The sequence below is a fragment of the Microbacterium sp. NPDC056003 genome (genome assembly GCF_042274785.1).
GTDB lineage: Bacteria > Actinomycetota > Actinomycetes > Actinomycetales > Microbacteriaceae > Microbacterium.
In genome coordinates this window covers 1821796-1879466 of sequence record NZ_JBHJXQ010000001.1, presented here as the reverse complement: position 1 = coordinate 1879466, position 57671 = coordinate 1821796, and the positions used below count along the sequence as shown (strand labels likewise).

The 57671-nt window shown below is 69.6% G+C and carries 39 protein-coding genes (2 of these 39 only partly in view); 16 read left to right on the top strand and 23 right to left on the bottom strand.

Annotated elements, in window-relative coordinates:
- From ACFC1W_RS08465 to ACFC1W_RS08445, 5 genes are all read right to left on the bottom strand, one after another.
- A protein-coding gene (locus ACFC1W_RS08465) for a substrate-binding domain-containing protein (protein WP_241112181.1) crosses the window boundary here: on the bottom strand, positions 1-15 show its 5' end (the start). It extends 1005 nt beyond the left edge of the window; the window shows 15 of its 1020 coding nt (coding positions 1-15); the start codon lies at positions 13-15; the stop codon falls past the left edge of the window.
- A 252-nt stretch (positions 16-267) separates the two neighbouring features.
- Complete coding sequence (locus ACFC1W_RS08460) at positions 268-1287, bottom strand: LacI family DNA-binding transcriptional regulator (protein ID WP_375990958.1); 1020 nt, start codon at positions 1285-1287, stop codon at positions 268-270.
- 6 nt (positions 1288-1293) lie between these two features.
- Entirely contained in the window at positions 1294-1971 is a 678-nt protein-coding gene (locus tag ACFC1W_RS08455; protein WP_375990955.1) for a hypothetical protein, read from the bottom strand.
- Positions 1968-3032 carry a WxL protein peptidoglycan domain-containing protein gene (locus tag ACFC1W_RS08450; protein WP_375990954.1) on the bottom strand — a complete coding sequence of 355 codons (1065 nt, stop codon included), beginning with the start codon at positions 3030-3032 and terminating at the stop codon, positions 1968-1970. The genes ACFC1W_RS08455 and ACFC1W_RS08450 overlap by 4 nt, the downstream gene beginning before the upstream one ends.
- A gap of 75 nt (positions 3033-3107) precedes the next feature.
- Positions 3108-3728 (bottom strand): hypothetical protein, encoded by a 621-nt coding sequence (locus tag ACFC1W_RS08445; protein WP_241112185.1) that lies wholly within the window; start codon positions 3726-3728, stop codon positions 3108-3110.
- Positions 3729-4279: 551 nt separating this feature from the next.
- Here ACFC1W_RS08445 and ACFC1W_RS08440 point away from each other — a divergent pair.
- A complete protein-coding gene (locus ACFC1W_RS08440) occupies positions 4280-6955 on the top strand; it encodes a LamG-like jellyroll fold domain-containing protein (RefSeq protein WP_375990950.1) in 2676 nt (891 codons plus the stop codon).
- Positions 6956-7607: 652 nt separating this feature from the next.
- On the opposite strand, the gene ACFC1W_RS08435 is transcribed toward ACFC1W_RS08440, so the two are convergent.
- From ACFC1W_RS08435 to ACFC1W_RS08425, 3 genes are all read right to left on the bottom strand, one after another.
- On the bottom strand, positions 7608-10913 hold the full coding sequence (locus ACFC1W_RS08435; protein WP_375990947.1) for a family 43 glycosylhydrolase: 3306 nt from the start codon (positions 10911-10913) through the stop codon (positions 7608-7610).
- 101 nt (positions 10914-11014) lie between these two features.
- The gene (locus ACFC1W_RS08430) at positions 11015-13933 is read right to left on the bottom strand and encodes an immunoglobulin-like domain-containing protein (RefSeq protein ID WP_375990945.1); all 2919 of its coding nucleotides are present in this window, start codon (positions 13931-13933) and stop codon (positions 11015-11017) included.
- A 73-nt stretch (positions 13934-14006) separates the two neighbouring features.
- Positions 14007-17513, bottom strand: coding sequence for a LamG-like jellyroll fold domain-containing protein (locus ACFC1W_RS08425; RefSeq protein ID WP_375990942.1), 3507 nt, complete (start codon positions 17511-17513; stop codon positions 14007-14009).
- Between the two features lie 220 nt (positions 17514-17733).
- Between ACFC1W_RS08425 and ACFC1W_RS08420 the strand changes: the two genes are divergently transcribed.
- The 3 genes from ACFC1W_RS08420 to ACFC1W_RS08410 all read left to right on the top strand — a co-directional run bounded on the left by ACFC1W_RS08420 (position 17734) and on the right by ACFC1W_RS08410 (position 25482).
- Complete coding sequence (locus tag ACFC1W_RS08420) at positions 17734-21171, top strand: family 43 glycosylhydrolase (protein ID WP_375990939.1); 3438 nt, start codon at positions 17734-17736, stop codon at positions 21169-21171.
- A 270-nt stretch (positions 21172-21441) separates the two neighbouring features.
- Positions 21442-24360, top strand: coding sequence for an immunoglobulin-like domain-containing protein (locus ACFC1W_RS08415; RefSeq protein ID WP_375990936.1), 2919 nt, complete (start codon positions 21442-21444; stop codon positions 24358-24360).
- A 177-nt stretch (positions 24361-24537) separates the two neighbouring features.
- Positions 24538-25482 carry an oxygenase MpaB family protein gene (locus ACFC1W_RS08410; RefSeq protein ID WP_375991467.1) on the top strand — a complete coding sequence of 315 codons (945 nt, stop codon included), beginning with the start codon at positions 24538-24540 and terminating at the stop codon, positions 25480-25482.
- Between the two features lie 58 nt (positions 25483-25540).
- Here the strand turns inward: ACFC1W_RS08410 and ACFC1W_RS08405 are convergent, their stop codons facing one another.
- The 3 genes from ACFC1W_RS08405 to ACFC1W_RS08395 form a co-directional block, all read right to left on the bottom strand.
- Positions 25541-27472 carry an OmpL47-type beta-barrel domain-containing protein gene (locus ACFC1W_RS08405; RefSeq protein ID WP_375990934.1) on the bottom strand — a complete coding sequence of 644 codons (1932 nt, stop codon included), beginning with the start codon at positions 27470-27472 and terminating at the stop codon, positions 25541-25543.
- A gap of 85 nt (positions 27473-27557) precedes the next feature.
- Positions 27558-29867, bottom strand: coding sequence for a glycoside hydrolase family 127 protein (locus ACFC1W_RS08400; RefSeq protein WP_375990932.1), 2310 nt, complete (start codon positions 29865-29867; stop codon positions 27558-27560).
- 195 nt (positions 29868-30062) lie between these two features.
- The gene (locus ACFC1W_RS08395) at positions 30063-34781 is read right to left on the bottom strand and encodes a discoidin domain-containing protein (RefSeq protein ID WP_375990931.1); all 4719 of its coding nucleotides are present in this window, start codon (positions 34779-34781) and stop codon (positions 30063-30065) included.
- A 169-nt stretch (positions 34782-34950) separates the two neighbouring features.
- Between ACFC1W_RS08395 and ACFC1W_RS08390 the strand changes: the two genes are divergently transcribed.
- Together ACFC1W_RS08390 and ACFC1W_RS08385 are read left to right on the top strand one after the other, a co-directional pair.
- Positions 34951-35799: an NAD-dependent epimerase/dehydratase family protein gene (locus ACFC1W_RS08390; protein WP_375990929.1), complete on the top strand. Its 849-nt coding sequence runs from the start codon at positions 34951-34953 to the stop codon at positions 35797-35799.
- A gap of 75 nt (positions 35800-35874) precedes the next feature.
- Positions 35875-36438, top strand: a complete 564-nt coding sequence (locus ACFC1W_RS08385; protein ID WP_375990927.1) for a DUF1992 domain-containing protein — start codon at positions 35875-35877, stop codon at positions 36436-36438.
- A 135-nt stretch (positions 36439-36573) separates the two neighbouring features.
- Here ACFC1W_RS08385 and ACFC1W_RS08380 read toward each other — a convergent pair whose 3' ends face one another.
- On the bottom strand, positions 36574-37599 hold the full coding sequence (locus ACFC1W_RS08380; protein ID WP_241112196.1) for a LacI family DNA-binding transcriptional regulator: 1026 nt from the start codon (positions 37597-37599) through the stop codon (positions 36574-36576).
- Between the two features lie 174 nt (positions 37600-37773).
- Here ACFC1W_RS08380 and ACFC1W_RS08375 point away from each other — a divergent pair, with 174 nt between their 5' ends.
- From ACFC1W_RS08375 to ACFC1W_RS08355, 5 genes are all read left to right on the top strand, one after another.
- Positions 37774-39072: an ABC transporter substrate-binding protein gene (locus ACFC1W_RS08375; RefSeq protein WP_375990924.1), complete on the top strand. Its 1299-nt coding sequence runs from the start codon at positions 37774-37776 to the stop codon at positions 39070-39072.
- A 71-nt stretch (positions 39073-39143) separates the two neighbouring features.
- The gene (locus ACFC1W_RS08370) at positions 39144-40055 is read left to right on the top strand and encodes a carbohydrate ABC transporter permease (RefSeq protein ID WP_375990922.1); all 912 of its coding nucleotides are present in this window, start codon (positions 39144-39146) and stop codon (positions 40053-40055) included.
- A gap of 67 nt (positions 40056-40122) precedes the next feature.
- Positions 40123-40953, top strand: a complete 831-nt coding sequence (locus ACFC1W_RS08365) for a carbohydrate ABC transporter permease (RefSeq protein WP_375991464.1) — start codon at positions 40123-40125, stop codon at positions 40951-40953.
- Complete coding sequence (locus ACFC1W_RS08360) at positions 40950-42887, top strand: glycoside hydrolase family 127 protein (RefSeq protein WP_375990919.1); 1938 nt, start codon at positions 40950-40952, stop codon at positions 42885-42887. The genes ACFC1W_RS08365 and ACFC1W_RS08360 overlap by 4 nt, the downstream gene beginning before the upstream one ends.
- Before the next feature lie 134 nt (positions 42888-43021).
- A complete protein-coding gene (locus tag ACFC1W_RS08355; protein ID WP_375990916.1) occupies positions 43022-44263 on the top strand; it encodes an MFS transporter in 1242 nt (413 codons plus the stop codon).
- Here ACFC1W_RS08355 and ACFC1W_RS08350 read toward each other — a convergent pair.
- Positions 44238-44720: a GNAT family N-acetyltransferase gene (locus tag ACFC1W_RS08350; RefSeq protein WP_375990913.1), complete on the bottom strand. Its 483-nt coding sequence runs from the start codon at positions 44718-44720 to the stop codon at positions 44238-44240. The two genes, ACFC1W_RS08355 and ACFC1W_RS08350, sit on opposite strands and share 26 nt — an antisense overlap.
- 159 nt (positions 44721-44879) lie before the next feature.
- Between ACFC1W_RS08350 and ACFC1W_RS08345 the strand changes: the two genes are divergently transcribed.
- Positions 44880-45221, top strand: coding sequence for a DUF2834 domain-containing protein (locus ACFC1W_RS08345; protein WP_375990910.1), 342 nt, complete (start codon positions 44880-44882; stop codon positions 45219-45221).
- Between the two features lie 25 nt (positions 45222-45246).
- On the opposite strand, the gene ACFC1W_RS08340 is transcribed toward ACFC1W_RS08345, so the two are convergent.
- Complete coding sequence (locus ACFC1W_RS08340; RefSeq protein WP_375990907.1) at positions 45247-45465, bottom strand: hypothetical protein; 219 nt, start codon at positions 45463-45465, stop codon at positions 45247-45249.
- Between the two features lie 48 nt (positions 45466-45513).
- Positions 45514-46020 carry a gluconokinase gene (locus ACFC1W_RS08335; protein ID WP_375990904.1) on the bottom strand — a complete coding sequence of 169 codons (507 nt, stop codon included), beginning with the start codon at positions 46018-46020 and terminating at the stop codon, positions 45514-45516.
- Positions 46021-46246: 226 nt separating this feature from the next.
- Here ACFC1W_RS08335 and ACFC1W_RS08330 point away from each other — a divergent pair, with 226 nt between their 5' ends.
- From ACFC1W_RS08330 to ACFC1W_RS08320, 3 genes are all read left to right on the top strand, one after another.
- Positions 46247-46618: a PadR family transcriptional regulator gene (locus tag ACFC1W_RS08330; RefSeq protein ID WP_191764195.1), complete on the top strand. Its 372-nt coding sequence runs from the start codon at positions 46247-46249 to the stop codon at positions 46616-46618.
- Positions 46615-47994: a permease prefix domain 1-containing protein gene (locus ACFC1W_RS08325; protein ID WP_375990901.1), complete on the top strand. Its 1380-nt coding sequence runs from the start codon at positions 46615-46617 to the stop codon at positions 47992-47994. Before ACFC1W_RS08330 ends, ACFC1W_RS08325 begins: the two co-directional genes overlap by 4 nt.
- A 140-nt stretch (positions 47995-48134) precedes the next feature.
- Entirely contained in the window at positions 48135-49529 is a 1395-nt protein-coding gene (locus ACFC1W_RS08320; protein WP_375990898.1) for a glutamate decarboxylase, read from the top strand.
- A 21-nt stretch (positions 49530-49550) separates the two neighbouring features.
- Here ACFC1W_RS08320 and ACFC1W_RS08315 read toward each other — a convergent pair whose 3' ends face one another.
- Positions 49551-50351, bottom strand: a complete 801-nt coding sequence (locus ACFC1W_RS08315; RefSeq protein WP_375990895.1) for a DUF1206 domain-containing protein — start codon at positions 50349-50351, stop codon at positions 49551-49553.
- A 411-nt stretch (positions 50352-50762) separates the two neighbouring features.
- Here ACFC1W_RS08315 and ACFC1W_RS08310 point away from each other — a divergent pair, with 411 nt between their 5' ends.
- On the top strand, positions 50763-51497 hold the full coding sequence (locus ACFC1W_RS08310; protein ID WP_375990892.1) for a hypothetical protein: 735 nt from the start codon (positions 50763-50765) through the stop codon (positions 51495-51497).
- Here ACFC1W_RS08310 and ACFC1W_RS08305 read toward each other — a convergent pair.
- The 7 genes from ACFC1W_RS08305 to ACFC1W_RS08275 all read right to left on the bottom strand — a co-directional run.
- Positions 51475-52041 (bottom strand): NADPH-dependent FMN reductase, encoded by a 567-nt coding sequence (locus tag ACFC1W_RS08305; protein ID WP_375990890.1) that lies wholly within the window; start codon positions 52039-52041, stop codon positions 51475-51477. The two genes, ACFC1W_RS08310 and ACFC1W_RS08305, sit on opposite strands and share 23 nt — an antisense overlap.
- Positions 52042-52161: 120 nt before the next feature.
- Positions 52162-53112 carry a family 43 glycosylhydrolase gene (locus ACFC1W_RS08300; RefSeq protein WP_375990887.1) on the bottom strand — a complete coding sequence of 317 codons (951 nt, stop codon included), beginning with the start codon at positions 53110-53112 and terminating at the stop codon, positions 52162-52164.
- Between the two features lie 51 nt (positions 53113-53163).
- The gene (locus ACFC1W_RS08295; RefSeq protein WP_375990885.1) at positions 53164-54096 is read right to left on the bottom strand and encodes a carbohydrate kinase; all 933 of its coding nucleotides are present in this window, start codon (positions 54094-54096) and stop codon (positions 53164-53166) included.
- Complete coding sequence (locus ACFC1W_RS08290) at positions 54093-55052, bottom strand: carbohydrate ABC transporter permease (RefSeq protein ID WP_375990882.1); 960 nt, start codon at positions 55050-55052, stop codon at positions 54093-54095. Before ACFC1W_RS08290 ends, ACFC1W_RS08295 begins: the two co-directional genes overlap by 4 nt.
- Positions 55053-55055: 3 nt before the next feature.
- Positions 55056-55997 carry a carbohydrate ABC transporter permease gene (locus ACFC1W_RS08285; RefSeq protein WP_375990880.1) on the bottom strand — a complete coding sequence of 314 codons (942 nt, stop codon included), beginning with the start codon at positions 55995-55997 and terminating at the stop codon, positions 55056-55058.
- Between the two features lie 57 nt (positions 55998-56054).
- On the bottom strand, positions 56055-57296 hold the full coding sequence (locus tag ACFC1W_RS08280) for an extracellular solute-binding protein (protein ID WP_375990877.1): 1242 nt from the start codon (positions 57294-57296) through the stop codon (positions 56055-56057).
- 107 nt (positions 57297-57403) lie between these two features.
- A protein-coding gene (locus ACFC1W_RS08275; protein WP_375990874.1) for a LacI family DNA-binding transcriptional regulator crosses the window boundary here: on the bottom strand, positions 57404-57671 show its 3' portion. Its footprint extends 809 nt past the window's final position; the window shows 268 of its 1077 coding nt (coding positions 810-1077); the start codon falls outside the window, past its right edge; the stop codon is at positions 57404-57406.

Genomic DNA, 57671 nt, shown 5'->3' with positions numbered 1-57671 from the left:
CTTCTTGTTTGCCATCTCTTCTCCTCCTTGAGACTCCCCGACGCTTCTTGGTCGGCGAGGAAGTGCCGGTGCCCCAGCGGGACACTCTCGGGTGTGTGCGAGTCCATTGTGCGCGCTAACAACCCTGTGCGCAACTAGTTCTGCAAGATTCGTTATTTCTCCGTTACCGCGAACATTAACACTTTCGCGTGAGCGGCAACATACCCCTTTCCGGCACGCAAGCCAAAGGCGCCTCACCCCAGGGAGCGAGGCGCCTCCGATCGTGCGTCAGGAGCGGGGCGGCGCGGTCGAGCTGCGGACGATCAGACGCGGCTCGATGATGTCGTGCTCGGTCACCTCTTCGCCCTCGATCGCCGCAATGATGATCTGAAGTGCGAGCGCGCCGAGCGCAGCGAAATCCTGCCGCACCGTCGTGAGCGGCGGCAGGAAGTGGCGCGCGTCGGGAAGATCGTCGAACCCGACGACGCTGATGTCGTCGGGCACCTTCAGCCCTCGCTCCGACAGTCCGTGCACGAGGCCCAGCGCCATCTGGTCGTTCGCCGCGAACACCGCCGTCGCGTCGGCGAAGTCGTAGGTCTTGCCGAACGTGTAACCGTAGTCCGACGTCCAGTCGCCGACCACCGGAGGGGCGATCGGCAGACCCGCGTCGGCCAGGGCATCCCGCCAGCCCTGCTCGCGAGCCCGCGCGTCGTACCAGTCCAGCGGCCCTGACAGGTGGGCGATCGAGCGGTGCCCGAGCTCGATCAGGTGCATCACGGCGGCCATCGCGCCGGCGCGCTGATCGACCGCGGCGGTGTGCATCTCGGGATCGGACTCCGCCTTGATGACGAGGGTGGGAAGACCCGTGCTCTGCTGGCGCAGGAGATCGAGCGACGAAGCGCGCGGGGCGATGACGCAGAGCGCGTCGACGCCCTGGGTCACGAGCTCGACGACGCCGGTGTCGATCTGCGACTCTTCGTCGTCGGAGATCGAGAACGCGCTGATCGCATAGCCTGCATCGCGCGCAGCGCTCTCGATCGCGCGGAGCGTGCTGTTCGGACCCCACTGCACCGGGCTGTCGACGAGGATGCCGATGCGCATGGCGCGGCGCGTGGCGAGCGCGCGCGCGATGGAACTGCGCGTGTAGTTCATCTCGTCGATGGCCTGGAGCACACGCTCGCGGGTCGACTCGCGGATGTTGGGGTGCCCGTTGAGCACGCGCGAAACGGTCATGTGCGAGACGCCCGCCTGCTTGGCGACATCGTAGATGCTCGGCCGCTGCCAGCCCCTGGCCATCTGATCGGTCACAGTGGATCACCTCCCTTTCTTGCTGACCACATCGTAAGGCGCGGCGGTGGAGGCCGCCGCCGCACCGCCGACGCCGGGGAACACGGCTGCCGCCGCGCCGGGGACGAGCCAGAGAATCAGGCCGGTCACGGCGAGGAGCACGCCCGCCCCCGCCGCGGCGATCCAGCCCACGGGCACGGGGTCGCCGGTTCCGGACGGCGCAGCGCCTGAGGCCCCCGGCTGCCCGGTGCCGCCGGTGCCCGAGCCGGACCCGTCGGGGGTCGCCGCGGTCGGTGTCGGCTTCGGTGTCGGTTTGCCCTTCCCGGGGTTCCCGTTCCCGTTCCCGTTGCCGTTCCCGTTCCCGTTGCCGTTCCCGTTCCCGTTGCCGTTCCCGTTGCCGTTCCCGTTCCCGTTCCCGTTCCCGTTCCCGTTCCCGTTCCCGTTCCCGTCGCCGTTCCCGGGGTTTCCCGGGCCGCCGGGGTTTCCCGGATGACACGGATGCCCGGGCATCCCCGCCCAGGGAGGCGGGCCGGGTGTACCCGGGGTCCACGTGCACTCCAGCGGGGCGATCTCCACCGTGACGCGGACGCCGTCCGGTTCCGGGGCGGGTCCGGCGGCCGACGCCAGCGCGCCGGGAACGATGAGCGTTCCGAGGACGAGCGCGAGCCCGGCGATCGTGCCGGCGATCCTCCCCCGGCTCCTCACGAGGCGTCCGCTGCGGACTCGGCCTCGCGGCGCCCGGCCGCCTTGGCATCCTCGAGCATCGACTCGAGGCGCCGGCGAGACCGGATGCGCCCCCAGACGATCGCCCACACGACCAGCACGAGGCCGGCGAGGATGATGAGCTGCGGCCAGGGCACCGCCCAGACGACCGTGTCCGCAGTGATCGGTTCGATGGTGGCGTTGTCGCCGTTCATCGTCACGACCGTGGGGGTGACGACCACCGAAGCGGGAACGACGAAGAGCGGCCAGACGCCCTCGACGACGACGGTGATGTCGCGCGAGTCGCCGGGCAGGAGTTCGAGCGTGCGCTCCCCCTCGGCCGGGAACTCGGTGGATCCGCCCCCGGCGGACACCGTGCCTTCGGCGAGGAGGATGGTGTTCCCGGTGTTCTCAGCGCGGAAGGTGATCGTCGCCTCGCCGGGACGGAACGGGTTCCACGACAGGGAGTAGTCGCCCGACACCACGTCGACTGTGGCTGAGGGCGTGATCTCCCCTGTCACCCGCGTGGTCACGCGGAAGCCCACGCGGCTCTCGACGCCGACCGCCGTGCCGTCCTCACTCTCCTGGACGGACACGATGGAGGCGGTGATCCCGGCGGCGTGGTCGCCCGGCTCGGCCTGTTCGGGGACGGTGATCGTGAAAGGAACGACAGCCGTCTCGCCCGCATCGACGGTGACCGTCTCCGGGACCGAGATCCAGGTGCCCGCATCGACGGACTCCTCCCCGGCCGGAAGGATGTCGAATCGACCCGTGCTGGTGTAGAAGCCGTCGGCGGCGAGCAGCGCGAACTCGACTGTCTGGTCGCTCACGTTGCGTACCGCGAAGTAGTCGTCGACCGACTCCCCCGGGTCGAGCTCATTCTCGACGAAGGTCCGCCCGTCAGGCCCGGACTCGTTCGCCGGAGTCACCGACCAGCGGACGTCGGGTGTGTCGTCGGTGTCGGCGGACGCGGGTACCGCAACACCGGCGACCAGCGCCAAGCCCAGGGCGAGGCCGGCCAGCGCATGACGCGCCGGCCGGAGGCGGGAAGAGAGTGGCAGCAAGGACAATCCAGACGTCAGGGTCGGGGCCGCCGATGACGGCCCCGACCCGATTCAACACGAGTCAGACTTCGCGTGTCAGTACGCGTCTTCCCACAGCGTGAGGGTCAGGGTCGCGGCGTAGCTGCCGGGCGCGACGTCGACGGGCGTCTTGAGGAACAGGTTGGCGTTCGCCGACCAGGCGCCCGCCGCGGCGGCCTCGCCCGAGTCCAGGGAGAGCGCCAGGAACTCTTCGCCCTCGAGACCGACGTTGTTGGGGCCCTCGTCGAGCACGGTGTCGACATCCGGGCCGACCGCGACCTCGCCGTTGCCCTCCTCCGAGAGCAGCTGCGGCGACCAGCCGAGGTGTCCGGCCGAGATGGAGTTCGCACCCGAGACGAAGTCGGACGACTGACCGGTGACGTACCAGGCGACGCCCTCGGGGACCTCGGCGCGGTCGTCCGTGACGGTGACGGTGGGGAGGGTGCCGTCGAACTGACGGATCTCGGCGTCGGCGGACTCGACCTCGGTCAGCGTCGCGGCTTCGCCGCCGACGGTCATCGTCAGCGCGCCGACGGGCTCGATCGCCTCGATGTTCACGTTCACGTCGACCTGGTCGTTGCCGACCTCGTCGGCGATGGCGGCGCCTGCGACACCGATCAGCAGCATCCCGCCGAACGCACCTGCGGCGGTACGTGCGAACAGTCCTCGCTTGTTCATTCGTTCTCTCCAATTTCCCGGTCGGCACCTCTGCCGACCGAACTCGCGAGCGACCGGTCCATCCGGTCGTCGGGACTCGCTGGAAGCCTCAGCCGTTGCCGAGCGCCCCCGTCTCACATGGGTGATGGCCGGCGCGAGGTGCGCCCGCCTCTCGGCGCGTCGCCCGGAGACTCCCCGCCACGACGAGCGCGACCGTGGTCTGCGCCGTACGGCTGCGGGAGTGACTGAGCATTTTTGCACCTTTGCTCTCGGATCCGGCGGTGGATCGACTTGGCTCGCCTTGGATGTTACCGGCAACAGTTAGCGAGAACAAGACCCGAAATCGGTTTCGGCATATTCGGTTCCCGCGACACCCGAAACCCTTCGGAATTCGATCCGGTTGAGATGCCCGCTGCGGGCGGACGGCTAAGGCGACGGGCGACATGAATGCTTGCCGAGGGATAGCGTGAGCGCTAACATTCCACCGCGCGCCGTATGCGAATCTCGCACCCTCCGCGGCAGCGCACAGCAAAGGAGCTGGAGTGAACCGAATTCCCCGATCCACAGCCTCGGTGAGCGGCCCACGCGCCCGGTGGCGGCCCCGCACGGTGGTCGCCGCCCTGGTCGGCGGCGCCCTCATCGCCGCCGCGCTCGCCCCCGTCGGCGCCTCCGCCGCAGCCGGCGCCAGCGCGTCCGCTCCCACGGGCGGGCTGCTCGCCGAGTACGTCTTCGACCAGACGACAGGTGCGAGCATCCCGAACCGCGTCAGCGGTGGCGCCCCTGCCGCGGTCGTGAACGGGACCGACAGCCAGTGGACGGGCTCGTCGCTCGTCCTCGCGGGCGGCGCGAAGACGAGCGCATCGGCGAACTGGGTGAGACTGCCCGATGACATCCTCAGCGGCAAGACCTCGGCGACCGTCACCATCGAGACCAAGATCGACCCGACGATGAAGAACAACTGGAACTTCCTCTGGAACATCGGCAGCGACTCGACGACGCAGTACTACTTCGCCTCCGTGCGTGACAACCCGCGCACAGCGATCACCACGAACAGCGGCGGGGGCGAGATCAACGCCCGTTCGGGCACCGCGCTCGACGCCAACCGCTGGTACAGCCTGACGTCGGTCATCGACGGCGCCGCCGGCCACATCACGTTCTACGTCGACGGCGTGCAGGTCGCCCGCACGAACACCGCCCTGACGCCGGCATCCATCACCGACCAGACCCTCAACGCCATCGGCCGCGCCCCCTACCCCGACCCCATGTACAAGGGCGAGGTGTCGACCTTCCGCGTCTACGACCGCGCGCTGACGGCGACCGAGGTGAACGACGTGTCGGTGGCGGATGCCGCCATTCACGCCGCCTCTTTCCAGCAGGCCGCGCAGACCGTCGCCGACGGGGTCGCCGCCGTGACGTTCGACGAGGCGCAGACGACGCTGCCGACCTACGGTGGCCGCGTCTCCTGGTCGTCGGCCGACCCGGCGATCACGATCGACGCCGACGGCGTGACCGCGACCGCCGACCAGCCCGCGGCAGGTGAGGCTCCGCTGCAGACCATGCTGACCGCGACCGCCACCGTGCGCGGCGCGACCGCCACGAAGCAGGTGCCCGTGACGGTGAAGCCCGAGGCCGCGGCGACGGACGCGTTCGGCTACGCGATGGTGCACTTCATCGAGGACTCGGCGGGCTACGCCGAGAAGATCTACCTCGACATCTCGCGGGGAGACAACCCCGAGCAGTGGGATCCGCTCAATGCGGGCCGGCCGATCCTGGCGTCCGACCTCGGCACCACCGGCATCCGTGATCCCTACCTGACCTACAACCCCGAGACCGAGACGTACTACATCATCGCCACCGACCTTCGGGTCTTCGGCGGAGACCGCGGCGTCTCCGGCTGCATGGAGTGGTGCTACTGGAGCTCGAAGGGCAGCACGAAGCTCAACGTCTGGGAGTCGAAGGACCTCGTGAGCTGGAGCGACCTCCGCCAGTTCGACGTCGCACTGACGGACGGCGCGAAGGTCGGCGAGTTCGGCATGGCATGGGCGCCCGAGGCGACCTGGGTGCCGGACTACTACGGCCCCGGCCAGGGCGCGTTCGTCCTCTACTGGGCGTCGAACGTGTACACCAACCCCGAGCACACCGGCTCGACGTATTCGCGCATCCTGTGGGGGCCGACGCCCGACTTCACGCAGGCGACGTACGAGTACGGCGGCGCGTTCATCGACGCCGGCGGCAACACGATCGACACCACGATCATCCAGAACGACGGGAAGACCTACCGCATCACAAAGGACAACTCCGCGGGCAAGGGCATCTACCTCGAGTCGACATCGGCGGCCGAGTGGTGGACGCCGTCGGCGACCTGGACGCAGCTGCAGACGCGCATCGGCGCGGAGTGGTCCGGCGGCAACGCCGGCGGCGTCGAGGGTCCGGCGGTCTTCCAGCGGCACGGCGAGGACAAGTGGTACCTCTACGTCGACGTCATCCCGTCGACCGGCTACCGGCCGATGGAGACGACGAACCTCGACGCGGGATTCACGCAGCTCGTGAGAAGCAGCTTCTCCATGGCGCCGAGCACGAAGCACGGCGGCATCGTCGGGCTCACGAAGGCGCAGTACGACGAGATCCGTGAAGCGGATGCCGCCACCGCCGTCTCGAGTGACCTCGGGTCCATCGAGGTCGACGCCGACGCGACGGAGGCCGACGTGCGTGGGGCGCTGCCCCCGACGGCTGACGTCGTGCTCGCGTACGGCCGGGGCACCGCGTCGCAGCCCGTGACGTGGGACCTCTCCGACGTCGACACCGGCGAGCCCGGCACGTACGAGGTGACCGGCACCGTGCGCACGATCGGCGCCAACCTCAACCAGTGGGTCGGCACCGGCGGATCGACCGCGTGGAACGCGCCCGGCAAGCAGCTGTACAGCTCGACGGCCGTGACCGTGACGGCCGATGTGGTCGTCGCGGCGCCGATGCTGCCGGTGACGGTCGTCGCCGACACACGGTGTGTCGCGGGCAAGGTGACGCTCACGGTCAAGACGACCAACGACGGCGACGCGCCGGTCGGGCTCGCCGTCTCGACCACCTACGGCTCGAAGTCGATCGCGACCCTGCAGCCCGGCAAGAGCACGGCGGTCGCCTTCACGACGCGTCTGGGCTCGATCACCGGAGGCACGGTCAGTGCGGCTGTGACCGCCGGAGGCGACAGCGCCGAGGCATCCGCCTCCTACGCCGCCGCCACCTGCGGCTAGGTCCAACCCGAGGAGAGCCCCGCCGGCCCCCATCCGGCGGGGCTCTTTCGTGCGCGGTGCCATGGGTGGCCGCGTGCGCCTAGCCCGGCGAAAGCACTCCTTCCGCGCAGCTCGCCCCGGATCAGGGGATCTGACGAGAACAGGACGTTCTCGGCGAAAGCATCCTGTCTCCGCCAGATCTCCTGATCTGAGCAACGCCTGCCAAGGGGAAGAGTTGCGCGACGCGGGCCTGCTCGCTCGACGACCAGGCGCCCCTCCGCGGGCTCGCCCGGATCAGGGGATCTGACGAGAACAGGACGTTCTCGGCGAAAGCATCCTGTCTCCGCCAGATCTCCTGATCTGAGCAACGCCTGCCGAGGGGAAGAGTTGCGCGACGCGGGCCTGCTCGCTCGACGACCAGGCGCCCCTCCGCGGGCTCGCCCCGGATCAGGGGATCTGGCGAGAACAGGACGTTCTCGGCGAAAGCATCCTGTCTCCGCCAGATCTCCTGATCTGAGCAACGCCTGCCGAGGGGAAGCCCGGCGCGCGCACGACACTGCGGAGGCACGAGAGCGCGGCGGCGCGAGCGGTGCGGAGGCGCGACAGCGCGCCGCGGGGTCCGTCCACACCCGCGGCGCGCGTCGCGGCGGCCGCTGCTGCGGCCGCGGTCAGGTCACCCGCACGAAGCGGGCGCGGTGCTCACCTCCGTCGTGTCAGTCACCGGCGAGCCGGCGACCGTCGCCGAGGCGGCAAGGGTGATCGAGCCGCCCGGGATGGACGCCAGGCGCGTCGTGAAGGAGGCCGACGCGCTCTTCCCCGCCGCGAGCGACGCGAACGACTTCGTGCCGTAGGCGCCTGTCATCGTCACAGACACCGGCACGTCCTCGCCGTTGGCGACGGTGACCACCTGCACGACCTTGCCGCCGATGCAGCGAGCGGTGACGGATGCCTCGACCTCGAGTCCCTCCGGTGCCGTCACGACGACCTTCGCGGTCGCCGTGCGGTTGGCCGTCGCGAGCCACTCGGTGTCGGTCATGTCGAGGATGGGGCTGTCGTCCTGGCGGAAGTACACCATCCGCACTCCGGAGTCGCGGGTGCCGTTCTGCGTCGCCTTCGCATGGAAGACGTTGATCAGGTTGCCGTCGTCGTCGTACGTGTACGAATTGTGCCCGGGGCCCCAATTGTCGGCGAAGACGCCCTCGTAGCTCCAGATGGCGTGGTCGCTCACGTTCCAGGCCTCCGGGTCGAGCAGGTCGGCGCCGGACGAGGCGGTGGCGAGGCCGACCGCGTACGTCCAGTCGATGTTCGAGCCCGAGAACGTGATCATGACCTTGCCGTCGCGCTTGATGACGAACGGCCCCTCGGCGACCGCGGACGTGTTGGTCGACCACCCCTTGTCGGGGTACACGAACGTCGTCCGCGGGCTGGAGAGTCGCCACGGGCCCGTCGTCGAGGGGACGACGGTCGCGATCTTCAGCACGGCCGGTCCGGTGGACGGCGAGACGATCCGCTCCGACCACGCGACGTAGTCGATGCCGTTGTCCTCGAAGTGCGTCATGTCGAGGGTGATCCCGGTGCCGTACGTCGTGAGCGGCTGGCCGGCGGCGTCGACGACGCGCTGCGGAGCCTCCCAGTCGGCGCGGACGAGCGGGTTCCCGCCGGGCTTGAGCCGCATGGTGTAGGACTGCACGCCCGTCCACGAGTTGGCGCTGTTGGCGTTGGCCGCGAACAGGATATAGAGGTCGCCGTTCACGACGTGCAGCTCGGGCGCCCACAGCTGGGCGTTCGTCGCGGTGCCCGAGAGGCCGTACCCGAGGATGCGGTTGTCGGGCGCCGAACCGAGGCCCGTGATCGTGTCGGCCTGACGGATGAAGAACTCGTCCTGTCCGCTGTCGTCCGTGGCGATGTAGAGCCACGTCTTCTCGCCGTTCGGCAGCGTGTAGCGCAGGACGTGCGGATCGGCGCGGTTCGGCAGCAGCGGGAAGACCGTGTCGGTGCGCGTCAGCGTGCCGGTGACCGTGTACTCCCCCGGCGTCGACGTGTCGACAGCCGACGCGTCCCAGTCCACCCGGAAGTCGTGCGTGCCGCCGTCCGAGTACTCAGCGGTGACCTTCTCAGGGAGTTCGAGCTCGCCGCCTGCTTCCACCGTCACGTCCGCGGGAGCCTGCAGACCGGTGTTGCGGACGCGTCCGAGCAGGTGCTCGGCGACGCGCGCCTCGGCCACCGTCACGGGCACGATCGACGCGGTCTCGGCGTACGTCACGTCGATCGTCCCCGCGCGACCACTCGGCTGCTGACCGACCTTGACGGAGGCCACGGCCGCGAAGTCGGCCGTCGTGCCGGTGAGCGTCGATCCCGAGGTGCTGGTCCACGCGACGCGGTAGGCGTCGACGCGCGAGTCCCACTCCGCGGAGACCGCGCCCGTCGTCCCCTGACCGGGAAGCGGGAGGTAGCCGACCTCGGTCCAGTCCACGAGGTCGGGGGACGTGAAGACGAGGGCTCCGGATGCCTCGGCCGCGCCGGCGTCGGACGTGCGGCGCGCGATCATGCCGAAGCCCTCGTCGCCCGAGAGGCGGAACACGTAGGGCCGCGCGAGGTACCGCTTCGTGCCGTTGCTCGTCTCGGTCATGCCGCTGACGGTGGGGAACACCACCGCTGCGCCCGAGTTCAGCGCGGTGAACGTCGTACCGTCCGCGCTGAGTGCGAGGTGGCCGGCGCGCGTGACCTCGGGGTCGTCGCCGCCGCGCGTGTTCTTCGTCGTCGTGTAGGCGGCCAGGCGCGAGGCGCCGGTCTCGGCGATCCGCACCTCGATCTCGGTCGTCGCTGCGTCGGCGCCCGTTCCGACGACAGCCCGCAGCGTGGCGGCCGCAAGGCCCGTGGCCGGCGCCGTCGCGATCCTGCCATCCGCAACGGATCCCGCGCCGGACACGTGGGACCAGGCCACCGGCAGCCCGAGCGCCGTCGCCGGGAGAGCGTAGCCCTGCTCGAGAACGGACGGCAGCAGGAGGGTCTCGGCCGCGCGCTGCGCCTGCGCGGCGGCGGTCGGCGCCTTGAGCACCGTGATCTCGAAGTCCTTGGTCGCCGTCTGTCCCCGCAACGTAGCGGTCGCCGTCAGCGTGACCGCCGTGTCGACCGACGGCGCGGTGACCTGTCCGTTCGCCGCGACGATCCCGGCCGGCTGCGACGTCCAGGTCACGCCGCCGGCCGTCGGCAGAACGAGGTCGGACTCGACCTGCGCGAGATTCTGCACGTTCGCCGCGGCGAGGTCGACCGCATTCGCCACCTCGGCGGCGGTGGCCGCGGCATCCGTCGCCGATGCGGCCGCGATGTCGGCTGCCGTCAGCGCCTCGCTGTAGACGCGGAACGCCGAGACACCTCCCTGGTAGAGGCTGTCGCCGGCGTAGGCGCTCTTGCCGATGTAGTTCATCGTGTGAGTCGTGAGATCGCTCAGGGCGACGGTGGAGTCCGCCTTCTGGGCGACGAGCGCGCCATCGATGTAGAGCTTGAGCGTCGACGTCGTCGCGCCGGCGTTCTTCTCGATCGTGGCGGCGACCGACTGCCACCGACCCTGCGCGAGCTTGGTGGTCGACGTCACCGACTGTTCACCCGACCAGTTCGCCTTCGAGATCGCCACGCGCGGCGCGACGGGCTGGATGAAGAACTGCCCCGTCGCCGCGTCGCCCGAGCCGCCGACGTTCCACAGGAACTTGTTCCCCGAGAGCGCGGTGGGGCTCGTCTCGATGATGACCGTCGCGGCGCTCTGGGCGGCGAGGAGATTGTTCGGGAGCTGCACGTGGTTCGCACCGGTGAACTGCATGAACCCGCCCCGCCAGGCCGCCCCGCCGACGACGGCGGCGTCTCTGCCGGATCCGGAGACGTCATGCAGCACCGTGCCGCTCGACTCCGAGAAGTCGTACGACGCGAGCAGCGAGGCGGGCTCGGCCGCGTGGGCTGCGGCCGGAGCGAGTGCGCCGGTCACGAGCGCGGCTCCGAGCAACCCGGCGAGGACTCTGGTCCTGCGCCTCGATCCCGGCCTGCGCCCGGCAGGGTTCTGTGTGCGATCCACCGGATCTTCCTTTCTCAGCCGCAGTGCGCGGCGGGGTATGCGGCGTCGGTCATGAACGTCAGGCTGCCGCCGTCGACCGACGCGGATGCCGTGAGGGTGATAGAACCGGCCGGGATCGACGGCAGACGTGTGGTGAACGAGGCCGACGCGCTCTTGCCCGCCGTGACCGACGCGAAGGTCTTCGACCCGTAGACGCCGGTCGTGGTCACCATGAGCGGGACGTCGTCTCCGTTGGACACCGTGACCAGCTGGACGACCTTGCCTGCCACGCAGCGTGAGGTGACGGATGCCTCGACCTCGAGGGTCGGCGGATCGCCGAGCACCACGTCCACCGCGCTCGCCGCCGATCCGGCCAGCACGTCGAAGCCCGCGAACGATGCCGACAGCTCCACCGCGTCGCCTGCGGCGTCCGTGTCGGGGACGACCGCCTCGGCGGTGTAGACGCCGTTCTCCTCGGCGATCGGTGCGTCGATCGTCAGGTCGCCGACCGTGAAGGTGACCGAGCCGGCCACCGCTCCCCCGTCCGCGGCCGTGACCGTCGCGGCGAGCGCGTCGCCGGGACGCAGCGTGTCGCCCGCCTGGACGCCGCTCAGCTCGACCTCGGTCGCGACCTTCGTCAGCGGTGCGCCCTTGGCGGCTTCCCACTGGTTCAGCGTCACCGGCATCACGCTGCCGTGGCGCGACTTCGGGAGGGCCCCGGCCACCGTCCGCCATTGCGGGTCGGCGAGCGACTCGGTGAACAGCGGCAGGTAGCCCGCGCCGGTGAAGTCGTCGACGAACAGGTAGAAGCCCTCGTCGATGCCCGCCGGGAGCGACGTGTCACCCGCGTTCGCCCGGAAGACGGTGGGTCCCTCGGTGGTGCGGGTCGTGTTCCGGGCCGTCTTGGAGATGCAGCTGGCATCGGTCTGCCAGGCGTAGTCGCCCGGCACCGTGAGAGCGCGCATGTCGTCGGAGGACTCCTGCACGATGTCGACGCAGCCGGTGACCTCCTTGGTGAAACGGTAGAAGGTGCCGTCGTCCTCGATCATGGTGGAATCGATGCGGTCGCCCGCGTCCTGCCAGACCTTCGCCGGCGAGAAGTCCACGAAGTCGCGCGTCGTCGCGTACATGACCTTCGAGTACGTCGGGTTGGGCGTGCCCGCCTTGTCGTACGGCCGGGTGCCGTCGAGGTAGATGCGCGACGACCAGTACACGACGAATTCGCCGGCCTCGTCGTCCCAGTACGCCTCCGGTGCCCACGTCATCGACGCATGCGGCCCGGACACCTTCACGTGGCGCTGCGCGGACCACGTGCGCAGATCGGTCGACTCCCAGATCTCGAGATGGACGCTGCCCTGGTCGAGTGCGCGGTCCCAGCTGCCGTTGCGGCCGATAGAGAGGTCGGTGGCGATCAGGTAGAACCGGTCGCCCTCGGGCGCGCGGAGGATGAACGGGTCACGCAGCCCCATCTCGCCGATCGTCGACGTGACGAGCGGCGCGCCGCCGCCCAGGACGTCCCAGCTCATGGCACTGTTGCCCTGCGATGCCGCGAGGAAGACGTTCTCTCCCGCGATCGTGTCGGCGGTGAAGTACGCGAAGAGGTACCGGCTGTCGGCCGCCGCCCGCGGCAGCGGCTCGACGGTCACGGTGAACTCGCGCGTGAGCGCGCCGGCTCCGTCGCCGATCGTGGCGGTGAGAGTGACCTCGGCGGGGGCCTCGCCCCACGCCGGTCGGGTGACGACGCCCGCTGCGGCCCCGCCGGTCGCGGCATCCGTGATCACGTCCGCATCGGACGACTCCCAGCGCACCGGCGAACCCGCCGCGCCGCGCGCGGGCAGCGCGAGATTGCCGCGCACCGACTCGGGCAGGCGCAGGGCGTCGCGGTCGGCCGCGACATCGGCGGAGGTGAGAGCGGGAACGGTGACGCTGAAGTTGCGCGGGTTCGGCGCCGCCTGGCCTCGGGTGGTCGCCGACGCCGTGAGCGTGACGACGGCTGCCGGCTGACCGGGCGCGGGCCGCGTGACGGTGCCGTCCGGTGCGACGACGGCAGGGTCGGACGATGCCCACCGGACGCCGTGCAGCGTCACGAGCTGCAGATCCGCGGTCACCGCGGAGGTGTCGCCGAGGTCGAGTGACGCCAGCTTCGCCGTCGACGCCGCCGCGAGCTCCGCGGCGTGCGGCGCCGCGTCGAGCTCGGACAGCGCGACGACCTCGGTGTCGCTCAGCGCCCTGTCGTAGACGCGGAAGGCACCCACCGAGCCCTTGAACAGCGCGTCGGGCCAGGGTGCGCGCCCGATCGTGTTGAGCGTCTGGGCGATGTCCCCGGGCGTCAGAGTGGTCTTGACCACGCCCGAGCGCTGGCCGTCCGTGTAGAAGGTCAGGGTGTCGGCGTCGGCGTCGATCACCGCCGTGAGGCTGTGCCAGCGGTTGGCCGTCACGCCGTAGGCGGTGCCGTTCTTCTCACCCGCGGCGGAGCCCACCGTGATGCCCGAGCGAGGACCGCGCACGTTGGCGAACCAGTACTGCTGCGTCGCGTCATTCCCGATGTTCCAGAGGAAGTGATTCGAGGTGAGCATCGTGGGGTCGGACTTGACGTCGATCGACACCGTGGCCGAGCCCGCTCCGGCGAGGAGGTCGTCGGGGAGCTCGACCCAATTGCCGGTGGAGGTCTTCGCACCGCCGGTGAACCGCAGCGTGCCCGCCTCTGACCTCTGATCGGAGACGTAGTTGCGCACGACCGCGTCCAGCGGGTCGCCGGCCGCGGCGTCGTCGTCTGCGCTGTTGCGCAGGGCGTCGCCCGAGACCTCGTCGAAGAGGTACTCGGCGACGAGGCGGTCGCGCAGCGGCTCCGATGCGGTGGCTGCGGCGGCGGCGGGCAGCAGGCCCGCCGCGACGACGCTCGCCGCCGCGACGACGCCGAGGGCGCGCCGCCGTACACGCGTGGGTGCAGTCATGACGGATGTCCTCTTTCGGGTCGAGGGAAGGGGGTCCGCGGCCCGGGCGCGCTCACACCCGGGCCGCGTGGCTTCAGCCGCAGCTGGTCGCCGCGAACGCGATGTCCTGGTCGTAGACGACCGGCTCGCCCCCGACGGTCGCCGACGCGTCGACGCCGACCGTGCCGGCCTCGACCGACGGCAGGCGCGTCGTGAAGGCCTGCGACACGGTCTTGCCCGCCGCGACGGACACCGTCTTCGCGCCGTACGGCGACGTCGTCTTCACGGCCACGGGGAAGGTCTCGCCGTTCGTCACCGACACGGTCTGCACCACCTTGCCTGCGACGCAGCGCGCGGCCACGACGGCCGAGACGTCGAGCTGCGGCGCGGGGTCGCCGACGACGGTCACCGTCACGGTCACGGTGCGGTTGTCGGGCGCCACTTCCTCGTCGGACTCCATGTCGAAGACCGGCATGCCGTCCGAGGCGAAGTGGACGCGGCGGACGAACATGTCGCGACCGGTCAGTCCGCGGTTGCTCGTGCGGGCGTGGAAGACGTACAGGATGTTGTCGTCCTCGTCCATCGACCACATGCCGTGGCCGGTCCCGAGCTGCCAGGCCCCGTTGAACATGCCGGACTTCTGGATCGGGTAGTTCAGCTTCGTCCACGCCGCCGGCGACAGGAGGTCGACACCCTCCCCGGCCTTCGCCGTGATGAGTCCGGTGGTGTAGGAGTCGCCCACGCTCGAGCCCGAGTAGATCATGTACAGCGTCCCGTCCTTGGCGAGGACGTTCGGGCCTTCCGCGATCACGTTGTCCCATGCGAACTCCGGCGGCAGGATGCGCACCGGCGCCGAGGTCAGGCGCGTCGGGTTCGACGGGTCCATCGTCGCGATGAAGACCGAACCGAGCATCTGCCAGGCGTAGTACGACTGGCCGGAGTCCTCGAAGTAGGTCATGTCGAGCGAGATGCTCTGCACAGGGTTGAGGATCGAGCCGTCGGCGCGCAGCACCTTCTCGGCCTTGGTCCAGTTGGCCGGGATCGCCGGGTCGAGGTCGTTGCCCTGGGCGTCCTTCTTCAGCTGGATGATGCTCGCGCGTCCCGTCCACATGTCCGGCTGGCCGTTGGAGCCGTCGTAGCAGGGCATGAAGAAGATGGTCAGCGTGTCGCCGACGAGATGGAACTCCGGCGCCCAGAAGCATCCGGTCATGATGCCGCCGTCCGCGTCGGTGTCGCCGTCCTCGAGCAGGTCGATCTCGACGTTGCGGCCGGCGCGCAGAGCGTCGTCCGACAGGTCCTCGATGTTGTCGGCGATGCGGATCGGCATGTGCGGTCCGTTGGCCGGGTCGATCGGGTTGAGGTTGAGATCCTCCGTGGCGATCATGAGGAACTTCGTCTCGCCGTTCCAGTCGAACTTGAACACCGACGGGTCGGCGCGCTCGTCGGCGAAGGGCGTCGCGTACTGCGGCTGCTTGATCGAGCCCGTCACCTCGTACGTGCCGGGCGTCGAGGTGTCGACGGCGGCGATCGAGTCGGCGTCCCATTCGATGGCGCGCGTCGCGACCGAGCCGTCGTTGTAGCTCAGTTCGGCGCGCTGCGGCAGGCCGGAGGCGGCCAGTTCGGATCCGGTCTCCACCTCGACGCCGTCCAGCGGCGTGACACCGGTGTTGACGATGCGGCCGAAACGGACCTCGAGGGCCTCGGCGACCGCTGCCGTGATGGCGATGGTGTTCCCGGTGGCGTAGTTCGGGATGCCCGTGCCCGTGGTCCCGGCGGTGGCGGCCACGACGCCGCGCTCCACCGCGCCGCGGGTCGCGACATCGGTCAGGCTTCCGAACGTGGTGTACATCGCGGCGCCCGCGTCCGACGTCCAGCTGACCAGGTACCGCTCAGCCGCCGAGTCCCACACCACAGCGGGGTCGTTGACACCGCTCGTGACGCCGACGTCGACCAGGCCGACCTCCTGATACGACAGCAGGTCGGCGCTGCGGGCGAAGAGCATGCGGTTGGTCTGCGTGCCGTCCGCCCCGCCGTTGCGCGCGGTGCGCGTGGCGACGATGCCGAACGTGCCGTCCTCCAGGTAGAAGATGTGAGGGTTGCGGAGGCTGCGGATGAGGTTCTCGGTCGGGCCGTTCGCCGGCACGGCCGACGAGGTCTTCGGGAAGAAGATGCCGTAGTTCTCGTTGAGCGGGCTCCAGCCGCCGTCGGCGGACAGCGCGAGGTGCATGCTCAGCGCGACATCGGCGTTGTTCGCCTCGGCGACGGAGGTGGGGTTGCGGTTGTAGGCGAGCAGCTGGGGAGCGGATGCCGGCAGCACGCGCACCGCGAAGGTGCGGCTGACGCTCACCCCCGTGGAGGAGTCGGTGATGCGCACCGACACGTCGGCGTCGACCGGCTCGTCCGAGGTCGAGGTGATGGCGGCAGCCACCTCGACGGGTCCCTCGACGCCGGTGATCTCCAGCGTGGTGCCCTCCGGAGCAGCCGGCACGGCTGCGCCCGAGCGCACGACGGACGGGATCACGAATCGCTGTGCGAGGCGCGCGGCGCGGTCCTCCGCGCTCTCGGTCGACGGCAGCACCGTCACCGTGATCGTCTGGCTCACGGTGATGCCGCGGAGGGACGCCGTGGCGGTGAGCTCGACGGGCACCGCCGGCTGGCCGGCGAGCGGAGGCGTGACCTGACCGGTCTGCGAGACGACGGCGGGGTTGCTCGAGGTCCACGTCACGCGGCCCTGCGCGGTCGGCAGATCGATGTCGCCGCTGGTCTCGCGGTCGGTCAGGGCCAGTCCGGTGAGGATCGCCTGCGCCTGGGCCTGCAGCTCCGCTTCGTTCAACAGGGCATCCTCGGCCGACACTCCGGCGACCTCAGCCGCGTTCAGCGCGCGGTCGTAGACACGGAAAGCGGAGACGGCTCCCTGGAAGAGCGGGTCGGGCCACGGAGCGCGGCCGATCGTGTTCAGAGACTGGTCCACGACGTCCGCCGGTGTGAAATCGACGTCGCCGTGCGCCGTGCGCACGCCGTTGATGTAGAGCGAGGCCGTTCCCGCAGCGCCGTCGAGCACCGTGGTGACGTTGACCCACTGGTTCGCGGTCACGCCGCAGGATCCCGACTGCACGAGCTGCTCGACGCCGCCGGACTTGATGCCCACGAGCGGAGCGCGGCTCGAGCCGCAGTTCAGCGAGGCGAAGAAGTACTCCGTCGCAGAAGAGTCGTTGCCGATGTTCCACAGGAAGTGGAATCCGTTCAGCATCGCTGCGGAGGCCTTCACCTCGGCCGTCACCGTCGCCGACTGAGCACCCGAGAGGATGTCATCGGGCAGCTCGACCCAGTTGCCGGTGGACGTCTTCGATCCGCCGCGCATCGTGAGCGACGACCCGGTCCAGTCCGCCGCCTGCACGTTGCGCACGGTCGCCGCTCCGAGGGCCGAGCCTGCGGCGGTGTTGGGCACGGACGAGCCCGACACCTCGTCGAAGAGGTACTCGGCGACGAGACCCTCGTCGGGCACGGCGGCGGTGGCACTACTCACCCCCAGGCCCAGCATCATCGCGCCGATCGCCACTGCCGCGATCGCTGTCTTCCGGGTGCGGGAGGACACTCTCATTCCACTCTCCATCAAGTGAGGCCGAACATCGTCGAACGGGTGTTATCGCTCACGTTAGCGGTAACTAAACGACTCGCGCCACTGTTGTTCGCGTCAGTATCCAAAGAGCGCATACGTCATGTCGCATATCGACTCTAGGAATGTGAGCGGTAACGCGATACGGTGACCGACGATGCCCGCGAACCCGCGCGGGCCGCAGGCCGCGATGAAGAGGTTTGAGATGGCGACGAAGTCCTGGCGACGCGTCGGAGTGGCAGGGGCCGCGATCGCGGCACTCGCCCTCGGCGTGCTCGCTCCCCCGGCAGCACACGCGGATCCGGTTCCGGAAGACCCGAACCTGATCCTCCACTACGATTTCAGCTCCCCCGGGGCGGTGACCGACATCACCGGCAACGGCAACAACGGCACGCTGCTGGGCACCGGCGCGACGGTCGCGGACGGCGTGCTGACCCTTCCCGGCGGCGCGTCGAACAGCGGCGCCGGCTACGTGCGCTTTCCGGCCAACCTGTTCGACGGCAAGGACACGCTGACGATCTCGACGTGGCTGCGCAACGAGACGGCAGCGGGCAACTACGCAGCGATGTTCTTCGGCTCCGCCGCGAATCCGCCGTCGCAGTACTGGCTTCTCAACCCCCGCAACCCGCAGAGCCGCTTCAAGACGGTCGTCACCAACGGCAGCGCCCCCTCGGCGCCGTGGGGCACCGAGTACGGCATCTCGCCGACCAACGCCGCACAGGGCGTCGCGGGTCCGACCACGGGCACCGCCTGGGGCATGTACACCACGGTCATCACCCCTACCTCCGTCTCGGGCTACTACAACGGCACGCACGTGGGCACCGTGGCGACCAGCCGCACGGTGACGCAGTTCGGCACCGGACTGGTCGGGTACATCGGCCGCTCCTCCTACCCGGACGTCTTCTACAAGGGCGGCGTCGACGACGTGATCGTCTCGACGTCGGCCTACACCCCCGCGCAGATCGCAGAGCTGTACCACCTGAGCGAGCGCACCACACCCGCCCAGACGCAGGCCGCCCTCGCGGCCGACGCCGACGCGGTGTCACTGCCGGATGAGACCATCGCGAACCTCGCACTGCCGGCGAGCGGAGCCAGCCAGTCCCGCATCACCTGGTCGTCGTCGACGCCCGAGGTCATCGCGGCCGACGGCACGGTGACGCGACCTGCGGCCGGCCAGGCGGACGCGACGGTGACGCTCACGGGCACGTTCTCACTCGGCGGCGAGACGCTCACCCGCTCGTACGACGTGACCGTGGCCGCGATCGACCCGCAGCGCGACCTCGAGCGCAGTGCCGACGGGTTCGACATCGGCATCGAGGTCGTCGCGGCCGACATCGTGCTGCGCGACGCCGTCGACGACATCGACGTGTCGTGGGAGTCGTCCGCGCCGAGCGTCGTCTCCGACACCGGCGACGTGACGCGGCCGGCCACCGAGACCGACGTCGACCTCACGGCGACGTTCTCGCGGGAGGGACTGACCACCGAGCGCACCTACACCGTGACGGTCAAGGCGCAGGACGCCGGCCGCGCCGTCGCGTACGTGCGCACGGGCGGCACCGCCAAGACCGAGGTGCTGCACCTCGCGATCGGCGCCGACGGTGATCCCCTGGTCGCGCTGAACAACAACAAGGGCGTGCTCTACCCGACCTTCGGCACAGGCACCTCCCAGTTCGCGAACCCGACGCTCTTCCGCAAGCCCGACGGCACGTTCGGTCTCGTCGCCGCGGACAACGCCGCCAACGGCCGCATCTTCGTCTACACGTCGAAGGACCTCGTGACTTTCACAGGTCAGAAGCTGGCGACCACCAACACGCAGGGCATCACCGTGGCGCGCGCCGACGTCGCCTACGACAACGGGATCCGGGCGTACCGGGTCGTGCTGCGCACGCCCGCCGGCGCCGCCTACGAGGTGACCACCCCCGACTTCACGACGTTCAGCACGCCGCAGTCGATCACGGTTCCGGCCGCGCCGACGCTGACCGGCCTGCCGGCCGGCGCGATCGAGGCATCCGATCTCCCCCTCACCGCTGCGGAGCTCGCGCTCCTGCAGAAGTCGCTCGGACGCATCGTGAACACCACCGTCGACGCCGGCGACGACGTCGAGGTGGAGGTGGGCGGCTCACTCGAGCTGCCCGAGAAGGTGCAGCTCGGCTACTCCGACGGCTCGTCCAAGCAGCTCGGCGTCAACTGGGACACCAGCGGCGTCGACCTCGAGACGCCCGGCGAGTACACCGTGACCGGCACCGTGAACCAGCCGGTCTACGGCGACAGCAAGGGCATCCTCGTGCCCGAGCGCGCCGACCCGTGGGTGTTCCGCGACGACGAGCGCACGGGCGAGGCGGAGTACTACCTCACCGGCTCGTACCCGACGACGCAGGCCAACCCCGGCGTCGGCTACGACCGCATCGTGCTGCGCCGCGCGAGCACGATCAACGGCCTCACCACCGCGCAGGAGCAGGTGCTGCTGTGGTCGCGCAACGCGGCTGCGCCCAACACCTCCAACGGCTCGAAGATCGCCACCGGCGCCTACCGCTACTTCTGGGCGCCCGAACTGCACAAGATCAACGGGGACTGGTACATCCTGTTCACGTCGAGCCGCAGCACGGACGTGTGGAACATCCGCCCCGCGATCATGCGAGCCCCCGGCGACAGCGACCCGATGGTCGCGTCGAACTGGGAGGAACTCGGGTACATCAAGGCGGCACCCGGCGACACCTCGGCGTTCACGAGCTTCTCGCTCGACATGACGTACTTCGAGGCGAACGGCAAGCACTACATGGTGTGGGCCGAGAAGCCGGGCAGCTCCGACCTGCGCATGGCCGAGATCGACCCGGCCAACCCGAGCCAGCTGATCACGCCCTCGATCCTGCTCTCCACGCCGAACTACGCGTGGGAGCGGACCGCGAGCCAGGTCATCAACGAGGGCGCCGCGGTCATCAAGAGCGACGACGAGGTCTTCGTGTTCTTCTCGGCCTCCGAGGTGAACGAGACGTACTCGATCGGCATGCTGCGTGCGCCGATCGACGGTGACCTCATGAAGCCGTCCACGTGGGCCAAGACCGGCTACCCGCTGCTCACATCGGATGACTTCGGCGGTCAGCAGAACGGCCCCGGGCACAACTCGTTCACGCTCGACGCCGACGGCAACCCGGTGATCGTCTACCACGCCCGCCCGCCGATCTCGGAGTGGATCCCGGGCGCCGACGGCGGCCTGAACGACCCGAGCCGCCACGCCCGTGTCAAGACGGTGCACTTCGCCGCCGACGGCTCGGCGGTGCTCAACCAGACCCGCGAGGAGGAGGTGGCGCCGGCCAACCGCACGGTGTCGCTGAAGGTCACCGTCGTCGGTCCGGAGCTCGACGTCTCCGGGGTCGTCACGGCCCGCTGCATCGCCGGCAAGGTGGTGCAGGTGGTCACCGTGACCAACGGCGAGGACTTCCCGGTCACGCTGACGGCGACCAGCCCGTACGGCACGAAGGCGTTCGGATCGGTCGCGGCCGGGAAGAGCGTGTCGGCCTCGTTCACCACCCGCACGCTCGCCGTGCCAGGCGGCTCCGTGGCGCTCAAGGCGGTGGCGACGGTCGGCGGCCAGCCCGTCACGGTCGACCAGCAGATCACCTACCCGGCGACCAGCTGCGGCTGATCTGCCACACACGACGAGGGGCCGGTTCGTTCGCGGACCGGCCCCTCGCCGTGCACCGAGAGTGTTACCGATAACGCTCGCCTCTTGACAGCCGAACGAGCACGCCCGTACCGTGATCACACCGGGAATGTTCCCGGTAACAGCCACCCGATACCGTCGACACCGACGGTCCGACCTGCGCGATGACGCACATACGCCCGCACCGACGGTGACGTCGGACTCCGAGGCATCCCTCGCCTGTGCGCCGTCGCCGAGAAGCGAGGAATCAGCGTGAGAACGCGCAAGAGAACCCGAGTCCTCGCGAGAAGCGGTGCCGTCGCCACGGCTGTCGCTCTCGCAGTCACCGGCGCCGTCGCGCCTGCGGCGCAGGCCGCCGTCGACGCGCAGCCCCTCATCCACTACACGTTCGACAGCGCCTCGGGCACGACGATCCCCGACGTCAGCGGCAACGGCAACGATGCGACCGTCCGTCAGAGCGGCGCCGAGGTCCGTGACGGCGTACTCAGTCTTCCGGGCGGCTCCCGCACGACCAGCGCCTACGTCGAGATCCCGTCGACGCCACTCGTCGGCAAGACCGACCTCACCGTCTCGACGTGGATGTCCAACCGCACCGGCCCCGCCAACGTCGCCGCCGCCTTCATCGGCGCGCCGGTCGCCTCGGGGGCCTCGTACTCGTCGGGGTACTGGCTGCTCAACCCCACCAACCCGAACGGCTACGTCAAGTCGGTCGTCACGAACTCCACCAACGCCTCGGCGCCGTGGGGCACCGAGATCGGGCCGGGCGCGACCAATGCCGCATCGACCGGCATCCGCACCCCCGCCGGCATGTCGCTGTACACGACGGTGATCGACGGCACGAACGGCCAGCTGCGCGTCTACGTCAACGGCGCGCTCATCGGCCAGACCGCGATCGCCCGCAACGTCGCATCGTTCGGGTCTTCGCTGGTGGCGTACCTGGGTCGCTCGACCTACAACGACGCCAACTGGAACGGTCAGGTCGACGACTTCGCCGTCTACGGCGAGGCGCTCGACCCGGCCGAGGTCCAGGCGCTCTTCGCCGGCGAAGCGCTCGACCGCGCGATCAGCGGCGTCGAGGTGCCCGAGACGGCGATCGACGACTTCACGCTCCCCACCAGCAGCTACGGCGTGCAGGTGTCGTGGGCGTCCGACGACACGGCGATCGCCGTCGTCGGCGGATCCGCCGACGTGACGCGTCCGGCCGCAGGCGAAGGCGACGCGACCGTGACGCTCACGGCGACCTTCACCGTGGGCTCGGACTCGCGGACTCAGACCTACGCGGTGACCGTTCCCCAGGATCTCGCCGACGACGTGAAAGCACAGAACGACCTCGACGCCATCGAGATCGCGAACGCCGACGACATCCGCACCAACTTCTCCGTGCCGCAGACCGGCGCCGAGGGTTCGTCGATCGCCTGGTCGGTGACGTCGGGAGCCGCCAACGCCGGCCTCCGCGACGGCGTCGCCGACACGTCGCTCACCGTCGAGGTCGAGCGTCCCGCGGCGGGCGCCGAGGCCGCGGAGGTCGTACTCACCGCCACGGCGACCAACGGGTCGGCCCAGCGCACGCGGGAGTTCCGCGTGCAGGTGCAGCCGATGCCCGTGGGCGCCGACGCCACCGAGGCGTACGTCTGGGCGTTCTTCACCGGCGAGGGCGCGGGCGCCGAGCGCGTCAGCCTGGCCGCTTCGAAGGGCAACGACGCGCTGGCGTGGAACACGCTGAACGACGGCGAGCCGCTGTTCACCTCGGAGCTCGGCACGAAGGGCCTGCGCGACCCGTTCATCATCCGCGCGCCCGAGGGCGACCGTTTCTACATGCTGGCGACCGACCTCAAGATCGACGGTCTGGCAGGCGGCTTCAACACCGCCCAGATCTCCGGCTCGCGCTACATCGAGGTGTGGGAGTCCGACGATCTGGTGAACTGGTCCGAGCAGCGGCACGTCAAGGTCTCGTCGGACTACGCCGGCAACACGTGGGCGCCCGAGGCGTACTGGGATGAGGAGCGCGACACCTTCGTGGTGTTCTGGGCGTCCAATCTCTACCCGACACCGAACGCCGCCGACCGAACGGCCGTGACCTACAACCGCATGATGTACGCCACGACCGACGACTTCCGCACGTTCTCCGAGCCGCAGATCTGGAGCGACGTCCAGCGCGGCACGGGCCGCGGTCTCATCGACTCGACCGTTGCGAAGGTCGACGGCACGTTCTACCGCTTCACGAAGGACGAGGCCTCGATGACCATCCGCGAGGAGAAGTCGACGGACCTGCTGGCCAAGATCACCGGCTCCCTGCCGGGCACGACGGGACCCGCCGACGAGTGGACCCTCATCAAGGAGCGCGTGGCGTCGGGCCTGCCGAACGGCGAGCCCGGAGGCACCTACTCGAGCGGCGAGGGACCGAGCGTGTTCCCGGCGAACGAGGGCGACGTGAACAACCTCGACTGGTTCCTCTTCATCGACCAGCCGAACTACCACGGCGGACCGAACTACTACATTCCGTTCGGCTCGAACGACCTCACCGACGGCGACTCGTGGGTGCCGCTCGGCTCGAAGCTGCGGGCGAACCTGCCGCAGAACTCCGACGGCGGCAAGCCGCGCCACGGCACGGTCATCCCGGTGACGCGCGCCGAGTACCAGAAGGTGCTCGAGGCGTACGCGCCGCACATCGCGGTCGCGTCGGTCGACGCCATCGAGGCGACGACCAAAGCGGGTGTCGCGCCCGTGCTGCCGCAGGCGCACCTGACGAAGGCGGACGGCTCGGAGCAGACCGTCGCCGTCACGTGGGAGACCGTCGCCCCGTCGGAGTACGCCGCACCGGGCACCTTCACGGTCTCGGGCGTCGCGCAGGACGACTCGCGCATGCCGGTCGAGGCGACCGTGACGGTGGAGCCCGCGATCGAGGTCACGGTCACCGCCCAGACGCGCTGCGTCGCGGGCAAGGTCGTGCTGACGGCCGTGCTCGCGAACGGCGGCGACTCGTCCGCCGATGTGTCGGTCTCGACGCCGTACGGTGCGAAGTCCGCCACGATCGCGGCGGGCAAGACGGTGTCGTACGCGTTCACGACGCGCCTCGCGTCGATCACCGCCGGCCAGGTGAGCGTGGCGGTCGTCGACGGCGACACGTCGGGCACCGTGACCGCGCAGTATGCCGCCCGCACCTGCGGATGAGTGAGCGGATGCCGCGGCCCTGAGCCGCGACGACATGATCGGGCCCCCGGCGCAGCGCGCCGGGGGCCCGATCATGTCGTCGACACGCCGGGGCGCGGCATCCCTCCTCCATGGCACGCTGGTGGAGTGACCAGGATCGCTCCCGGCGGCAGCGCCGCCCCGACCCGCCGGCCGCTGATGCGGCTGCGGGCGCAGCTGCTCACCGCACTGTCGGGCGACCCGGACGGCACACCGGCGTGGGTGCGGGAGCTCGCCGAGGGCGACGACGCCGGCTGGTTCGCCGACGGCGGCCCGGCATGGACCGTGCACGCCGGCATGGGGACCATGGTCGCCGGCATCCGCGCGCTGCTGCTGCAGGCGCTGCACCCGGGCGCCCTCGCGGGCGTGCACGACTGGTCGCGATACCGCGAGGACCCCATCGGGCGCCTCACGGGCACGGTGCGGTGGGTCATCTGCCTCACGTACGGCTCGAAGGCGCAAGCCGAGCGCGAGACCGCACGGGTCGGCCGGTACCACCAGCGGGTGTCGGGCACCTACGTCACGGGGCAGGGCGACGAGGTGTCGTACTCCGCCTCCGACGCCGACCTCGTCGAGTGGGTGCATCTCGCCTTCACCGACGCGTTCCTCACGTGCCACGAGACCTGGGGCCGCCCGATCCCCGGCGGCCCGGATGCCTACGTCGCCGAGTGGGCGACGGCGGGGCGGCTGATGCACGTGGCGGATCCGCCGCGCACCGAGGCCGAGCTGCGGCGCCGGCTCGACGCCCTCCTCGAGGCCGGCGTCCTGCGACGCGACGAGCGGGTCGACGACGTCGTGCGCTTCCTCCGCCGGCCGCCGTTCCGCGACTCGCGCGCGATGTCACTGGCCTACCGCGTGCTCTTCGCGAGCGCCGTGGCCACCATCCCGCACCGCTACCGCGCGCTGCTCGGCCTGCGGCGCACGTGGCTGCCCGTCATCACGGCGACGCGCCTCATCCTCGCCGTCACCGAGAACGCGCTCGGCTCGGGTCCCCGTGCGCAGGACTTCGCGCGCCGTCGGCTGCGCCGGCTCGAGAGAGCGGATGCCGCGACCCGGCCCGCCACGTCGTCCGAGCCGGCACGGCCCTTCCCCCCAGGCGACTGACCCCGCCCCACGCGGAACGGCCCGCGATCCGAAGACCGCGGGCCGTCCCAGGAGGCGATCAGCCGCAGCTGAAAGCCGCGTAGGCGGCGCTCCCCTCGTACGTGGTGTCGTCGGCGGCCGAACCGGTCACCTCGACGTCACCCCCGCCGATGCCGACGGTGCGGGTCGAGAGGGCGATCGACGCGGTGCCGCCGGCCTTCACCGCGGTGAAGGTCTTCGTCCCGTAGGCCGACTCCACCGTGATGTCGGCCGCGACGTCGTCGATGTTCTTCACCGAGACGACGAGGGCCACCTTGCCCGCGACGCAGCGCTGCGAGATCGAGGGCTGCAGCTCGAGACCGCCGCCGACCAGCGTGGGCAGCTCGACCGTGACGTGCTGCTCGACGTTGCCCGCGGCATCCTGCGCCTGCACGTGCACGTAGCGCGGCTCCTCGGTGAGCTGCACCGAGAAGGGCTCTTCGTACGTGGCGTACATGTTGTTCGTCTCGCCGGTCGGCGAGGCATCGGGGCCGTCCGACCAGACGGTCCGGGTGACGCCCGATCCCGGCTCGGCGTCGGACGGCGTGAGCGTGACCGTGGCAGACGTGCCGTCGACGATGACCCAGTCGATGCCGGTGGTCGGGGCGATCGTGTCGACCTTGATGGTCTCGGATGCCTCACCCACCGCGTCGTCCTCGCTCGTCGCCCGGGCGCTCACCGTGACCTCGCCCTCGGCATCCACGGTGAACGGCTCGTCGTACGGCGTCCAGGTCTCCCCGTCGACGCTGTACTCGATGCTCGCGATCGGGCTGGCCGTCTCTTCGGCGGTCACGGTGACGGTCGGCGCGGTCGTGTACCAGCCCGACCCCTGCGGGGCGGAGTCGAACTCGATGGCGACGATCGGCTCGGCCTGGCTGAGCGGCTCGACGACGAACACGGTCGCGATCGCGCCGGGAGCGTAGCCGGCGACCGCGCCCTCGATGTCGAAGATCGCGTCGGCCTCGGCGTAGAGCTCGGGCTCGACGGCATCCCACTCGACGTCGACAGCGCTGCTCGCGGTGCCGTCGCCGTAGGTCGCGCGCACCGTCTCGGGCAGCACGGGCTCGACGCCCGGCGTCGTGATGGTGGCGGTGTAGTCCACGCCTTCGATCTCGTCGGACAGCTCGTCGGCGACGAACACCGCGGCCGAGACGGTCTGACCGTCGTAGCCAGCGGGATCGCCCACGACCGCGAACTCACCGGCGTCGGCGTAGGCGGATGCCGCGACCGGCGCCCACTCCACGTCGACGTACGTCAGCGGGCCGTTCTCTCCGATGACCCAGATCTGCTCGGGCAGCTCGGGCGCTGTGCCCGTGACCGTGCGCACGGCCACCGCCTGCGCGTCGATGAACGCGTTCGGATCCTCGGGCTCGGGCTCGACGATCGGGGCGTCGACACCCCAGACCTCCCACTCGATGACGCTCGTGGCCTTGCGCTGACTCTGGAAGACGACACGGTCGAGCACGAGCCGGACCGCTGTCGTGGTGACCGCGTCCCAGTTCGCCTGCACCACCGGCTGCGAGGTGATGGGTGCAGCAGTGTCGAGCACGGGGAGCGGGTAGCTCAGATCCGCGCCCGTGACGGGGGCCCAGTCGCCCGCGCTGGTGCGGTACTCGACCTTCCATGCGGCCGGGATCATCACGCCGGAGTCACCGCCGGGCGTGAGATGGTTCTGCCAGAGGTAAAGCTTCGACGAGCTCACCGTGACCGGGTTCTCCCACGTGTAGGTGGCGATGTCCTGCGTCGGATTGCCCGGCGCGCCCCACGTTCCCCACATCGCGGACAGCGTGTTGGTCGGACCGACGACGCCGTTGTTGAGCGCCGCTGCCGAGTTCCAGCCCGGCACGTAGCTCACCTCGACGGTCGGCGCGTTGTCGCCCGACGCGAGCGCCACGTTGAACGGCTCGTCGGCGGCGGTCGCGGGGAACGCGATCGCCGCGCCGCCGGCGACGAGCGCCACGGCGGCTGCCACAGCGACCGCGATCCTCCTGACACCGGGGCGACCGGCGCGGCCGGAGCGGAGCGTGTGCATGGATGTCCCTTCGATCGTCGTCATGTCAGTTGCCCCCGTCGATCGGCGCACGTCCTGCGGCGAGGAGGATCTTCTGGCGGTTGCGCGCGGTGAGGAGACCGGCGGCGACGTACGCCGCAGACACCTCCCCGACGGCGCCCAGGAAGGCGCCCCGATCGGCGAACGGCGCCTGCGCCCACACTTCGTCGAGCAGCGTCCTGCCCGCACGACGCGGGTTCGCGACCCCCGAACTCTGGCCCGCGAAGGTCACCGTCGGCTCGTTGCGCTGGAAGTACATGTGGTACGCGACATCCCGTCCGTTGTAAGCCGGCTCGTAGCTGACGCCGCCGATCGTGAACACGTTCGCCGCCGTCTTCGAGATGCCGCGGCTCACGTTGCCGCCGAGGTCGAGCCGGTCTGCGAGCGACACCTTCAGGTAGCTCGTGGACGAGCTCGTCGCCGTCAGGACCACGGGACCGTACAGGAGCGTCTGGATGTCGGCGCGGTCGACCGCCGCCTCCACGCGCACCGAGAGCGGGATGCGCACGGTGATCGTGTCGCCGGCCGCCCAGGTGCGGTCGATCGTGGCGTACGTGCCGGGCTCGATCTCCACGCCTGCGGAGGCGCCGTTGACCTCGATCTCGACACCGCGCGACCACACCGGGATGCGCAGGTGCATCTTCAGCGGACCCGACGGCGCCGACGTGATCGTCAGCGTCGATGTGTCGCCCTCCGGGTACGACGAGACCTGCTCCAGCTCGAGGCCCGTCTCGTCCCAGGTGAGCGTCGACGCGATGTAGAGGTTCACATAGAGCTCGGATTCGTCGGCCGACCGGAAGTAGATCCCCTCCTGGTACTTCACGTGGCTCTCGAGGCCGGTGCCGCCGCAACAGGTTCCGATGTTGCCGTTGCCGTACTCCTTGCGCGCCCCCGGGTGCACCGGGAACATGTACAGGTTCTCGGGACCGTTGGTGGACTCCTGGTTGCGCCGGCCGCCGAGGATGTGGTTCAGCACGGTCCGCTCGTAGTAGTCCATGTACTTCGGGTCCTGCTCGTTGAAGAACAGGTGGCTGGCGACCTTGAGCATGTTGTAGGCCGCACAGGACTCGGCGTTGCGCGGGCCGATGTCGCCCGCGACCGTGTTCGCCGGGCCCCACAGCTCGCCCTCACCGGTGCCGCCGTGCGCGTACGCGCGGCCGGGGACCACCATGTCGAAGAAGCCCTTCGCGGCATCGAGGAAATGGTCGTCGCCGGTCTCGGCGGCGAGCTTCACGTATCCGGGGAACTGCGGGATGTGCTGGTTCGCGTGCTTCCCGTTGAGCGTGTCGGTTCCGGCGGCGCACGCATCGACGAGGGTGTGCAGCGTGAAGAGCTGCGCCGCGTCGAGGAACTCGCTCTTCTGCGGGTCGCCGGAGCGCCAGTACAGCTCGACGAGGACCTCGTTCATTCCGCCGTACTCGCCGGCGATGTACGAGCCCCACATGCGCGCGAGCTGCGCGGGCGTGCACTTCGACAGCCGGCTGTACACCCAGTGCCCGATGCCCTCGGCGAGCTGCAGCGCCTTCGCGTTGCCGGCGAGCGCGTGGGCGTCGAGGAGTCCGGCGAGGATCTTGTGCAGCGTGTAGTACGGGGCCCAGATCTCGCCATAGGGGGCGAACTCCTCGAGCGCCGAGAACTGCCACTCGCCGTAGGCGGACAGGAACCCGGGGTGCGAGTAGCGCGGAGCGCCCTCGAACTCCTGAGCGGCGAGCGCCGTGCGGCACTCCTCCAGGCCGTCCACGATCGCGTTCACCTTGTTGAGCAGTGCGAGCTCGCCGGTCGAGGCGTAGGCCATGGAGACGCCGCTGAGGAAGTGACCGCCGTAGTGGCCGCGCAGGCAGCCGCCGGCGCCGGCCGTGTTCTGGCCGCGGGTGTACTCACGGGGCCCCCACCGCTGCGCGTCGGGATTGGGTCCATACTCCTCCCAGCCGCCGGGAGGGGTCGCACCGTTCGTCGGAAGACCGGCGTTGCGACGGAAGACCGCGAGGATCTTGTCGACCGAGTACGCCCGGTAGAGCACGAGGTGCTGATCGAGGGCGCGGGTGAACACGCTCTGCCCGAGCTTCACCGACGACAGCGGGAAGGGCCGGACGCTCCAGGCATCCGGGTACACGTGCGTCTGGCCGGCGCGCACCACCTGTGCCGAGCGGGCCGGTCCGGCCAGGCGGAAGGCGGCCCCGTTCCTCTGCACGGACGTGGACGCGCGCGCCTGCGTCGGGTCGAGCAGTGCCACGGCGGCGGCCATGCCGGCGAGCGCGACACCTCCACCGACGACGACGTTGCGACGCGAGATTCCGGATTCGGATTCGGGTGTCATGATCGTGACCTCCTCGTACACGGATCGAAGTGATGCGAAAAGCCTTTCGGTGGCATCACGTTTGACGATAGCGCTAACAGTTAGCGAGAACAATGGGGAGTCGAGGCAGGTCTGCCGACCCGCGCGGGGGTGCGCACGTCCGGTGCGCACGCCCGGAGGCGACGTCGCGAGCGACGCCGCCTCCGGGGTGTCGCGTCAGCCGCAGGATGCTGCCGGGTAGGCCGCCTCCACGGTGGCGGTGTCGCCGCCCGCCGTCGTGGCCGTGACCTGCGTCTCGCCTGCCGCGATGCCGATGGCGCGGGTGGTGAACGCCTGGCTCACCGACTTGCCGGGCTGCACCGTGACGCCCTTCTTGGTTCCGTACGCCGAGGTCAGTGCGAGCGTGAGCGGCTCATCGTCGGCGTTGGTGGCGGTGACCACCAGACTGATCTTGCCGGCGATGCATCGCGTCGTCGCCGTCGCGGTGATGGCCGGTCCGGTCGGGATCCCGTCACCCACGGTGAGGGTGAGCGTGGTCGACGTGGTGCCCGCGGTGCTCACGTACGACGGGAGCACGAGGTCACCTCGGATCGTGTACACGCCCGGCCGCTCGACCACCGACTCGTCGAAGTCCCACTCGACCCCGATCGCACGGTTGTCGCGAGAGCCGTCGTTGTACGACACCTCGACCCGCTCCGGGAGCACGGGCAGCTCGCCGACCTCGACGGTCTGCTCGAACTGCTGCGCACCCTGGATCGAGATGCCGCCCTGCGAGTTCTCGGGCCGCACGTAGATCTGCGCCTGGGCGATCAGCCCGTTGGCACTGTTCGTGCCGTACACGACGAACGGCTCCACGTTGGTCTCGGCCACCTGCTCGGCCGTGATCGGCTGCCACGTGAACGGCACCGACCCACGGTGGCCGCTCGCGTAGACCACATCCAGCTGCTCGGGCAGCTCGGGGATCTCGCCGACCACCGTGCGGATGATGACGGGCGCGCCGACCGACGAGACGGTCTCGCCGTTCACCCGCCACCGCAGCACGCCCGTGCCGGCGCCGGAGCCCTGCACGCCCGTGATCCGGATGCGCAGCTGGCTCGCCTCGATCGGCTCGAAGTCGAGTCGGTTGTAGGCGTTGCGCGTGAGCGCGCCGGCGTAGGTCGACGACCCGGTCAGGGTGACCGGCGTCCACGTGGTGCCGTCGTTCGAGTGCTCGAGCACGTACGTGTCGGGACGCGGCATCCGTGTTCCGCCGTTGTCGTCGTACCAGTAGATCTCGGTCGACTGCAGACGGACCGCGGACGGCCACTGATAGCGGATCCACGCCGCGGTCGCCGGCGAGGTGCCGTTCAGCGGCTGACCCCAGTTGCCCCACCCGTTGCCCGCACCGGGCGAGGAGCTCGCCGGAGTCGTGGCCTCGTTCACGCGCAGGTGGTTCTCCCACGAGGAGGTGCCGCTGGTGGTGATGGTCGCCACCGCGCCGAACTCGGCCGACGTGGCCTTCTCGCGCAGCTCGACCTCCACGTCGCGCTGCGTCGTGAGCTGGCCGTCCGTGGCGGTGAGGCGGAAGACGTAGACGCCTGCCTCGGTTCCCGTGACGGTCGTGGTGAGGCTCGCCGGGCTGCTGAAGATGACCCCCGCCCCGGCAGGCGCCGAGACGGTCGACCATCCGACCGTCAGCGTGCCGTCCTCGGGTATGCCGTCATCCGTCGCGGTGCCGGTGAGGGTCGTCGACAGGTTTCCGTCGCGCGAGCGGTCCGCTGCGGCCGAGACGACGGGGGCGTCGTTGACCACCGCGGGCACATCGCGCCCGGAGTCGAAGACCTGGATCTCGGAGATCGCGGTGAACTTCGTGGGGGTGTTGACGAACGCGACCCGCACCTTGCTGGCCGTCACCGGCTCGAACAGCGCCTCGTTGAACTTCGGCTGCACGATCTTGGGCGCCTTGAACGTGTCGGGGATGGTCTCCCACTCGCCCGATCCGTTCTGCACCTGGACCGAGTACCGCTGCGGCTGGCTGTAGCCGCCCGCCTGCCGGTCGCTCACGAACCAGACCTTGACGTTGTCGAACTGCTTCGGCGCTCCGAAGTCGAGCTCCACGTAGCCGTTCGCGTCCGTCGTGCCGTAGTTGCCCCAGTAGGGCTCGTTGGTGGTGAGACCGTCCGACACCGCGTCGAGCGACACGGGCCGCTCGGTCTCGCTGATCGCGCCCGGCGTGTAGTTCATCGAGCTCGTCGAGTAACCCGGCGTGTGGAAGTTGCGCCACGGCGTCGGGCGCGGCCCCGTCTGCGTGAACGACGACGACAGCGTCGCGCCGGCGGCGAGGTTGGCGGCGTCCTCCTCGAGGTCGATGCCGGCCGTCTTGAGGTACTCGACGACACGCTCGTCCTCGATGGGCGTCCCGGCGGCGGTCGGCAGGTCGGCGCCCTCGTCGGAGACGACCTCGACAGTGAGCCCCTCGTCGGACTCCACGACCTCGTGGGAGGCGGGGTCGTAGACGAATCGGCCGAGACCATCAGCGGCAGCCTTGCGCTCGCCGTCGATGAACAGGCTGTAGCCCTCCCCCAGACCGTAGTGCGAGCCGTCCTCGTCCCACACGATCGTCAGGTCGTGCCCGTGGTACCGCAGGTTGTTGACCATGAAGTGGTCGTAGCCCAAATCGATCGGCCAGAGCTCCACCTTGTCGTCGGACCGCGGCTGGATGCCGCCCATGTCCTCGACGTAGATGTAGTTCATGTTGCCGAGCATCACGTGGTTGGGGTTGTTGCGGTTGTACGTCTTCGCCGTCGCGTTCCAGTTGGAGTAGTACTCCGCCTGGTTGGCCACCCGCGCATCGCCGCCGGGGTAGATGCTCCACGCCATCCAGTCGAGCAGCCGGGCAGCGTACTCGGGGGTGATGTACTTGCCCTCCGGGTCGTAGTGGCGCAGCGCCTCTCGCACGGCCCGGTACTGCACCGTGAAGTTGATGTTCGAGAAGTTGTTCGACCCGCCGATCCCGAACTTGGCGCGGTCGTACTGGTTCGCCGTGTAGAAGGGGAAGATCGGGAAGTTGTCGCCGTAGCGGAGGAACCGCAGGCCGTCGACGTAGGTCTCGGCGTCCTCGGTCGGGATCAGGCCCTCGGCGTAGATGTCGAACAGGTTCGACTCCTTCGCCGGGATCAGATCGCGCTCCGCCTCCGACAGCGGATTGGTACCGCTGCCCGAGGAGGGAGCCGACTGCGCCCCGTGCGACGTGCCCGCGAGGAACGACCGCATCTCGGTGCTCCACAGCCGTCCGAGGATGGCGTCGCGGATGTCGTCCGCGGTGTCGCCCATCTCGGTGACCTTCTCCTCGTCGGCGCCGGCGATGTCGTAGAGCTGACGCGCTGCGTCGAACGCACCCCACACATAGGCGGACTCGGGGCGCTCGATCGTGCGGGCACCGGGCGCGGAGGCGTTCACCCGCGGGTAGCCGAACGTGATCGCATCGGAGTCGTTGCCGGGCATGTAGTTCGTGTCGTAGGCGATGAGCAGATCGTCGTTGCCGTCGTAGTGCTCGAGCTGGCCCACGCCGTCGCCCTCGAAGTAGCGGGCGAACCGCTCGGCCACATCGGCGCCGCCGCCGTGCACGTTGTAGGCCTCGAGTCCCGCCGTGCCGATGTACTGCGAGTAGTGGTTGTTCCAGCTCGTGTGCCCGGGGCTGTCCAGGAACGCCGACGAGCCCGAGAGTTCGCCGACGTTGAGGATCTGGCCGTACGGGAGGTACGGCGTGCGGATCCACTTGGTGTCCTGCAGGTGCATCGGCTGCGTCAGCACGACCGAGTTCTGGTACAGGTTCACACCCTCGATGGTGGTGGGGTACTGGTACACGTAGCCCGCCTCGTTGGTGTCGAGCACGTTGTAGCGCTCGCCCCACCAGCGGTAGACGATGGCCTTCTCGATCGCGTCGCTGGGGACGTCGATGTAGGGGATGTCCTCTGCCCAGCGCCGGTTGAACTCCGTCACACCGGTCGTGAAGGCCTCGGCGGGCGCGAGGTCCGCGTAATCCTCGAGCTCTTCGCGGCCGGCGGGCATGCCGTCGCTGTAGAGGGCGCCGACGACCGAGATGTCGACCGAGCCGCCCGCAGGGACGGTGATCTCGCGGTCGAGGTTCGCCCCCGCGCGTGTGAAGCCGTCTGCCTTCAGCCCGATCCGCACGGTGGACCAGGGCGTGTCGACCAGACCGTTGTTCGCGCCGCTCGTGAGCGTGCGCGTGCCGACGAGCTCGTCGGCTGCGTCGCCCGCGCCGGTCGCCAGCGGCGAAGCCGCGCGGACGGTGAACGTCCGGGCCTCGGCGCCCGGGTTCGAGAACGTGATGACCGTGACGGCCGCGTTCTCGTGCGTGATGAACTTCCGCTGGTCGGCGACCACACCCGTGGAGCCGATCGTGTAGCGCGACTTCGCATGGCTCGGCGCGTTGAACCGCTGGGCGCCGACCTCGGCGACCGTCTGGCCGGGAACGGCGACGGTGTAGAAGTTGCCGAGGTTGTTCGGGCCGCCGGCGAACGCCGAACCCGCGAAGCCCATGACGCCCCAGTTGCTGCCGCCGCGCATGTACAGCGAGCGGCCGCGCGTCTGCAGCACGGTGTTGTTCGTCGTGCCCGACACCCCGAGGACGCGGTCCAGGTAGTAGTCGGCACCTCCGGCGGCGAGGTCCTTGTCGAAGATGCGGCCGTGCATGCTGCCGGCCGTCCAGTCGACGCCCGGAGCCAGCTTCTGCGCGACCTCGTCGACGTTCAGATACGTCGGGTCGCCGATGTCCATCGAGTCGGTCTGCCCGTTCGTGTACACCCCGATGTCGGACTCGTTGCCGGGGATGACGTCTGCCGAAGCGGCCGTCGGCGCCAGCGCCATCGTGGTGACCGTGAGGGCGCATATCGCCGCTCCGGCTACGGATCTTCTCCAGTTCACAGGCGACATCGCCCATCCTCTCCATTGGGGAACCAGGTGACTCGGCAGGTCGCACCAGGACGGGATGCCGCGTTTCCGCGAGTCGGGCCACAGTAAATCAGCCGTGGTGCGATTCCGCAATCCTTTTCGATGATTTCGAAACGAGCCGGACGGTCGCGAGGACTGCAATGCTGGACGCATGCGCATCGCTCTCACCGGCTCGACCGGCAAGCTCGGAACCGTCGTCGCCCGCGAACTCCGCGAAGCCGGATACGACGTCATCGGCATGGATCTCGTCGGTACGCGCGGTCCGTCGTTCGTCCAGGTCGACCTCACCGACTACGGCCAGGTGATCGACGCATTCGGCGGCGTGGGCGACCGCCACGACGGCATCGACGCCGTGGTCCACCTCGGCGCCATCCCCGCCCCCGGCATCCGCTCCGACATCGCCACCTTCCACAACAACATGACGGCGACGTTCAACGTGTTCTGGGCGGCCGTGCGCCTCGGCATCCGTCGCATCGTCTACGCATCCAGCGAGACCGTCCAGGGGCTCCCCTTCGACGTTCCGCCGCCCTACATCCCGGTCGACGAGGCGTACCCGCCGCGTCCCCAGTCCGTGTACTCGCTCGTCAAGACGCTCGAGGAGCAGCTCGCGGTGGAGCTCGTCCGGTGGCATCCCGACCTCTCGATCACCGCGCTGCGCTTCTCGAACGTGATGGTGCCCGAGGACTACGCCGAGTTCCCCTCGTTCGACTCCGACGCGCTCCTGCGCAAGTGGAACCTGTGGGGCTACATCGACGCGCGGGACGGCGCGCAGGCGGTGCAGCGCGCGCTCGAGGTCGCTCCGGCCGGGTTCGACCAGTTCATCGTCGCGGCCGCCGACACGGTCATGTCCCGGTCCAATGCCGAGCTCGTCGCCGAGGTCTTCCCGGGCGTCGAGGTGACCGGCGACGTGGGCGAGCACGACACCCTCCTGTCGATCGCGAAGGCCCGGCGCCTGCTCGGCTACGAGCCGCGGCACTCCTGGCGCGACCACGTCGGCTGACGTCGCGACCCCGGGCCCTCTCCCCCGTCCGCTTCCGTGCCGTCGTAGGCTCGAAAGGAGACCCGGAGGCGCGCGATGACCGAAGATCCCCGGGTGGCCGCCGCCCGCTACCGCCAGGAGCGACAGTCGGAGGACGCGGACGCCGCCGCCCACCCCGACGAGGAGCGCGCGTCCGCAGCGCGCGCCGTCGATCGGGCCGCCTACGTCGAGACCGCGCTGCAGCAGGCGATCCGCCGGGGCGACTTCGACGACCTCCCCGGCGCGGGCAAGCCGATCCCCGGGCTGGGCGAGAACCACGACCCGGATTGGTGGATCCGCCGCAAGATCGAGTCCGAGCAGCTCAGCGGGCTGGGACCGCCCGCGCTCATGCTGCGTGTGGAGGACGCCGAACTCGCGGAGCGCCTCGACCTGCTGCGGAGCGAGGCCGAGGTGCGCGATGCGGTCGAGGACTTCAACCGCCGTGTCATCGAGGCGCGGCGGCAGCTGCTCGGCGGCCCGCCGGTGGTGACCTCGACGCGAGAGGTCGACGATGAAGTGGCGGCGTGGAGGGCGCGACGCGAGACGAGGGCGGAGGAGACGGATGCTGCGGCCCCGCCGCCCGGGACACGCCGGCGTCTCTGGCGCCGGAGGGACCGCTGACGCGGCCCTGCGCCCATCCGTTTCGGCGACGCGACGTCGGAGATCCTCGGCGACACGCCGTTCGGCGTCCGCGCCCACCGGCGTGTCGGCCGAAGTCTCCGATTCTGTGCGCCGGGGGCTGCAGCGCCGCGGCGCTCAGCGGCGCGGGATGGTCGAGCCGCGGATGACCAGGCGCACCGGCGAGTGATGCTCGCCGCTGCCGATGTCGACGCCGTCGATCGCGTCGAACACGCGCTGCGCCGCCTGACGTCCGAGCATCTGCAGGTTCGCGTCGATGCTGGTGAGCTCGGGGCGCGAGTTCGTCGACAGCACCTCCCAGTTGTCGTAGCCGATGACGGCGAGGTCGTCCGGCACCCGGCGGCCGAGGTCGCGCGCCGTGTCGAGCACGCCGCGCGCGATCTGGTCCGAACCGCAGAAGATCGCGTCGACGTCGGGGTGACGCTCGAGCAGCATGGCCGCGGCATCCCTCCCCCAGTGCTCGGTCCACTCCGAGAACATCGGCTCGCCCACGAGCGACAGCCCGGCGGCCTCGAGTCCTGCTCGAGCGCCGGCCAGCCGGTCCTGTGCGGCGGCGTAGGCGGGGTCGCCCGTGATGTGGGCGATGCGGGTGCGACCGCACGCGAGGAGGTGCTCGACGGCGAGCCTCCCGCCGGAGTAGTTGTCGGGAGTGAGGGAGAGATCGCGCGGATCGTCGGACGGCGCGTAGGCGTAGACGACGGGAACCGGCAGTTCCTGACCGAGCGACGGCCGAGGGTCGGTCTGCCGGCCGACGACGATGATCCCGTCGACCCGGCGACTGAGCAGAGCCTTCAGGTGGTGCTGCTCGCGGATCGCGTCACCGCGGGCGTCGCAGAGGAAGACGTTGATCTGCCCCGCACCGAAAGCGTCTTCGGCACCCATCAGGATCGGGATCATGAAGCGGCCTTCGAGGTCGCTCGTGAGGAGGCCGACGGTGCCGGTGCGTCCTGCGAGGAGGCCCTTGGCCATGGCGTTCGGGGTGAAGGCGAGTTCGTCGGCCGCGCGCAGCACACGCTGCCGCGTGGCGACGGCGACATCGTCACGGTTGTTCAGCGCTTTCGAGGCCGTTGCGACGGAGACTCCCGCACGCTTGGCCACGTCGCTGAGGGTCGCGGCGCGCGACCCGGTGTCACTCGTTGTCACGTCGACCTCCTTCTGCGGAAAGGTTATCGGAGGGGGTACTTGACCCTCCGACAGAACACACGATAGCGTGCCGAAAGGGATTTCGTAGATTTCGATTCTCACTCCCCACCAACGCAGCGGTGCCGGCCTGGATCGGCGTCATCCGCTCGAGGAAGAGCTAAAGGAGACAGTTGCATGTTCACCACCCGACGCCGTGCCGCACTGCGTGCAGCCACGGCCTTCGTCGCTGCGGGAGCCCTCGTCGGAGGTCTCACCGCTTGCGCCGGCGGCAACGACACCCCCACTCCCGCTGAGTCGATCCCCGCCGAGGGCGTGGATGACGGCTCGACGCTGACGCTGTGGACGCGTGCTCCGATGGAAGCACAGGCGAACCTGCTCGTCGACGCCTACAACGCCTCGCACGAGAACCAGGTCGAGCTGACCGTGGTGCCCAACGACGACTACGTCGCGAAGGTCGGCGCGGCCGCCGGCTCGGGCGGACTGCCCGACCTGTTCGCCGCCGACATCGTGTACGTGCCCAACTGGGTGCAGCAGGGCCTGTTCGCCGACATCACCGAGCAGATCGACGGCCTCGACTACAAGGACACCATCAACCAGGGCCACCTGAGCGCCGGCACCTACGAAGGCGCCGAGCACGTGCTGCCGTTCGTGCTCGACCTGTCGATGCTCATGTGGAACAAGGAGCTGTTCGCCGAGGCGGGCCTCGACCCCGAGAAGGCCCCCGCCTCCCTCGCGGAGTTCGCCGACGCCGCCAAGGCGGTCCAGGACCTCGGAAAGGACGGCGTGTCGGGCACCTCGACCGGTCTGAACTGCGGCGGATGCCTCGTCTTCACGTGGTTCCCGTCGATCTGGGCATCGGGTGACGAGGTCATGAACGACGACGGCACCGAGGCGCTGCTCGCCAGCGACACGGCCAAGGAGGTCTACTCGACCTGGCAGGACCTCGAGTCGTACGGCGCGGTCGCACCCGGATCGGCCGACGAGACCGGCGCCACGTGGGTCGCCGGCTTCCAGGAGGGCAAGGTCGGCGTCATGCCGTACCCCGCCACGCTGCTCCCGGCCCTCGACTTCGACGCGGGCGTCGCGGGCATCCCGGGTGTCGACGGCGGCGAGTCGACGTTCGTCGGCGGCGACGGCATCGGCATCTCGAAGGACTCGAAGCTGTCGGCCCAGGCGTGGAACTTCCTCTCCTGGATGATGTCGGAGGAGACCCAGGTCCAGGTGCTGGCGAAGGCCGGCAACGCGGTCTCCCGCTCCGACCTCGCCGACAACGAGTACGCAGCGGAAGACCCGCGTCTCGTGACGATCAACGAGGTCGCCGCGATGGGCGACACCCCGGTCGCGCTGAACTTCCAGCAGGCCTACAACGCGCCGGGCAGCCCGTGGATCACGCTGGTGCGCAACGCCGTCCTCGGCGACGGCGAGACCGTCGACGCCGACAACGACGAAATCACCGCGATCCTCAGCCAGTAACCCCACTCGCCGGCGGGGTGCGCTGACCGGCAGCGCACCCCGCCGGCTCCTTTCCCCCAAGGAGCGATGTCGTGGCCTTCACCACCACCGCACGTACTCTCCGCCGCGCGCGGCCACGGAGCCCGCTGGGCGGCCCTGTCCAGGGCTGGCTCTACGCGGCGCCCACAGCCCTCTTCGTCGTGGCGCTGTTCGTGATCCCCCTCCTGCTCGTGCTGCAGATGTCGGGATCGGACTGGCCGCTGCTGCGCGGCAACCTCGGCTGGAACTTCCCCGAGAACTACGTCGACGCGGTGGACCACCGTCTCTTCTGGGACTCGATCCGCTTCACACTCCAGTACACGCTCATCACGACGGTGCTCCTCATCGGGCTGGGCCTCGGCCTCGCCCTCCTCGTTCAGGAGTCGAACGCCTGGAAGGGGTTCCTTCGGACGTCGTTCCTCATCCCCAGCGCTCTCGGTCTCGCCTCGGCATCCCTCCTCTTCTACGTGCTCTACTCGCCGTTCGCGGGCCCGTTCGCCGATCTCATGCAGACGTGGGGCTTCACGTTCCTCGGCACGCCGGAGGGCGCACTGTGGTCGACCGTGTTCCTCATCGTGTGGCGGTACGCCGGCTTCTACATGCTGCTCATGCTCGTCGGGCTGCAGGGCATCCCCGATGACGTGTTCGAGGCGGCGCGCATCGACGGCGCGTCACGCTGGCAGACCTTCCGGCACATCACGGTGCCGCTGCTGCGCCCCACGTTCGCGCTGACGATCGTGCTCTGCGTGACCGGTTCGCTCCTGGCGTTCGACCAGTTCTACATCCTCACCAAGGGCGGGCCGGACAACAGCACCATGACGATCGTCCAGCTGATCTACAACATCGCCTTCCAGGGCCAGAACAACCTCGGGATCGCCGCGGCGCTCTCGGTGATCGTGCTGCTGGCCCTGATCGTCATCAACGTCGTGCAGCTGCGCGCGTTCAACCGACCCGAGGAGGAGTGACGTGACCCTCACCGACACGACCTCGACCCGCACCATCGTCGCGCCGCGGCTGAAGGGCACACCCCGGATGACGCGACGGAAGACGCGCCTCGTGTGGGGCATCCCCTATGCCGTCTTCACCGGGGCGCTCGCGATCATCTTCCTCTACCCGCTGGTGTGGACGACCATCTCGTCGTTCAGCCCGCAGGCGGGCTCGGCGCAGACCGACGGGTGGGGCTTCGGAAACTACGTGTCGCTGGCCGACTTCCAGGCGGGAGTCTGGGTGTACCTCGGCAACTCGCTGTTCGTCTCACTCACCACGGTCCTGCTCACCCTGATCATCTCGTTCCTCGGGGGGTATGCGTTCGCGCGGTTCCAGTTCCCCGGCAAGAACCTGCTGTTCCTGCTCGTGCTGGCGATCCTGATGGTTCCGTACGCGACCCTGCTGATCCCGCTGTACGTGATCCTCAACGCCATCGGCCTGAACAACTCGCTGCTGGGCGTCGCGCTCGTGCTCACCATGTTCCAGCTGCCGTTCTCGATGTTCATGATGCGCATCTCCTTCGAGTCCATCCCCAAGGAGCTGGACGAAGCAGCCCTCGTGGACGGCTGCAACAGCTTCACCGCGCTCTGGCGCGTACTGCTGCCGGCGGTCAAGCCGGGCCTCATCACGGTCGGGCTGTTCGCCTTCCTCACGGCCTGGAACGACTTCATCGCGCCGCTGATCCTCATCAACGACACGAATCGCATGACGCTGCCGCTCGCCGTCGCGAACCTCCGGGGCCAGGTGATGGGCGTGATCGACTACGGCGCGACCGAGGCCGGGGTCGTGGTCCTCGCGCTCCCCTGCATCGTGCTGTTCCTCGTCCTGCAGCGGCACTACGTCCGCGGATTCATGTCGGGAGCGTTCAAGGGATGACCATGCACACCATCACCCCGGCGCCCCAGGCGCCCGTCGTACCCGGCCGCGGACGGCTCCGGCCTCTCGGGCTGGGCGACGTCCGGATCACCGGCGGCTTCTGGGGCGACCGCCAAGCCGTCAACGGCCGCAACACGCTCGAGCACATCGGCGGGCGACTGGAGTCGGAGGGCTGGCTGCCCAACTTCGACCTCGCCGTGTCGGGCGGGCTGCCCGCAGGACGCCGGGGCCGCGAGTTCTCCGACTCGGAGATCTACAAGTACCTCGAGGCCCTCGCGTGGGAGATCGGCCGCACCGACGACGACGAGCTCGACCAGCGCTTCCGCGCGGTGGTGGCGCGGGTCGCCGCGGCGCAGGAGGAAGACGGATACCTCAACACGATGTTCGGACGGCCCGGGCAGCGCCCCCGCTGGTCCGACCTCGAGTGGGGCCACGAGCTGTACTGCCTCGGGCACCTGTTCCAGGCGGCCGTCGCCCGCGAGCGGACCCGGCCCGGTGCCGACGACGGACTGCTCGGCATCGCCCGCCGCGCCGCCGACCTGGTGTGCGCGACCTTCGGCCCCGACGGTCGCGACGCGATCTGCGGCCACGCCGAGATCGAGGTCGGACTCGCCGAGCTGTCGCGCGTGACCGGCGATCGCCGCTACCTGGCGCAGGCGCGCATCTTCGTCGAGCGCCACGGGCGCGGCACGCTGCGCGACATCGAGTGGGGGCGCAAGTACTTCCAGGACGACATCGCGGTGCGCGAGGCGAAGGTGCTGCGCGGCCACGCGGTGCGCGCGAACTACCTCGCCTCGGGCGCCGTCGACGTCGCCGTCGACACCGGGGACGGCGAGCTGCTCAAGGCCCTCCGCAAGCAGTGGGAGCGCACGATCGCCCGGCGCACGTATATCACCGGCGGTCAGGGGTCGCACCATCAGGACGAGGCCTTCGGCGACGACTGGGAGCTGCCGCCCGACCGCGCCTACTCCGAGACGTGCGCGGGCATCGGGTCGATCATGTTCTCGTGGCGCCTGCTGCTGGCAGGGGCCGATCCGCGCCATGCCGACGTGATCGAGCGGACGCTCTTCAACGTCATCGCCACCTCGCCCGCGCCGGACGGCCGCGCTTTCTACTACGCCAACACGCTGCACCAGCGGGTGCCCGGAGTGCTGGCCGACCCCGACGGCACGTCGCCGCGCGCTTCCTCGTCGTTGCGCGCACCCTGGTTCGAGGTGTCGTGCTGCCCGCCGAACGTGGCGCGCACGCTGGCCAGCCTGGACTCGTACATCGCCACGGCCGACTCCGACGGCATCCAGCTGCAGCAGTACGCGCCGGCCACGGTCACGACCACACTCGACGACGGCCGTGTGGTGTCATTCGACGTCGACACGCAGTATCCGGCCGATGGCCGGGTGGTCGTCACCCACACGTCGGACGCGAGCGAGCCGTGGACCCTCAGCCTGCGCGTGCCCGCGTGGGCGCCGGGTGCGACGCTGCGCATCGTGACGACCGACTTCGTGCAGCAGCGCACGGTCGACCCCGGCATGATCGAGATCCGGCACGCCTTCCGTGCCGGCGACGTCGTGCAGCTCGACCTTCCGATGGCACCGCGCGTGTCGCGCCCGGACAGCCGCATCGACGCCGTGCGCGGGTGCGTCGCGGTGGAGCGCGGTCCCGAGGTGCTCGCCCTCGAGTCGGTGGACCTCGCCCCCGCAGGCGTCGACGACGTGGCATGCGTCGCGATGGTGCCCGGCAGCGAGCCGGTCGAGCGCGACGGTCGGGTGTGGATCGCCGTCTCGCGGCTGCCGCTGGACGACGCACGCTGGCCGTACGGCGAGCCGCAGGCCGACGGCGGGGCGGCGGCCACCAGCGAGGTGCCGCTCGTGCCGTACCACGAGTGGGCCGAGCGCGGCCCGTCGACCATGCGCGTCTGGATCCCGCAGCACGCCTGAGGCCCGTCCAGACTCCGGCCAGGCGCCCCCGGGTAGACTGGGGGCACCATCCCGGATGTGTATCTACCTGGCCCACGCGGACCAAGGCGGCACGAGTGCCGCGAACCGCGGCGGACGCAAACAGGACGATTTCGATGCACACCACCCTGGCCGCACCGCGGCGCACGACGCTCGTGCGCGAAGCGGGCTTCGCCTACTTCCCCATCGCGCTGATCGCGCGACTGCCGTTCGCCATGATGGTCGTCGGCATCCTGACGCTCGTCGTCTCGGCGCGCGGCTCGCTCGCGCTCGGCGGCCTGACCTCGGCGATGACCGGACTCGGCACCGCCCTCGTCGGCCCGCTCCTCGGCGCGGCGGCCGACCGCTTCGGGCAGCGTCGCGTGCTCCTCGTCTCCGGCACCGTCAACAGCCTGCTGCTGCTCGCGATCGCGTGGCTCGCGTTCGCGTCGGTTCCGGATGCCGCGCTCCTGGCCGTCGCGTTCGCCATCGGCGCGTCCATGCCCCAGGTCGCCCCGCTCTCGCGCAGTCGCCTCGTCGGCATCATCGGCCGCGCGTTCTCGAAGGACCGTCGCGCGTCGGTCGTCGGGGGCACGATGGCCTACGAGTCCGCCGCCGACGAGATCGTGTTCGTGTTCGGCCCCGTGATCGTCGGCCTGCTCGCCACGACCATGAGTCCGGCCGCGCCCGTCATCGGCGCGGCGGTGCTCGCGCTCGTCTTCGTGAGCGCCTTCGCCCTCCACCCCACCGCGGCGGTCGGCGCCTCGGCCGGCGGCGACAAGCCCGTCCAGGCGCCGGCGAGGGAACTCGCCCGCCCGGCGCTCATCACGACGGTGCTCGGTGCGCTCGGCATGGGCCTGTTCTTCGGCGCGATGCTCACCTCGCTGACGGCATTCATGGCCGAGCGAGGCGTGCCCGAGCAGGCGGGACTCGTCTACGGCGCCATGGGCATCGGTTCGGCCGCCCTGGCGCTCGGCGTCGCGCTGTTCCCCGCCCGCTTCACCCTGACGGCGCGGTGGGTCGTGTTCGCCGGCATCCTCACCGCCGGCACCCTCGCGCTGCCGTTCGCGACCAGCGTCGCCGCGATGACGCTGTGCCTCCTGGTCATCGGCATCGGCATCGGTCCGACGCTGGTGACCCAGTACAGCCTCGCCGCCGCGCGCAGCCCGCTCGGTCGATCGGCGACCGTCATGACGATGCTCGGCTCGGCCGTCGTAGTGGGCCAGTCCGCGGCATCCGCTCTCACCGGCCTGCTGGCCGAGGCGAGCGGCGCGTCGGCGGCTCTGCTCGCCCCGGTTGCCGCAGCCCTCGTCGTGCTCGCCGCCGGCGTCGCGAACGTGCCGCTGTCGCGGGTCAGGCGCGCGGCGCTCCAGGGTTGAACGGGTAGGTCACGCGGCCGAACGGCCACTCGCGCTCGAGCCATGCCGGTACGAACGCATCGAGTCGCCCGGCCATGCCTGCCGGAGCATCCGGGATCATCCACCACGACACCTCGGCCGAGATCTCGCCGTCGAGGGCGTCGAGCGGGTCGATGTAGACGCAGCCCAGCAGGCGGTCCTCGTCGGCGGTGAGCACGGCGTAGTTGAACGACTCGTGGCGTTCCATCTCTTCGGCGTGGCGGGCGAGGTCCTCTTCGTCGGCCTCGCGCGTCATCGTGGCCGGCGGCCAGCCCCACGCGTCGCCGTAGATGTCCCACAGCATCGGCTGGTTGGACATCACGGCGATCATGTCGATGTCGACGTCCTCCGCCCGGATGGGACGAAGGTGCACGCCGTCGGCGAGCTCGGCGCGCAGCGGATGGGCGAAGTCGTCGGGCAGCCAGCCGGCTTCGGTCATGAGAGTTCCGTTCGGGTCGCAGACGTCGTGGGGCGGCCGTGCACCAGCGTCAGGAGACACGCCGCTCCTCGCGCCGCGCGCGGCGCCCGTTGCCGGCGTGTCTCCTGAATCCGGTACGGCTCACGACACCCTGCCACGGCGGAGGGGGAGAATCGGCACATGACGCGCCACTGGACCCCGCTCGCCCTCGTCTATCTGTGCCTGGCCGTGGTGGGGCTGGTGGGCACGTGGTTCTTCAACGCGCTCGCCATCGTCCAGCTCCGCGACTTCGTGGGAGACCTGGTCACGAGCGGGCCGGCCGTCTCGTCGATCACCGTCGACCTTCTCGTCGTGGCCCTGGCCGGCAGCGTCTTCGTCATCGTCGAGGCACGGCGCCTCGGGATGCGCTTCGGGTGGCTCTACGTCGCGGGTGCCGCGCTGACGGCCTTCGCGTTCACATTCCCGCTGTTCCTCGCGATGCGCGAGCGACGCAAGACGCAGCTCGCCTACGCCGTGGAGTAGGGGGCGGACCCCCGCGCGACGGGGATCAGAGCGCGGAGATGCGGGTCTTCAGCTGGTCGAGCGTGTCGGCGGAGAGCTGATTGCCCGCCATCTGCAGCACCGCCGCCGCGGGCATGTTCTTCGCGAAGCCGATCATCGGATGATCGGGAAGCTCCGGCACGAGCTCGACGATGATGCCGCGAGCCTCCGGGTCGTCGAGCAGCTGTCCCAGGCTCGTGTTCTCGAGATCGTACTTACCGGGCATGGGGCCTCCTCGCTCCGTCCGGCGCCGCGGCCGGGTCGCTTCAGGATGTCAGGTTCCGCCGCCCGCCGCCCACCGCTTGCGCACGACCGCGACGATGTGCTCGACGGGCTGATCGACCGAGACGATCACGCCGCGCTCGTCGGCACCGAGCGGCTCCAGCGTGTCGAGCTGCGACTGCAGCAGCGCCGGCGGCATGAAGTGGTCGGCGCGCGCCCCGAGCCGCTCGGCGAGGAGTTCGGGCGTGCCGTCGAGCTGCACGAAGAACAGGTCTCCGGCAGCCGCGCGGAGCGCGTCGCGGTATCGCCGCCGCAGCGCCGAGCACGCCAGGACCACGAGCCGACCGCGTGCGGTCTGAGCCACGACGGTCTCGCCCACGACCTCGAGCCACGGCATCCGGTCCTCATCGGTGAGCGGAACACCCGCGGTCATCTTGGCGACGTTGGCGGGAGGGTGGAAGTCGTCGGCGTCGAGATAGATCCCGTCGAGTGCGCCTGCAAGGGCTGCGGCGACGGTCGACTTCCCCGATCCCGAGACCCCCATGACCACGAGCGGCATGCGACTCCTTCGGACGGGTGGGACGGATGCCGCGTCCCGCGTCCAGGCTATCGAAGGGCTCCGGCGGCTCGTTCGTCCCGATCGACCACGGCGACTTCCATTCACCCGCGGCGATGTGCGCTTGTCGAGGGGCCAGCGCGCGCACTTCGGCGCGGTTGAAGCGCCACCCGAGGGCTGTTACCTTGTACATCTATGTACCTTGTTGTTCTAGGTATGGGAGATGGGCATGAAGATCGGCAAGGATCTCGTCGCCGCGGCGGCGACACCGATGGTCCTCGGCATCCTCGCCGAGGGCGAGTCGTACGGCTACGCGATCCTGCAGCGCGTGAGCGAGCTGTCCGACGGCGAGCTGGAGTGGAGCGACGGGATGCTGTATCCCCTCCTGCACCGCCTCGAGCGGCTCGGTCACATCGAGGCCAGCTGGAGCGCGTCGCCCACCGGGCGTCCCCGCAAGCACTACCGCCTCAGCCCGACCGGAGCGGCCGTGTTCGCCGAGCAGCGGCGCCAGTGGAGCGTGGTGAGCACTGCGCTGCAGAAGGTGTGGGCCGACCGCGACGGCGGCCGCAGCCCGTTCACGCTCGGAGGTGCGCCCGCATGACCGCCGACCTCGACCCTCAGCTCGAGCAGCAGATCACCGCGTGGCGCGACTACGTCGGCCGCCGCGAAGCGATCGCCGGCCGCGACGTCGACGAGCTCGAAGACCACCTGCGCGGCGAGATCGGCCGGCTCGAGGCATCCGGTCTCGCTCCCGACGAAGCGTTCCTGGTCGCCGTCAAGCGCATGGGAGCACTCAACGACCTCTCGCGGGAGTTCGCGCGCGAGCACTCCGAGCGGCTCTGGAAGCAGCTCGTCATCGCCGAGCCCGATGCGGCGCCGCGCTCGCGGGCTCTGCCGCTCGCGCTCGGCCTCGCCGTGGCAGCCGCGGTCGCGATCAAGGTTCCGGCTCTGTTCGGCATCGACTTCGAGGACGGCGCGCAGTTCTACGCCCGCAACATCTCCGTGCTGGTCCTCCCGTTCCTCGCGGCCTACTTCCTGATCCGTCGCCGGTCGTCGCCGACGACCATCGCGATCGTCGCCGCGCCGTTCGTCCTCGCGGCCCTCGTGCTCAACCTCTACCCGTTCGCGGCGGATGCTGCGACCCTCGCGCTCGCGAGCATCCACGCGGTCGTCGCCCTGTGGATCGTCATCGGCATCGCCTACGCGGACGGCGAGGTGCGCTCGAGTCGCGCGCGGATGGACTTCATCCGCTTCACCGGCGAGTGGTTCGTCTATTTCGTGCTCATCGCGCTCGGCGGCGCCGTGCTCGTCGGTCTGACGATGGGCGTGTTCGGCGCGATCGGGCTGGACGCCGCCGAGGTCGTCGAGGACTGGCTGGTGCCCTGCGGCGTCGCGGGCGCGGTGGTGATCGCCGGGTGGCTGGTCGAGGCCAAGCAGAGCGTGATCGAGAACATCGCCCCGGTGCTGACGAAGCTGTTCACGCCGTTGTTCACACTGCTTCTCGTCGCGTTCTTCGTGGCCGGCCTGGTGCAGGGCAGCCTCGTCGAGCCCGACGACGGGCTGGTGATGTTCGGCCAGCGCGACATGCTGATCACATTCGACGTGGTGCTGGTGGTGGTGCTCGCGCTGCTGCTGTACGCGCTCTCGGCCCGCGACCCGCTGGCCCCGGCATCGTGGTTCGACCGTCTCCAGCTCGTGATGGTCGTCGCGGCGATCCTCGTCGACCTGCTCGTGCTGATCGCCATGGTCGGCCGCATCGCCGAGTACGGCGCGAGCCCGAACAAGCTGGCGTCTCTGGGGCTCAATCTGATCCTGCTCGCGAATCTCGCCGGCGCCGCGTGGCTGCAGCTGCGGTTCGTCCTGGGGCGCACGCGGTTCGAGCGGCTGGAACGGTGGCAGACCGGCTTCGTCCCGGTCTACCTGGCGTGGTCGGCCGTGGTCGTCCTCGCGTTCCCGCCTGCCTTCGGCTACGTCTGAGCTCAGCGGTCACCCGGTGCGGGTGACCTTTGACGGCAGCTCCCGCAGACCCGTTGACGCTGGCCGCGGCATCCGCAAGCCTTTCCCTCGGCGCCCTGCCCGAGGAGCGGGGATGCGCGACGGACACTGGAGGAACGGCGATGCTGCACCGGAAAGACGACGTCAGAGACGACCTGCTCGACGAGGTGTTCGCCTCAACCGACATGTCGGTCTCGCTGCCGAAGTACCGGATGCCGCAGAACGAGCATCTCGCGCGTCACGCCCACCAGGTCGTCATCGACGAGCTGATGCTCGACGGCAACTCGCGCCAGAACCTCGCCACCTTCTGCCAGACGTGGCTCGAGCCCGAGGTGCGGGAGATCATGGCCGAGACGCTCGACAAGAACATGGTCGACAAGGACGAGTACCCGCAGACGGCCGAGATCGAGGCGCGCTGCGTGCACATGCTCGCCGATCTGTGGAACTCCCCCGAGGCGCAGAACACCCTCGGCACGTCGACCACCGGATCGAGCGAGGCGGCGATGCTCGGCGGCATGGCGCTCCTGTGGAACTGGCGCGCCCGGCGACGCGAGGCCGGCAAGCCCACCGACCGGCCGAACCTCATCACCGGACCGGTGCAGGTGTGCTGGCACAAGTTCGCGCGCTACTGGGACGTCGAGCTGCGCGAGATCCCCATGGAGGGCGACCGCTTCATCATGAACGCCGACGAGGTGCTCGCGCGCGTCGATGAGAACACCATCGGCGTCGTCCCGACTCTGGGCGTGACCTTCACCGGACAGTACGAGCCCGTGCACCTGGTGAGCAACGCCCTCGACACGCTGCAGGAGGAGACCGGGCTCGACATCCCGATCCACGTGGACGGCGCGAGCGGGGGGTTCCTCGCGCCGTTCACGGTGCCCGAGCTGGTGTGGGACTTCCGGCTCCCTCGCGTGAAGTCGATCAACACCTCGGGCCACAAGTTCGGCCTCGCGCCGCTCGGAGTCGGCTGGATCGTATGGCGCGACGCGCGGGACCTGCCCGAGGACCTCATCTTCAACGTGAACTACCTCGGCGGCAACATGCCCACGTTCGCGCTGAACTTCTCCCGCCCGGGCGGGCAGATCGTGGCGCAGTACTACAACTTCGTCCGCCTCGGCCGCGAGGGGTATCGCAAGGTGCACATGTCGTGCCACGACACCGCGATGTACCTCGCAGAGGAGATCGCGAAGCTCGGGCACTTCGACATCATCAACGACGGCGATGCCGCATCGGGGATCCCCGCGGTCTCGTGGAAGCTCAAGGACGGCGTCGAGCATCCGTTCAACCTGTTCGACCTCGCCGACCGGCTGCGCACGCGCGGCTGGCAGGTGCCCGCGTACACGATGCCCAAGAATCGCGAAGACCTGCCGGTGCAGCGCATCCTGGTGCGTCAGGGCTTCGACCGCGATGCGGCGTCACTGCTGATGAGCGACTACCGCGCGGCGATCGAGCACTTCGACAAGCACCCCATCGTCACCTCGATGAGCGAGGAGGAGGCGGGCACGTTCCACCACTGAGCGCCGGCATCGGATGCGTGCTCACATGCGCGCGAACCGGGCGCGTGCGAAGCAGTAGAGCCCGTAGAGCACGAGCCCACCGCCGACCACCCACAGGATCAGCACCCCGAACGGGAGTCCGGCGAGCGTGCGGATCGCAGCATCCATCCCACCCGCCTTCTCGGGGTCGTGCGTGAAGGCGGCGACGACGAAGAGGATCCCGGTGACCGCGACCGCGATGCCCTTCGCGATATAGCCCACCACACCGAACCCCACGATGCCCTTCCGAGCTGCTCCGCTCGGCAGATCCAGGTGCTTGGTGAACGCACGGGTGGCACCGCGCACGACGAACGCGGCTCCGATCGCGAAGACGATCACGCCGACCAATCCGACGAGGAGCACTCCCCCCGGCGTCGACATCAGCTGCGCGCTGAACGTCTGCGACGACTGCGACGAGTCCGAGCTGCCGCCGAGCGCATACACGGCCGCGGTGAAGGCGATCGCGAGGTAGGCGAGCGCGGTCCCCGCGAACTTGACCCGATGCGCCCACTTCTTCTTCGCGTCGGGATCGGACTCCGTGGCCGCCTCGGCGATCTGCCACACCGCGAGTCCGACGAGGCCGACCGCGATGGCCCACAGCAGGGCGACGCCGGCCGGCGTGCTGCGGATCTGCTCCATGGCACCGCCTTGGTCGGCCTCTCCACCGTCGCCCCAGGCGATGGAGATCGCGATCACGCCGATCACGATGTGGACGATGCCGAGCACGACGTAGCCGGTGCGCGCGACGATACGGAAAGCGGTGGAATCCTGCGCCCGGCGGGCTGCGGTCTTGGTGGTGCTCACGCGGGAAGCGTAGCCAGACGACCGGCGACGACGGGGGCTCTTGACAACCGCCGCGCCCGCCTCACGCCGGTGGCGCGGCGGCGCCTCCCGGTCGTGCAGCACGACGTCTCTCGGCGCTGCGCTCGCATCATGACCGGGCCATGATCCGCCACGCCGAAATGTGATTTGGGACTTGAGACTCCGAGTCCCTAGAGTGTGCAGGGTGCCGTAATCGGGGGGTTCGGCACGACGCTCCGCCGAAGGTGTGCGCAGCCCTGCGGATCGAGACGGTGCCGGGTTCTGGGGACCCGGCACCGTTACCGGCGCGCCGGGGAAGCGGCACTCGTATCGGGAGGGCGCCGGGGTGATAATCGGACCGTGCCGCACTCCGAACCACGATCGCGGAAGCCAGCAGGCGAGACGCGGACCCTCATGCTGGAGGCCGCGGTCGAACGGGTGAAGTCCGAGGGGCTTCTGCTCGACTACGCCAACATCGAGCTCGAGAACCTCATTCGGGCTGCGGGGGTTCCCCGCTCCACGGTCTTCCGCATCTGGCCCGACCGCATGGCGTTCATCGCTGACCTGGTGCGCGCGTTGTTCGAGGCGGATCCCGGGTTCGAGGCCGGGTTCGACGGGGAGACCCTCGGGATGCTCCAGCAGGCGTTCAGCGCACCCGCCGGCGAGACGCGCTCCGCCGAGGAGAAGCAGGTCGCCCTGCGTGCCGCAGTCCGGGTCGCCGTCGCGCACAACATCGTCGCCGTGGAGAACTCGGTGGCGTGGCGCGCCTACAAGACGATGTCCGCCGCGCTCGCGAGCGGCGATGCGGTTCCGGGCGGCGACGAGATCCGCACTCTGCTGGGCGAGATCGAGGATCGCTACGTCGATCGGATGTCCGCCCTCTACGCGCAGCTGAACGCCGCAGTCGACATCCGGATGCGCGACGGCGTCACCGAGGGCGACCTCGCGCTGGCCATCATGTCGGTGATCGACGGCATGGCCGATCACCGCCGCATCAACCCGCCCTTCGTCGATCGCGCGCGCAGGGTGGAGATGGGCCCGGAGGGGCCCACGGAGTGGCATCTCGCCGGTCTCGCCGTCTACGGCGTGTACGCCGCGTTCACCGAAGACCGCGACGACGAGCCCCTCACGGGCGGGGAAGAACCGTGAGCACGCGCTGGATGTGGTCGCGGAACTCGGCCATGTAGCTGCGGAGGAACTCCTCCGTCTCGGGCTTGCCCACCGTTCCGTCCTCGCCGAAGACCTCCGGATCGAACTGGATGTACGCCTCGGGGGCGGTCATCTGGCGTGCGTTGCAGAAGCTCAGCACGCCGCGCAGGCTCTGCTGAGCGACCGCGGTTCCGATCGCGCCCACGGAGGCCCCGATGACGGCGGCGGGGATGTGGTCGAAGGAGTTCTGACCCCACGGCCGGGACGCCCAGTCGATCGCGTTCTTGAGCGCGCCGGGAATGGAGCGGTTGTACTCCGGGGTGACGAAGAGCACGGCATCCGACTCCTCGATCGCGTGCTTCAGCGCAACGGCCTCGGGCGGATAGCTCCCGTCGTAGTCCTGGCTGTACAGGGGCAGATCGCGGATGGGGATCTCGGTGAACTCGAGCTCGTCCGGAGCGACGCCCATGAGGGCCTTCGCGAGGATCCTGTTGATCGACGTCGAGGAAAGGCTCCCGACGAAGTATCCGACCTTGTACGACATGTCCGGCTCCCGATTTCGCTCAGTTGACGCGTGCGTCTCCAGCCTCCGATGGGGTGGCCCCGCCCGCCACCCCCTTGCGAACGCGCGCGTGTGCGCTAGTGCGCCGAGGGTCGCGTCCTTCTACCCGCCTTGCACGACGAGCCTGTCGCCCTCCCAGGCCACGGGCATCGGGTCGGTGACGCCGCCGATGAAGGAGCCGTCCGCTCCCACGTTGCGGAACGCGAAGAGCAGCCACTGCCCGTCGCTCCGGCGCCGCAGCAGCCGCCCGACGTAGAGGCTCTCGTCGGTGAGCGGATATGCGGACGCCACGTCGTATGGCCCGAGCACGGCCTCGGCCGAAACCGCCCACGTGCCGCCCGCGTGCCCCTTGCGCGACTCAGTGGCGTGCTCGTCGAGGCACGAGAAGAGGAGGACCGGCCGGCCGTCGACCACCTCGACCTGCGCCACTTCGAGCTGCCCGAAACCGTCGTCGCTCGGCACACTGAGCGGCTCGCGCAACTCCCACGACCGCAGATCGGGCGACCACGCGTGGCCGATGACGCCGCGCCCGTCCGCCGGACCGTGCGCCGCCCGCGCGGTGATCAGCATGTGCCAGCCGTCGCCGTCCGGATCGGGGAAGACCCACGGGTCGCGGAACGCCTCGTCATGCCATGCGCCGCTCTCCAGCGTCTCGTACCACGGCCCGCTCGCCTCGAGCACGGGACCGCCCGACTTCGTCCAGTCCTCGAGGTCGTCGGATGTCGCGTACCCGATGCGCTGGACGTTCTTCCCGTCGGGCGCGAGCGAGGAGCCCGTGTAGAAGAGGAACCACGTGCCATCGGGATGCCGCACCACCGAGCCCGTCCAGGTGGCGAGGTCGTCGAACGCCGGGGCGTCGCTGCGCACCAGCGCGTCCGAGACCTGCGTCCACTCGACGAGATCCGTCGACACGGCGTGACCGATCGAGGCCCGGTAGTGACGGGCGTCAGGATCGCGAAGGGCCCGCGAGGCGTAGAGGAAGAAGAGGTGGTAGCGGTCGCCGTCGTCGGCGAACCAGAAGTCCCATACCCAGGAGCCGGGGAGGTCGAACAAGAGAGATTTCCTTCGTGTGGTTGACGCGGATGGAGGGGGCGAGCGGCGGACTCAGCGGGCCGGACTCGCCAGGTCTGCGAGGCGGGGAGGATCGGCCCCGCGTCGGGAGACGGTGATCGCCGCTGCACGCGCACACCGGGTGAGGATGTGGCGGAGGCTCGGGAGCGGGATGCCGCCACCGGGCCGCCGCAACGCCGCTGACGCCGCACCGACCGACATCACCCCGTCGATGAGCGCGCCCATGAAGGTGTCACCGGCACCGACGGTGTCGACCACGGCCGACGGCTCAGCGGGGATGCGCAGGACGCCGTCCCGCGTCACGGCGAGCGCGCCGTCGGCGCCGAGCGTCACGACCACCACCGCTGGGCCACGTGCATGCCACTCCCGTGCGACGTCCTCGACGTCACGCCCGGGATGGAGCCAGCGCACGTCGTCGTCGCTCGCCTTGACGATGTCCGCCAGGGCGACGATCTCATCGACGCGTCGTCGCACGGCGGCCGGGTGCGAGATGAGCGCGGGGCGCACGTTCGGGTCGTACGTGATCGTCGCCCGATCTCGCACGGCGCCGATCAGCTCCGAGACGTGCGTGGCTCCGGGTTCGAGCACCGCGGCGATGGACCCCACATGCACGAGAGCGGCGTCCGCCACGTCCGATGCGTCGAACCCGTCGAGGTCCCACTCGATGTCGAAGTCGTAGCGGGCGGCCCCCGCCGAATCGAGATGCGCCTCCGCGGTCGAGGTGTGCGCACCGCTGACGGCGACCACCTCGACCCCCGACGCGCGCAGCCAGCGTCGCACCCGGGATCCGCGCTCGTCCTCCGCCAGCCGGGTCACGAGGGCCGGCGTGCGGCCGAGCCGTCCCAGGGTGATCGCCACATTCGCAGGGCTCCCGCCGGGGATCTCGACGGGCGGCTCGGTCGCGCGGTGCACGATGTCGACGAGCGACTCGCCGACGATCACGATGCGCGCGGCATCCTGATTCATCCCTTCACCCCGCTCGCGGCGATGCTGCTCACGAACGCCCGCTGGAAGATCAGGAAGACGATCAGCACCGGGAGCGTGATGAGCGAGGTGTAGGCCATCACCTCGCCCCAGGCGGTGTTGAGCTGGAAGAAGTACTGCATGCCGACCATGACCGGTCGCAGCTCTTCCTTCTGAACGACCATGAGCGGCCACAGGTACTGGTTCCATGCCGGCAGGAACGTCAGGATCGCCACCGTCGCGAACGCCGGACCCGAAAGGGGCACGATGATGCGGCGGTAGATCGTGAACCAGCTCGCACCGTCGATGCGCGCGGCCTCGTCGAGGGACTTCGGGATCGTGGAGAAGTACTGCGTGAACAGGAAGATCGAGAACGCGTTCGCGATGAACGGCACGATCTGCACCTCGTAGGTGTTCAGCCACCCGAAGTCGTACTTCAGCACGCCGCCCTCCATGACGAGCGTGGGCAGCTGAGCGACCCAGTAGACCATGGGCACCGCGATCGTCTCGAACGGCACGATCAGGGTCGCGATGACGAGCGCGAGCACGACGAACCGACCCTTCCATTCGAGCCGCGACAGGGCGAAGCCCGCCATCGAGTTGACGATCAGCCCGAGCCCGACCGTCAGAACGGTGACCAGCACGGAGTTGAACATGAACTGGGCCACCGGGACCCGATCGAACACCCCGAAGTAGTTGTCGAGGCTGATGTCGCCCACCGGCAGGAAGGCGTTGACCGAGTCGACGTCCTGCAGGATCTGGCTGTCGGGCTTGAGGCTCGAGACGAACATGAAGACGAGCGGGAACAGGAAGACGACGCCGAACAGCGCCATCGCCGCGTAGAGCAGGATCTTGCCACGTAGTCGCTGCGACCTCTCGCTGCCGACCGACGTCGTGGTGGAACGGCGAGCGGCTCGCTCCTCGCGAGGCGCCGTGGTGAGGGTTCTGGTGGCGGACATCCGTCAGTCCTTCTCTCGCGTCAGGCGGCGCTGGATGAGCGCGATGATGAGCACGGCCACGAAGAAGATCAGCGAGATAGCGGCGGCGTAGCCGATCTCCTGCTGCTCGTAGCCCTTGCGCACGGCGTGGAACACGATCGTCGACGTCGAGTTCACCGGCCCGCCCTGGGTCATGACATCGACCTGCACGAACAGGCCGAGTGCCGCGATCGTGATGGTGACGAGCACGAAGACCATCGTCGGACGCAGGCCCGGCCAGGTGACGTTGGTGAATTGACGCCACGGGCTCGCGCCGTCCATCTTCGCGGCCTCGTAGAGCTCTTCCGGAATGGTCTGCAGTCCGGACAGCCAGATGATCATGTGGAAGCCCACGGCCTGCCAGATCGACAGCACGATGATCGCGCCGAGTGCGGTGTTGGGGTCGTTGAGCCAATCGACCCCCGACCACGCCCCGAAGGTCAGCGCATCGATCATCGAGTTGATCAGCCCGTCCCTCTGGTACATGAACTTCCAGAGGATCGACACCACCACGATCGATGTGACGACCGGGATGAAGAAGATCACCCGGAACGCTGTGACGCCGCGCATGCGGCGGTTGACGAGCACCGCGAGGAGCAGCCCGAGTCCGGCCTGAACCGGCACGACGACGAGCGCGAAGACCGCGGTGTTGCCGACGGACTGGACGAACACGGGGTCAGCGGTGAATGCGCGGATGAAGTTGTCGAACCCGACGAAGCGCGGAGGGTTCGGCGAGATGAGGCGCGCGTTCGTGAACGACAGCGTGAACGCCAGGATCACGGGGATGATGAGGAACAGGACCAGGAGGATGCCCGCGGGGGCGATCATCCCGAGGCCGGCCCAGCTCTCGCGGCTCTTGCTCGATCGGAGGCGACGGGTGGCGCGCCGAGGCTGCTCGGCCGCGACCGTCGGAGGAGTGACAGTCATGAGGATCTCTCTCGGTGTGCGCCGGCGGGAGCGCGATGCCCCCGCCGGCGCAGCGGATCACTGGAAGCCGTACCCGTCGTTCGACGCGATGTTCGCGTCGATCTCGGCGACGGCGCGATCGAGCGTCTCCTGCACGTCGGCGCCGTTCATGATGTCCTTCGCCGCCGTCTCGAACGTCGTCGAGATGACCGCGTATGCGGGCGTCTCGGGGCGCAGCACCGCGTACTCCTGCGAGAACTCGACGAACGGGCGGAGCGCGCCGTCCTCGCCGAAGTACTGCGAAGCCTGGGCTGCCGTCTCGGTGGCCGGGATGACGACCTGCTTGTCGGCGAACTCGGTGATGTACTCGTCCTGGAAGCTGAACTCCAGGTACTCGCGAGCTCCGTCTGCGTCGTTGCACTCGGACGAGATCGCCCACTGCCACGAGCCGCCGCCGATCTTCGGGCCGTTGCCGAGGTCCGGCGGGGGCAGGATGAGCAGGTCGTCACCGACGGCGTCGAGCGCGGCCACGGCATTCCAGACACCGGTGTAGCTCAGGGCTACCTCGTCATCGACGAACTCCTGGTTACCGACCGTGCCGCCGTTGCCGGCGTAGCCGTCCGCGAACAGACCCGCGAACCACTCGCCCCACGCCACCGCCTCCGGCCCGTTGAGCACGCCGTCGGCGGAGAGCATCGTCGAGCGGTCGATCAGATCTGCACCGAAGCTCTGCAGGAACGGCGAGTAGGCGTACGGCCACCACTCCCCCGTATCCTCGGCGCCGATGTCGATCGGCGTCTCGTAGCCGGCCCCCTTGAGCGTCGAGAGCGCGGAGTCGAACTCGTCGGCGGTCCAGGGCTCGTCTGTCGTCGGGATGCGGATGCCGTTCTCGGTCAGCACGGACTCGCGTGCGAAGATCGCGAGCGCGGCATCCCAGTACCCGGCCGAGTAGATCTCGTCGTCCCACACGCCGACCGCAGTCGGCAGCAGCGAGTCCGTGAGCTCGGTCGGCAGATCGAGCGGCTGCAGGTATCCCGCCCAGGCCCAGTTCGGCATGATCGGCCCGTCGAGGTCGAGGAGGCAGGGAAGATCGCCGGATGCCGCAGCCGCGACGATCGCGTCGTTGTAGGCGCCCTGGGGGAATGACTCGTGGACGACCTGGTACTGATCCTGCGAATCGTTGAAGTCGGAGATGATCCGTTCGTAGACCTCGAGCTCGGCGGGGTTGCCGGCCGAGTGCGTCCACATGGTGAGCTCGGTGCGGCCGTCGTCGGTCGTGGCATCGCCCTGACCCGCCTGCCCGCACCCCGTCAGAGCCATGGCCCCGACCAACCCGACTGATACGAAGATCGGCGTCGTTCTGCGCATTGTTGTGGTTTCCTTTTGTTGGTGACCGATGCTCGCGTCGGTCACTGATCGGAGGCTGCCTACGGCAGCCGTTCGGTGTGTGAAGCCCGTCGCCGGTTCGGTTTGGCGACTTGCGCCGGCGGCGGGCCCACGGAGCCTCGTCGGATGACGGGGCACTCCATCAGGTGCGCGGCGTCCTCATCCCCCTCCGCACGGACGCCGAGTGCGACCTCCATCGCCCATCGCCCCATGGCGTAATGGGGCAGAGCGATGGTGGTCAGTGGGGGATCCTGTTCCGCGGCGATGAGCTGCTGATCGTCGTAGCCGACCACGGACAGGTCGCGCGGG

Excerpts from the sequence above, each read along its gene's own strand:
- ACFC1W_RS08445 (WP_241112185.1), bottom strand. The coding sequence starts at position 3,728 with ATGAACAAGCGAGGACTGTTCGCACGTACCGCCGCAGGTGCGTTCGGC.
- ACFC1W_RS08430 (WP_375990945.1), bottom strand. The coding sequence starts at position 13,933 with ATGACTGCACCCACGCGTGTACGGCGGCGCGCCCTCGGCGTCGTCGCG.
- ACFC1W_RS08425 (WP_375990942.1), bottom strand. The coding sequence starts at position 17,513 with ATGAGAGTGTCCTCCCGCACCCGGAAGACAGCGATCGCGGCAGTGGCG.
- ACFC1W_RS08420 (WP_375990939.1), top strand. The coding sequence starts at position 17,734 with ATGGCGACGAAGTCCTGGCGACGCGTCGGAGTGGCAGGGGCCGCGATC.
- ACFC1W_RS08410 (WP_375991467.1), top strand. The coding sequence starts at position 24,538 with ATGCGGCTGCGGGCGCAGCTGCTCACCGCACTGTCGGGCGACCCGGAC.
- ACFC1W_RS08400 (WP_375990932.1), bottom strand. The coding sequence starts at position 29,867 with ATGACACCCGAATCCGAATCCGGAATCTCGCGTCGCAACGTCGTCGTC.
- ACFC1W_RS08395 (WP_375990931.1), bottom strand. The coding sequence starts at position 34,781 with ATGTCGCCTGTGAACTGGAGAAGATCCGTAGCCGGAGCGGCGATATGC.
- ACFC1W_RS08390 (WP_375990929.1), top strand. The coding sequence starts at position 34,951 with ATGCGCATCGCTCTCACCGGCTCGACCGGCAAGCTCGGAACCGTCGTC.
- ACFC1W_RS08385 (WP_375990927.1), top strand. The coding sequence starts at position 35,875 with ATGACCGAAGATCCCCGGGTGGCCGCCGCCCGCTACCGCCAGGAGCGA.
- ACFC1W_RS08375 (WP_375990924.1), top strand. The coding sequence starts at position 37,774 with ATGTTCACCACCCGACGCCGTGCCGCACTGCGTGCAGCCACGGCCTTC.
- ACFC1W_RS08365 (WP_375991464.1), top strand. The coding sequence starts at position 40,123 with ATGACGCGACGGAAGACGCGCCTCGTGTGGGGCATCCCCTATGCCGTC.
- ACFC1W_RS08360 (WP_375990919.1), top strand. The coding sequence starts at position 40,950 with ATGACCATGCACACCATCACCCCGGCGCCCCAGGCGCCCGTCGTACCC.
- ACFC1W_RS08355 (WP_375990916.1), top strand. The coding sequence starts at position 43,022 with ATGCACACCACCCTGGCCGCACCGCGGCGCACGACGCTCGTGCGCGAA.
- ACFC1W_RS08350 (WP_375990913.1), bottom strand. The coding sequence starts at position 44,720 with ATGACCGAAGCCGGCTGGCTGCCCGACGACTTCGCCCATCCGCTGCGC.
- ACFC1W_RS08345 (WP_375990910.1), top strand. The coding sequence starts at position 44,880 with ATGACGCGCCACTGGACCCCGCTCGCCCTCGTCTATCTGTGCCTGGCC.
- ACFC1W_RS08340 (WP_375990907.1), bottom strand. The coding sequence starts at position 45,465 with ATGCCCGGTAAGTACGATCTCGAGAACACGAGCCTGGGACAGCTGCTC.
- ACFC1W_RS08335 (WP_375990904.1), bottom strand. The coding sequence starts at position 46,020 with ATGCCGCTCGTGGTCATGGGGGTCTCGGGATCGGGGAAGTCGACCGTC.
- ACFC1W_RS08330 (WP_191764195.1), top strand. The coding sequence starts at position 46,247 with ATGAAGATCGGCAAGGATCTCGTCGCCGCGGCGGCGACACCGATGGTC.
- ACFC1W_RS08325 (WP_375990901.1), top strand. The coding sequence starts at position 46,615 with ATGACCGCCGACCTCGACCCTCAGCTCGAGCAGCAGATCACCGCGTGG.
- ACFC1W_RS08320 (WP_375990898.1), top strand. The coding sequence starts at position 48,135 with ATGCTGCACCGGAAAGACGACGTCAGAGACGACCTGCTCGACGAGGTG.
- ACFC1W_RS08310 (WP_375990892.1), top strand. The coding sequence starts at position 50,763 with ATGCTGGAGGCCGCGGTCGAACGGGTGAAGTCCGAGGGGCTTCTGCTC.
- ACFC1W_RS08305 (WP_375990890.1), bottom strand. The coding sequence starts at position 52,041 with ATGTCGTACAAGGTCGGATACTTCGTCGGGAGCCTTTCCTCGACGTCG.
- ACFC1W_RS08295 (WP_375990885.1), bottom strand. The coding sequence starts at position 54,096 with ATGAATCAGGATGCCGCGCGCATCGTGATCGTCGGCGAGTCGCTCGTC.
- ACFC1W_RS08290 (WP_375990882.1), bottom strand. The coding sequence starts at position 55,052 with ATGTCCGCCACCAGAACCCTCACCACGGCGCCTCGCGAGGAGCGAGCC.
- ACFC1W_RS08285 (WP_375990880.1), bottom strand. The coding sequence starts at position 55,997 with ATGACTGTCACTCCTCCGACGGTCGCGGCCGAGCAGCCTCGGCGCGCC.
- ACFC1W_RS08280 (WP_375990877.1), bottom strand. The coding sequence starts at position 57,296 with ATGGCTCTGACGGGGTGCGGGCAGGCGGGTCAGGGCGATGCCACGACC.